The organism is Paenibacillus rigui (assembly GCF_002234615.1).
Lineage (GTDB): Bacteria > Bacillota > Bacilli > Paenibacillales > NBRC-103111 > Paenibacillus_S > Paenibacillus_S rigui.
The window spans coordinates 1-50434 of the sequence record NZ_NMQW01000079.1 but is presented as its reverse complement, the minus strand read 5'-3'; the positions used below and the strand labels follow the sequence as shown (position 1 = coordinate 50434).

The following is a 50434-nucleotide window of genomic DNA, read 5'->3' as shown; positions in this document are numbered from 1 at the left end:
TCATAGGGAGTCCAACCTTCTCTCAGTGTATGGTAGGGGTACTAAACACTTCGAGATTTGGGGAGGTACTCCTTTTTTCATGTCTTAAAAACTCAAGCTGCTCAAGGCATTCAATTTATGAAATTGATTCAATCTTAACAAATAAAAAAGGTGTGCCTACAATAGTAAAACAAGATAAGAGGATGAGGAGGGGGAAAGAAATAAGCCCCACCGCGAGTTGTCTTTTTGTAGTAATGACTCTTGCCTCCCCCGAAGTTAAATTATTGTCCATTCAACCTTATCTGAATACCAACGGCTGTACTATTTTTCTGCCTGATTCACATCAATGACCGTGCCAAATACAAGGCGGGGCATCATTTCCCAAATATGCTTTCGATCCGAATCCAGATCAGTTAAACCTATAATCATCGCAGAGCAAGTTGTTCCCCATTTTTGTTCACGATTGGTTCGATTCCCCTGACATCTCCCATTCTCTCGTTCTAAGGCCGCACCCATTTAGGACCCTGCCAGGTGTGGATGTAATACCACCTTTCCCCATTGGGAGATGTCCATTCCCGCGAAGCAAGGACGGTTTGCGGGCTAAACGTCAGCGTCCGGTCCGTGAAGGAAACGTCGAAATAAGGGAGATCCAGCGCGATGGAGGCAGATGTCAGCTCCAGACTGACTTGATTCGACCTCACACCAAGCTTCTCATCGTTATTCAGATCCCCAGTCAATCGAGAGGCGATAGCCTTCGCAGGATTCACCCACTTGCCGGTACCGTCATGCAAGACGAAATACCAGTCATTTTTTTTACCAAGAGCTTGAAGGGCTTGAGGCGGCTGTACCGAAGCCTCTGCTGAGTAGTAGTAGGCATCCGGTATTTTGTAATACTGAAACGGCACGGGGAGGTCAAGTCGGATATCTGCCTTTTCAACCCCTTCCACCCCGAGTCCATAAGAAGAATTAAGAAAGATCCATCTCAGACCTTGCGGCGTTTCGACCTGATACCAGATGCTCGGTCCGGCCATGCTGTACAAAGCAAACTTCCCGATCGGCTTCAGCACCTGCGGGGCTATTTTCGGTTCATTCTCCAAAGGCTTTTCGAAGGGCAGCAGGTACACGGCACTCTCCTGGGCCACAGGAATCATGCCCTCCATCGGGCTGGCTTTATATTTCTCTGCATAATGATGCGGCAGAATCCATTTCTCTCCTAACCACGAGGTTCGGATCAAAAACCATTTATCGTCCGTCCGGCAAGGTGTATACGGCTCGCATACAGGGATGGAGGCAAGCGCCTGAACCTTTTGCGGCGAGAGGGCATACGGCGATATGTTTTGAGGCGCATCATACAGAAACGTCTGCTCTTCCAGCAGCGTCAAGGTCTCCTCTTTAACGTCCAGACGGCCGTATTTGTAAGAGCCTTCCTTCAGGTTAACCCATGCCGGGCCCAGCCACGTTTGTACCTGTATCTTCACCATGGTCGGGATGCCAAACAATTTGCTGGTCTCGATCGGAGCCAGCTGCACGGTCTGCAATGCGCTTAACCTCCCGACGGCTTCGCCAGGTTGGGTGTCGCTGCTTGCATACAGCGTAAACGAATCAAGCAAGGTGACGTACGGCATGCTGTCCGGGTCCGCAAGCCCGGCCTCCGCATGGGTAGCGGGCGGTCCCGACAGGATAGCCATAGCCGAAGCCAGCAGCAAGGATAACCATTTGTTAAGCTTCATGTGAATTCCTCTCCCTTCTCTCTTGGTTAGACGCCGCTCATGTAAAAAAGTTATCATGTTTTCCACATAACTCCATCTTCCACTGGAAATAATAATATTACATTTCAAAGGGAGCTGTGCTTTATGGGAAACATCATCCTCAATGCAATAATACTGGCTGCTATGGGAACTCTGCTTCTTCGACTGGCCGGGCGCAAATCTCTTGCACAAATGACAACCCCTCAGGTTGCCATACTTTTAACCATCGGTGCTGTGTTGGGTTCCGAAGTAGGTGGCAAAGGACTACTCCCATCTATTATTGCAACAGCCACATTTATTGGTTTTTTAGTTGCAATGGAATGGATTTCATTACGCTGGAACGGTGCTGAAACTGCTGTAAAAGGCAAAGCCATCCTTATTATTTCTGACGGAAACCTGATGATTGATAATCTTAAGAAGCTTCGCATGTCTGTAGATGATCTGGAACAGAGGCTGCGGTTGGCAGGAATCTCACATTTTCAGGATGTGAAGACCGGAACGATTGAGCGTAATGGAGAGTTCGGCTATGAATGGATGCCGGAGGCTAAACCCGTTACTGTTAAGGATTTAGAAAGAATATTAGGGGAAAAGCTGGGAGCCCTAACTAATAAAAACAATATATTTACAGAAATCAAGGGTGATACGCACGAGCAGGCTATTCCCGAAATACTTCAATAACATGCATCAAGTTGAATTCAACGATCCCCTCCTAAGAATGGCCAGAAATTTCTCCTCCAAGCACCCACTTTATTCGAGAAGCAGGCTCTCTAATTTTCATTATACGTACGCAGCGTTTGCTTGCCCTGAAAGTCATAGAAGACAGGCGTCGCCGCTATTAGCTGCCGGATCCCCTGCCGGTAGTAAGGCATGAGCCGATCGGCTTCGTCAAGCCCGACCCACCTGACTTCGGCTATTTCATGCGGTCTTGAAATCAGGATGTTTTCCTGGACAGCTCTGGCCTGGAACGTTACAAAGACGACATGTTCCCCTCTATCTTCAAATAAACATTCATTCACCGCACAAATGCCCGCCAGTTCTACTTCAAGACCGGTTTCTTCTTTGGCTTCTCTTATCGCAGCGGCAGCCCACGACTCTTCCTTCTCTACCGATCCGCCGGGCAGCGACCAGCTCGAGGTATGTATATTTCTTACGACGAGCACTTTATTGTTCTCTTCATTGGTTATCAACGCATAAGCAACATCCACTCGGTACAAAGCGATCACCCTCTCAGCCGTCTCTCCACGAAAGCCTCAACTCTGCACAAACTCCCGGCAGTCTTACAGATTCCTGTGAGACCGCCGGGAGTGATGCGTACTTCGGGCTGCGGCTATTTATTTAGAAGAAAAGGGAAAGCCTTCCCCTTTCAAAAATCCTTCCAACGCGTCCAGCTCGTCCAGCCCTTCCGCTTCCTCCTCTTCCTCGATCCCGAGTACTTCCGCCATCGTAGGCAAAGCAGGGATCGCTCCGCGGCGGGTGGTTGTGATAGCACCGACCTGGTTCGCGAAAGAGAACACTTCCTTGACCGTTGCGTCATCGGACATGGCCGCTTCGATGCTCCCGGCACCGATGCCTCGGTCCGCGAGCTGATACAGCATGGCCCCAACGAAGCTGTCGCCGGCTCCAGTCGTATCGATGGCCTTTACCCGAACGCCGGGTACGAGCGTCATGGCGCTCCGCGTGACGATACAGCAGCCTTCCTCACCGCGGGTGACCACGATGACCTTCGCCCCGAGCTCCAGCAGCTGCTGAACGCCTTCGGCCGGCTCCAGGCCGGTCAGGAAGGCTGCCTCTTCCTCGCTGACCTTCACGATGTCAGCGAGTCCGATATGCGCCAGCACCTCCTGGCGCATGACCTGCTCATCCGACCACAGCGCAGGGCGCAGGTTCGGATCGTACGAGATCAATCCGCCGGCCGCCTTCACCCGGCGGGCTGCTTCCAGCGTTGCCGTACGGCACGGCTCGCTGATCAAGGACACCGAGCCGAAATGGTACACTTCGGCATCGCTCAGCCAAGCGTCGTCCAGCTCCGACGCCTCAAGCAGCATATCCGCGGCGGGGTCGCGGAAGAACAAGAAATCCCGCTCCCCGTCCTCACGGAGCGAGACAAAGGCCAGGCCCGTCTTCGCCGCATCCGTCTCGACGAGTGCTGCCTCTACGCCTGCGGCTTCCAGCGTGCTGCGCAAAAACTTGCCAAACGCGTCGCTTCCGATCTTCCCGATAAACCGGGAGGATCCCCCGAGCTTCGCGACGGCGGCCGCTACATTGGCGGGTGCGCCTCCCGCCGCCTTTTGAAAAGCAGGAACATTCTCAAGCGCCTGCCCATTGCGCTCCGGCACAAAATCAATCAATAATTCCCCCAAGCATACAATCTTCCCTGACATTTAGTTCCCCACGCTCCCTGTTGGATTCAATTGCAGTAGCCCTACGACCCAGCGGCACCAATCCAGATCGGATTCAGCCTGCCCGATAGCCCTTTTTAACAAAATATAACTGCCAAAGCCGGGATGCTCCATACGCCCTGCTTCGACCGCCTGTACCGTTTCGCTCCCCAGATCGTCCAGCATCCGGTGATACTTCTCGATTTTGCATTGATACATCCGCATCCGTTCCTCAAACAGCTGTCTGGCCTGCGCCGGCTCGATGAATCCGATACAGTAGACCTTCAACAGCATTTCATCCCGTTTGACCGGATCTCCTGTCGGCTCAGGAACCCATTCCCGCAAAGCGGCTATTCCTTCGTCGGTCAAAGAGTATACCTTTTTGTCCGGCTTGTCCTTCTGGGCGACAGGCACATATTGAACGAAGCCGCGCTTCTCCATCAAGGCCAGAAGAGGATAGATCTGGCTGTGCTTGGCCTGCCAAATCGGCTGAATGTGCTGCATTAATTCATAGCCCGAACGCGGCCCGCGCGTTAACAAGGCCAGCAAACCGTAGGAAAGAGTATTCATAAAGCCTCCATTGCCATCTTCGCTGGATTATTGACATATGAAATGAACCGTAGTACGATGGTCACGGACAAATATATGTAAATATGTACATATATACACCGCCTTTGGTTTGAAAAGAACCGTTAGGAACATCCTAACTTTATATGCTTATTCCGACTTATTCCCATTCCAGCTAAGGGAGACGAACATGATGCCTTATTTGCGTTTTAAAGGTTTTCCCAGTGCCTTTCTACACTCCATCGCTCCTCAGGTTGTCGATGAATTCGCTGCCATTGTACAAATTGCCAAAGAAAAAGTGAAGATCGAGCTCCTGCACACGGAAGCGATTACCCAAGTGCCTCTCAGTGTCGAAATTCTTATGTTCCCTCGTAAACAAGAGATTCATGATGCCGTAGCGGCGATGCTGCACCGCCTTCTGTCAGAGAGCGATTATCCGAATGTGCATCTTTTCTTTATTATACTGAGTCCTGCGCTCTACTACAAAAATGGTGAGCCCCTAACCCAAGGCCAAGCTTATCCGCCTGAAGACCCAGCCATGCAAGGCATCACCTGAATGTAATTGTATCTCAAAATGAACGCCCCGCCAAATAACAATTTCACAAAAAAACGAAAGGAGAGAACCCTTCCACGGGGCCTCTCCTTCTGTTATGCTGCACTAAAGTTGCTCTTCCCTCTTGGACATCTCCTCCCGCAGCAGCCGAACCTCCCGTTTGATCTCGCTCAGCTCAGCGACCAGCTTGGATGTATTGATCGCATAGCGAATAATAAAGATGATAACAGCTGCCCCGAACACCCAGCTTATCAATAGCATGATGAGATGGATCGGACTTAATGCCCCCATAATCTCTCCTCCTTCCGCCTCGTTGACTAAACCTACTGTTTACAATTAGACGCTGACCGGCATGGGTATGTTCCATTTATTCAATATAAATCGCGGCTTTCCCGCAAAAAAAAGGAGGCCTGGTCTATACGACTTGGCCTTCCTTCATTGAACCCCATGCCGGGTACCGGCAGTCTCTTTGTTTTATCGCTTCTGAAACCAAACGATGACCTTGAATTGATCTCCGTCAATCTCGATCCGAAGCTCGCCGCCCTGCAGCTCTACAATGCTCTTCGCTATCGCCAGCCCCAGTCCGGAGCCCTCGGTATGCCGCGATTGGTCCCCTCTTTTAAACCGCTCGAACAGCTCCTCTACCTCAAAAACGATCTCGTAGGCAGATACATTCTGCATGCGGAGCTCAATCCCGCGTTCCTGCTCTGCGATGGTGATATACACACGGGTGCCTGCCAGCGAATATTTGACTGCGTTGCTGATCAAATTCTCGAACACCCGCCATGTTTTCCTGCCGTCCAGCATTGCAGCCACATGAGGCGCGGAAGCATTGATGCGAAAGGAAAGGGAGGCTGCCTCTATTTTCTCGCTGAACTCCGCCAAAGCCTGGTGCATGAGCGCAACGATATCCACTTTATCATAGTCAAGCTCCACCGCGCCGCTCGCCATCTTGGACGCTTCGAACAAATCGTCGATCAGCACCTTCAGCCTGTCCGTCTTCCGGTCCAAAACCTCAATATATTGAAGCGTCTCCTCTCGGGTGATGCCCTCTCTCTTTAACAAATTAACGTAATTAATAATCGAAGTCAGCGGCGTCTTCAAGTCATGCGATACATTCGTAATCAGCTCGGATTTCATGCGCTCGCTTTTGGTCCGGTCCTCCAGCGCCTGCTGAAATCCGTGCCGCATCCGGTTCAACTGCAGCGCAAGCCGGGACAGCTGGCCGCCTCCTTGCTCCGGTATACTCGCTTCAAAATGACCCGCCGCCAGCTGCTCCGTTCCTTGAAGGATCCGGTTCCATGCGACAACATATTTCAGTATAAACGGAATAACCAGCAGCACGTAGAGAAGGATCGTCAAGATCGTTACAAGCGCGTACTCGTTCGACGGTCCCGAGTCCTCTATCATCATCCCGAGCAGCAAGCCCATCAGGGCGGTAAACAGGAGAAGACATACCAGCTTGAACAGCACGCTTTTGTGAGCCCAGCTTTCCCGGCCCATTCGGGAAAACGTACGGAACAGCCCCCGTTCCCACTCCTTGCGAAGCTCCTCCCGATTGCGCGGATGCAGCAGCCTGATCGCGCCGCCTGCATGAAGCAGAACCAAGCCGAGCCAGAAGGCGGTCAAGGTGAGCTGGATGATCTGGGACCCGGATGGAGGCAAGTAAAATAGCGATTGCGGCTCCACCTGAACAAGCAGGACGACTAGGACCATCAAGCCTGCGGCAGCGCGTAGTTCCAGCGGAAGCGCCCGGCACCACCATGCCCGTACCCCGGGCAGAAGCTGCTCAAGCATGCCTTGTCTGCGCAGGTAGATCCAACCCCCGGCTCCGAGCAGCAGACCGGCAGCCCCGAGCGGCAGCTCCTTGAGCAGCCGTTCCCGGATACTGAGAAAATAGGCATTGTCCGTTTGAAACTTACTCATTCCTTTGGCATCTGAGGGAATCAGCATAACGCCCTCCAGCTGACTATTGGCAAAAGAACGGCTCACCCCTTTCAAGGAAGGGGATACAGGATCAATCGAGGGAAAATCAACCTGCGCGAGCGAAGCCCGGTAGACAGGAGACGCTTGCAGCTCCTGCAGACTGCCCGGAACAGGACTCATATTCGTATAAGTCTCATATGTATTCACATTCCGGAAGTAGTACTTGATGTCATTGCTGCGAATGTCCAGACTATGCTTCAGGCCTGCATATTCCTGATCCTTGTAAGCCACCAGCTTTTGAATGTTCTGATCAAAATCCAGGTCATTCAGCTTGCGCGCCTCTGCGATTTTGCGGTCTCTCTCCTCCGTCCACAATGCGGCCGCATTCGTGTCACCCGAGCGCTGGGCTTGATCGATTTTCACGGCATAGCTCTGCATGAAACTGCTTTGTTTCTCTTTCATTGCCAGCTCTGACTTCGTCTTCAAATCGTTATATCGCTGCAACCCGATTTTCTCCTGTGGAGTTCGCTCCGAATGATGCTTCAGCGTAATATGATAGGATAAGAACAAATTGCTGAACAGCTCGATTTCATCCGCAAACGCATGGCTGCTAAAATAATAATCTTTATCGATATATTTCTTGTGCTGCCAAAGATCGACCACCGCGTATAGCGAAATCGCCCAAAGATACAATATAGCTATGCTGAGCATGGCAGCGGCGGATTTATTTCTCCATTTTGTAGCCAATGCCCCACACCACCTTCAAATATTTCGGTTCCTTCGGGTTGATCTCGATTTTCTCACGGATGCGGCGCACGTGAACCGCAACGGTATTTTCCGGGTGAAAGGCCGGATCTCCCCATACTTTTTCGTAAATTTCGTCGATCGAAAACACCCTGCCTTTGTGCTCCATCAGCAGCTCCAAAATTTTATATTCCGTTGGCGTCACCTTCACCTGCTCACCGTCTACCGTCACTGTCTTCGCTTTCTTGTTCAGCACCAGCCCCCGCACTTGAAGCTCGTCCGTGCTTGCTGCATAAGTACCCAGATTCGTATAGCGCCGCAGCTGCGACTTGACCCGTGCGATCAGCTCCAGCGGATTGAACGGCTTGGTCATGTAATCGTCCGCACCGACATTCAAGCCGACAATTTTGTCGGTGTCCTCCGTTTTGGCTGACAGCATCAGGATAGGAATATTGCTGCTCTCTCGAATTTTGAAGGTCGCCTGAATCCCGTCAAGCTTCGGCATCATGATGTCTAGAATCATCAGATGTACTTCCTTTTCCTCCAGCGTCTTTAAAGCCTCTAAGCCATTTTCCGCCTTCAGCACCGTAATTTCCTCGCTTCTCAAGTAAATTTCGATCGCCTCACGGATATCCGCATCATCGTCTACTACGAGAACATTGTATTTAGACAACCCTTTTACTCCCCTCTAACGGCGGGCACAGCCTCCGGAAGCCATGCCCTTCTCTCTACCCCACATCTTTATTGTACCAGCCCTTTTTTACAAACAGGCATATCAAATCCTTACGAATTTCTTAAGATACGTACGTCGTTGTCGTTATTTTCTTTGCGCGATTCGTATGAGCCAATTGGTCACCCTTTGCGCCGTCAGCTCCTGCTGCTGTTCAGGGCTCAAACTGGCTGGTCTGTCTCCCTTCTGCACCCCATAGCTACCGAATTGGGCATGGTTGCCTCCTTCAAGGACAGCCTGCTCCGATTGGGACGGCAGGTAGGCCTTTCCCTGCTCCAGCTTCACCCTATTCACGATACCGTCCTCCGATCCCGTTATCGTGAGTGCGGCCAGCTTCGTTTGGGTCAAGCTGCCCGCGGCATCCGTATAGGCACCGAGGAAAAAGACCCCCACAAGCCGGTCCGCATGTGCTGCTGCAAACCGTCCCGCTATCGCTCCTCCAAGCGAATGTCCCCCGATCACATAAGATACATCCGGGTGCCCGTTCATGATTTCCTCCGCGCGGTTGATGGAGCTAACAGCCAAATTCAACGGCATTTTTACAATCCAGGTCCGATAACCCTGCTTTGCCAAAAGTAAGGCCAGCGGGGCATAGCTTTCCGGCTCGACCAACCCGCCAGGGTAAAAAATAATTCCCGTCGCCTTCACCCCGGCCGGCTCAAACCGAATCCAGCGGGCATGCTCCGTCACCGTGACGCCGTTTCCGGCCTTCATGGCTTCGATCGCCGCCTGCTGCGGCTTGTATGGCTTCAAGTAGATTGCTGCAGCAACCCCAAAACCTATGAGTGCTGCGAGTAAAATACACCACATCATGCGAGCCCGTGTCCATTTCATGGAATCACGCTCCTTCGATTCGTTATCGTTTTGTTGTCCATTATAGCTCTTTTGCCCAGGGGATAAACGGCTGCTTCGAACTTCATAAGCACGAAAGCCCCCTTCCCTCATAAAGAGAGAAGGAGGCTTAATATCTTGGCACACTGCACGGCTAGGTGATCCCTAACACTTTGTTCACAGATTCAACCACCCGGTCCTTCTGAAACGGCTTGACCACAAAATCTTTAGCCCCCGCCGTAATAGCTTCCAGCACCATCGCCTTTTGTCCCATTGCCGAACACATAATAATTTTAGCGGCCGGATCGTGCTGCTTAATTTCCCTCACCGCGCCTACGCCATCCAGCTCCGGCATCGTAATGTCCATCGTGACCAGATCTGGCTTGCAGGACAGGTACGTTTGCACTGCCTCCAGTCCGTTCGTCGCTTCAGCTACGATCTCATGGCCTTCCTCGGTCAGCATCGATTTCAGCATCATCCGCATGAAAGCCGCGTCATCTACAACCATAATTTTTGCCATCTCATTCTCCCCCATTTTCCCTGTACTGTTCCCATGGTTCATTATCGCAAACCAAAATGAGGAAAATACAAGATAAGAACGAATGCAACATTAGGTTTCCTGACAATTGCTTAACAAGTAAGGCTGAGGTGAGCTCGCACAGTGACAATTTCCTGCGGCTTCGTGGCGGTATAGTAAACAAAAGAAGGATAAATAAGGAAAGGATGGACGAAACTTACGGCTCGTCTCCCACGTCTACAGGAGTAGAACGAATCGACATGGAGGGGTTGTTATTGAAAAAGTTTCTGCTCGGTCTTCTGTGCGGTACCGCTTTAACCACAGCTACCGCCGCCGCTTATAGCTCCGATACGGTTCAAGCTTACTTGTTTCCCGCCAAGTACGTGATAGATGGTCAGCCTCAATCTCTGGATAAGGATTACGCGACGTTGAATTATGAAGGCCACGCCTACGTACCTGCACGATGGGTTGCTGAAAGTCTGGGACGTCTGGTGAAGTACGATCAGGACAGCCGCACCATAGCGATCGATCAGACCAGCTTGAGTAAAAAGCTCGTATTGGACCCCGATTTCTTGTCTTACGCTGCAAAAGGACAAATCAGGGGGATCGAATTCGGCATCGATACTCCCAAAGAAACGGTGCTGAAGCAGTGGGGCGAGCCGCATAAGACAGGCACCTGGCAGGTGCCGTACAGCGCCTGGTTCGACTATTATTACTTCTTCGCCAATCCCGGTGAGCGGGTCAGCGGCATTCGAGTCGGTGGAAATTCCATCCCCTACACGGTCGATGAAGTAAAAAAAGCGTTGGGAAAGCCTCGCAATGAAGGCATTAATGATGTGGAAAACGGCTGGTACTTGTTCTACGAGGCGGGGGCCTACCAAATCTTTTTCAATGCGGACGATGAGCACGGAGCGGTTCGCTCACTCACGTTAAAATCTTCTTGAGCATGTTAACAGGCTGTGCCATAAGTCTAAAAAGCTACTTTCAATTTTGGGAGCGCCCTGACGGGCGTTTTTTGTTTAAATAAATCAACAACTAACATAGCTTTTGTTGGGATTGGTACCCGAAAACCCTACTGTAAATAGTGTTCTATGGAGTTCTTATGAACTCGCTGCAATCTGTAGAAAAGTCGTAAAACTTTGTTCAACCCCTCTTCACACTTGTTGTGAAATTAATCACATATTCATTGGTAAGATATAAGCATATAAAAATATAAAGGGTGAGGTTATGAACCATTTTAGAAAACAGGAAAGCCGGCTTATGTTACTCATGTTCTCTGTCGCTGTTGTCATGCTTCTGTCACTCATTAGAAAGCTGTTTTAATTCCAATACATCGACTACTAACTTCTAAGGAGATAAGTCCATGCCTAATTACGACCCTGTTTATTACAGCCGGATGCTTACCGAGTTAACCCTCGCATTTCATATTATTTTTGCAACTATCGGGGTGGGGGTTCCCGTTATGATTACGTTGGCAGAACTAATTGGAATCAAACGCAACGACCCTTATTACACTTTATTGGCAAGAAGATGGGCAAGAGGTTTTGTTATTACCGTTGCCATTGGTGTCGTCACAGGAACGGCGATTGGTCTTCAGCTTAGCCTTCTGTGGCCCAACTTTATGAAAATTGCAGGCCAGGCTATAGCACTTCCTTTATTTTTAGAGACGTTTGCTTTTTTTATCGAGGCTATTTTTCTAGGAATCTATTTATATACGTGGGAACGGTTTAAGCCGATGATTCATCTCATGCTGCTCATCCCTGTGGTTCTGGGGTCTTCCGCTTCCGCATTGTTCATTACTACTGTGAATGCTTTTATGAATACACCTCAAGGCTTTTCGCTGGAAAACGGCATCATAACCAATGTAAAGCCAATTTTGGCCATTTTCAATCCGGCGATGCCTACAAAGGTGGCCCATGTCCTTTCATCAGCCTATATGACATGTGCTTTTATATTAGCGGCGATAGCGGCATATTCCCTTTTAAAAAATAAGAGTAAGGTAAATGAGCTTTACGCTAAGAAAGCACTGAAATTAACAGTGACTGCAGGTCTTGCATTCGCAATCACGACCGCGGCTATAGGTGATTTATCAGGGAAGTTTCTTGCCCAATATCAACCTGAAAAGCTTGCCGCTGCAGAATGGCATTTTGAAACGAGCTCTAAAGCGCCCTTGGTCCTTGGAGGGATATTAACAGAAAATAACGAGGTTAAATACGCCCTTGAAATCCCTTATGCGTTGAGTATATTAGCCGGAGGACTGCCGGATGCTCAAGTAAAAGGACTAAACGATTTTCCAGAGGAGCTCCGTCCGCCGCTGTATGTCCATTATTTCTTTGATACCATGGTTGCCATCGGTATGTTTGTGATCTTCGTTGCAATGATTTACCTTTGGTATTCTCGAAAGAAAAATATGAAGCCCTATCCGAAATGGCTCCTTAATACAGTTGTGTTCTGCGGCCCCTTGTCCATGCTTGGTATTCAAGCGGGCTGGTTTTACGCAGAGGTGGGCAGGCAGCCTTGGATATTGAGAGGCTATATGAAAGTGGCGGAAGCGGCAACAAGTTCGCAACAGGTGGATACGATGCTGTTATTATTTTGCATATTGTATCTTATCCTTGCTTTAACCGCTGTTAAGGTGCTGACAAGATTATTTAAAAATAACAAGGTGACAGATGAACTCTCTGCACTAGGCATTGTCGGTAAGGGGGAGTTACAGTGACTATGGAATTGCTAGGAGTAACCGTCTTATGGACATTCCTTTACGGATATTTAATTGTGGCATCGATTGATTTCGGTGCAGGCTTCTTTAGTTATTACTCGGCCGTCACAAACAAAAAACACGTCATTCACAAAATTATTGAAAGATATTTATCTCCGGTCTGGGAAGTCACCAATGTATTTTTAATTTTCTTTTATATCGGCATGGTAGGCTTTTTCCCGGAAACGGCTCGTTACTATGGAACAGCATTACTCGTACCCGGCAGTATTGCCATCATCCTGCTAGCCCTAAGGGGATCGTATTATGCCTTCAGCACTTACGGAGCTAAGGATAATAAATGGTACATGCTGCTCTACGGTGGAACCGGCTTACTTATTCCCGCGGCTCTTTCTACCGTTCTGGCGATCTCGGAAGGTGGAATTATTACTGAGAACGGGGAACGAATTGAAGTGGATTGGACTGCATTTTTTGGAAGCCTATATTCTTGGTCCGTTATACTCCTGGCTTTAGTTAGCGTTCTTTATATTTCAGCTATGTTTTTATCCTATTATGCCCATAGAGCGAACGATCAGCCTGCATTTGAAATCGTTCGGCGCTACGCATTATTTTGGAGCGGACCCACGATTCTTTCCAGCTTGTTTGTCTTTTACGCAATCAGCCAACAGAACCCTCAGCATTTTCTGGGTATGCTTGACGTAGGCTGGATGTTTCTCGCTTCATTCCTTTGTTTTGTAATCTCTGTGTACAGTGTGTGGAGGCGCAGAAGACTAGGTTTGTCCTTCTTGTTTGTACTTTTACAGTTTGCATTTGCATTTTTCGGGTATGGCCGAGCCCATTTGCCTTATATCTTATATCCATACATTTCGATACATGAGAATTTCACGAATCAAACCATGGGAACTGCGCTTGTTGTCGCGTTTATTGCCGGGCTGCTAATTTTAGTTCCATCACTCATTTTGTTACTCCGGCTGTTCCTCTTTGATGCGGACTATGTGCAAGGCAAATATGCAAAGAAAGGGTGAAAAAATATGGAACATATGTTAATGCAGTATGGTTCTCCAATGCTGCTTGCAGCATCGCTTATTTTCATATTTGTTTGGGCGTTAAAAACGAAAGGCTTGCCTGAATAAGCTATCATTCAAAAGAGGCGTCCCATAAGTCATTAAAATGACGAATGGGACGCCTCTTTTTCTTGTATCGGGCAAGCAGCCCGCCACTATCGAATCAAATGCAGGCAAAAGTCCAAATCAGCCTGAAGGTGCTCCTTCATCAGCTGTTCAGCGGTATCGCTGTCATGCGCCCGGATCGCTTCGAAGATCCGCTGATGTTCGTCAATGAGGAATGGCCGATGGTAATACACGACGGTATGCCGGAACAAATAAATGACGGACTGCATCCGGTCGAACACATCGATCATGAGCGGGTTGTTGCTGGCATGCATAATAATTTCATGAAATTCCTTGTTCACTTCCATAATCTCGTTCAAGGTACCGGACCGTCCAACCTCGACACAGCGCTCCAGCCGAAGCAGGTCCTTCTCGGACAAATAGATCGCCGCGCTGCGGGCCGCATGGCCTTCCAGCAGTTTACGCAGCTCGAACGTATTGCGCAGGTCCGACTCCGACAGCTTCACGACCCGCTTGTTCACGACAAGCCCTTCCTGCTCCAGCTTGCGGATCGACTCCCGAATGGGGGTACGGCTCAGGTTGAACTCCGCGGCGAGCTTTTCCTCCACCAGCTTGGTTCCCTGGGCAATCGTTCCGTTCAATATCATATCGCGCAGCGCCTCATAGGACTGCTGATGGGCTGTACGCGCTTTATTAGGGCTGCCTTGCATTTCCATTCACCTCTACTTTACTTTAGCGGAAAGTGCGGGTTTAAACAATATTTTATACGATCGATTCCATCTTTGGATTCAAAAATAAAGTTTTTGTGTACAAAATAAAAGTTTTTGTATACAATACAAAATGTGAATTTCATTTGTTACCGCTTGCAGGAATGCAGCGCTATGTAAATATGACTTTTGGGGAGGAACCGTTATGAAGAAGATCGGTTTTATCGGATTAGGTATTATGGGACGGCCTATGTCGTTGAATCTGTTGAAGGCTGGTTATTCGTTAACTGTGTACGACATTAATCAGGAGGCCGTGTCTTCGCTTGCAGCCGCTGGAGCCCGTGCGGCAGCGACGCCGAAGGAAGTCGCCCAGCACAGCGAGCTGATCTTCACCATGCTGCCGAATTCACAGCACGTGAAGAACGTCGTTCTCGGTGACAACGGAGTTGTTCACGGGGCTGCTCCAGGAAGCATCATCATCGATATGAGCTCAATTTCTCCGGTAGTATCCAAGGAGCTGTCAGACAAAGTGGCGGAAGCCGGTCTGCACATGCTGGATGCTCCTGTCAGCGGCGGCGAGCCAAAAGCCATAGACGGAACATTGGCTATTATGGTCGGCGGCAGCGAGGCCGTATTCGAGAGCGTCCTGGATGTACTGAAGGTTCTAGGCCAGGACGTGACCCTCGTCGGGGATAACGGCTGCGGCGCCACAGCCAAGCTTGCGAATCAAATCATGGTCAACCTGAACATCGCCGCTATGTCGGAAGCGCTTGTATTTGCGGCCAAGGCCGGCATCAACATCGAGAAAATGTACAACGCCATTCGCGGCGGACTTGCCGGGAGCGCGGTGCTGGATGCCAAGGTTCCTCTGATCCTGGAGCGCAACTTCGTAGCCGGCGGCCGGATCGACATTAACCTGAAGGACATGACCAACGTCATGGAAACGGCTCACGAGATCGGCGTTCCACTGCCGCTCAGCAGCCAGCTGCTGGAAATTTTCCACGCGTTGAAAATCGACGGCAAAGCCGCGGACGACCACGGCGGAATCGTACAATATTTTGAGAAGCTGGCCGGCGTTCAAGTAAGCAAGTAATTGGAGAGACGGGGTGTAAATCATGACGAGCAATGTACAGCGTATGACCGTCGCGGCTCTGGAACAACAGCTGCCTCCTGCGTGGAGCAGTGAGGGCCTACGGCACCAGGTTAGATTACTTAACGAAGCGCGGAATCGGAAAATCATCGTTCTGGACGATGACCCTACCGGCGTGCAAACGGTACACGATATTGACGTGTTAACTCAATGGGATGAGGAGCTGCTGGCCGAAGCCTTCGATGCACCGGAGCCGCTGTTCTATATTCTCACCAATACACGCGGACTTGATGCTTCGGACGCCGAACGAATCAATCGCGAAATTGCCCGCAATGTTCACAAGGTGGCGACGCTCAAAGGCAAAGCCTTTACGCTTGTCAGCCGGAGCGACTCGATGCTTCGCGGATATTATCCTTTGGAAACCGATGTGCTGTCGGAGGAAATTGCCCGGCTAAGCGGCACGGTATTCGACGGTCATCTTATTGTTCCTGCCTTTTTCGAGGCGGGACGCGTAACGAGCGGCAACATGCATTTTATGGTGGAGGGCTCGGAGCTCGTACCAGTTCATGAGACGGAATTCGCCAAAGATAAAGTGTTCGGCTATCAGAACGGCGACCTGCCTGCCTGGGTCGAGGAGAAGACCGAAGGACGCCGCAAGGCGGAAGATTGCCTTGTCATTTCTGTCGAGCAGCTTCGCCAAGGCCCCGATGCCGTAATGGAAGTGCTGCTGCGTGCGGCCGGCAACGTGCCTGTGATTGTCAATGCCCTCTCCTACAACGATATGGACGTACTTGCTATGGCCCTCCTGAAAGCGGAGGCACAAGGCAAAACCTTCATTTTCCGCACGGCGGCTTCCTTCGTGAAATCGTACGCAGGCATTTCGGATCAAGCCTTGCTGCCGAAGGAGAAGCTGATTGCAGCCGGGCAAGAGCAGCATGGCGGTATTATCGTCGTTGGCTCCTATGTGCAAAAAACGACGCGGCAGCTGGAGCAGCTGCTCACGTATCCCGGTATCGTCGCTCTTGAGATCAACGTCGAGCAAGTACTGCAGCCGACCGGCCGCAAGGAGGAGCTGGATCGCGTGATTGCCGAAGCGAACCGTCAGCTTGCCGCTGGAAACAACGTTGTGGTTTACAGCAGCCGGAAGCTGATCGCCGTAGACAACAAAACGGATAATCTCAAGATCAGTCAGACGGTATCCGAGTCGCTGGTGAAAATTGTGCAGTCACTCGAAGTGACGCCAAAATTCATCATTGCCAAAGGCGGTATCACCTCGAGCGACGTGGCAACCAAAGGATTGGCCATTCGGAAAGCCCGTGTGCTCGGACAGGCTGCAGCCGGTATCCCGGTATGGCTTACGGGGGATGAAGCGAAATTCATCGGCATTCCTTATGTCGTATTCCCGGGTAATGTCGGCGGCGACCGCACCTTGCTCGAAACAGTAGAGAAAATAGAAGGTTAGAACTGCGTGAATTGAACGCCTGAAGGATAGGCAAAAAAGCTTGTTATCCATTGGATACGGAAATGGGAGAAGGCTATTTATGATGGTAAACACGAAAGAAATTCTTGCAGCGGCGCAGCTGGGCGGCTATGCCGTCGCTGCCTTCAATGTGTATAATCAGGAAACGGCGCGGGCCGCGATCCGCGCCGCTGAGAGCGAGCGCCAGCCTGTCATTATCGCGCTCGGGGAACGGTATTTCCCGACGGTCGATGTGGAAGGCTTCGCCGCCATGGTACAGGCTATGGCCGCCAAGGCAGCCATCCAGGTCGCTCTTCATCTGGATCATGCCTATGAGCGGGCATCGATTGAGCGCGCCATTGCCTGCGGATTTTCCTCCGTTATGTTTGACGGCTCCAAGTACGAGCTGGAACAAAATATCCGGCATACGCAAGCTATTGTTGCCCTTGCCCACGAAGCCGGCGTAGCCGTGGAGGCTGAGATCGGATCGATGGCCCGCGGCGCCTTCTCCGATGAGGAGGAAGGCAGCGGCCTGCTGACAAGCCCGGCGGAAGCTGCGACATTCGTTGCGGAGACCGGCGTCGACTTTTTGGCGGCTGCTATCGGAACCGTACACGGGATGTACGAGGGCGAGCCGAACATCGATCTGGGGCTGCTGGAGCAGATCCGGGCGGTGACGCAGGTTCCGCTGGTGCTTCATGGAGGCTCCGGCACACCTGACGCGACCCTGATCGAGACGATCCGGCGCGGCATTTGCAAAATCAACGTAAATACCGAAATATCGTTAGCCGCGACCGGGTTCTTGCAGCACTATGCACCAGCTCATCCGAAGGCGCATCTGTCCGTCGTGATGGCGGAGCTGGAAAATACGTTGACCCCGGTGATGAGCCGTTTTGTTTCCTTATTTGCCAACAGGGCTTGACCCTGTCCCCTTTTTATCCATAGGAAAGCGTTTCCATTATTAGGAGGGTACATCATGAATTCTGTATTAGGACTCAGTCACAATGCCAGTTTGCTGCTGTATGCAGTCATTTCCATCATTGGGCTCATCCTGCTTATTGCAAAGGCAAAAATGAATCCGTTCGTAGCGCTGATTGTCGGCGCTGTATTTATGGGGCTCATTGCGGGCATGCCGTTAGCGGATATTGTGAAAGCGTATCAGGAAGGGGTTGCCAGCGTTCTCGGCTTTATCGCCATCGTCCTCGGTCTCGGCACGATGCTCGGCAAGCTGATGGCGGAATCCGGGGGTGCCGAACGGGTCGCCAAGACGTTAGTACGTGTATTCGGTGAGAAAAATGTGCATTGGGCGATGATGGTCGTCGCGATTATTTGCGGAATTCCCGTGTTCATTCAAGTGGGTATCGTCCTGCTGTTCCCGCTCGTCTTCGTTATTGCCAAGCATACCGGCACCTCTCTCGTTAAAATCGGGATTGCGCTCGTTGCCGGTCTCGCTGTCGTACACAGTCTCATTCCGCCTCACCCTGCGGCCATGCTTGCTGTAGGCATCTTCAATGCGAACATCGGGAAAACGATCTTCCTTGCATTGATTGTATCCGTTCCGGCTGCCGCTCTGGCTGGACCGCTCTACGGAACGTGGATTTCCAAAAGAATTACATCCGAAGCATCCGGTGAGCTGATGGCTCAATTCACCGAAACGAGAGAGCGCGAGCTGCCAGGCTTCGGCATCACCTTGTTTACGATTCTTCTGCCTGTCATCTTGATGCTGATTGCAACGGTAGTAGATCTGGTGCTTCCGGCCACCCACACGGTGCGTCTTGTCATCGACTTTATCGGAAGCCCGATTATTGCTTTGCTGATCGCCCTGCTCTTCTCGCTGTTCTCTTTCGGCTATGCCCGCGGCTTCAGCAGTAAAGAGCTGCTGAAGTTTACGAACGATTGCCTTGGACCGGTCGCTTCGATTATTTTGCTGATCGGTGCAGGCGGCGGCTTTAACAAAATTTTGACAGCCAGCGGTGTCGGTAATGCTATTGCCGCTTTCGCTCAGGAGATTCACCTCTCCCCGCTTATTCTGGCTTTCGCCATCGCGGGACTGATTCGCGCCGCAGTAGGCTCCGCTACCGTTGCGATGACGACCGCTGCGGGTATTGTAGCGCCGATCGCAGCAACGATGCCCGGCGTCAGCCCCGAACTGCTCGTACTGGCTACGGGTGCCGGTTCGATCATCTTGTCCCACGTCAATGACTCCGGCTTCTGGATCGTGAAGGAGTACTTGAATTTATCCGTGCAGGATACGCTCAAAACTTGGACGGTTATGGAAACGATTCTTGGCTTTGCCGCATTTGCCATGGTCATGGTACTGAGCATGTTCGTTTAAGCACTTGCATCGGTAAGCCAAAGACAGGTGAAACTGCTGCGAAGTCTATCTGGTATCATAAAATTTATGGTTGACAAAATTATTAATTTATGCTATAATTGAAATTTTAATAATTTATTATATAATAAGATTCTCCTGGCCAGGGGGAATCTTATTTTTGTTTATACGGGAGGGAACATGGTATGAAACCAAATGAGTCCAGCTTAACTTCCTTAATAACCGCTTTTGGCCGCGCATATCACAGCAAATATGACACACCCAAAATTTTTGATGATTTTATCGCACAAGATCTCATTTCCCATAAAGAGTTTTCAGACATCAGAGAGCATATGATTCAAGGAATCCCGTTTTTCAACAAAGATTTGGCTCGAAAGCTTCAAGACGATCCAGATGAAATTTTAAAATGGATTACACAAGTACTGCTCTCTCCTACGACATTAGCACGCGCCGCATATTGCGAAAACGTATTACTGAATGAAGTTAGGTCAGGCTTGGATCAATATGTCATCCTTGGCGCCGGGTTAGATACCTTTTGCTTCCGACACCCTGAATTGAAAAACAGCCTGGACATATTTGAAATCGATCATCCCGCTACACAGGCATCGAAAAAGAAAAGATTGAGTCATGCGAATCTGCCCATCCCGAGTCATCTTCATTTTGTTTCCATGGACTTTACAAAAGGATTTTCCTACCCCGATTTAATCGAGGAAGGGTTTGATTACAAAAAAACCTTCTTTAGCCTGCTAGGGGTTTCTTATTATTTAACGAAAGAGGAAAATGCAAGCTTGATTGCCCACCTATTCGACAAAGTGCCGTCAGGAAGCTCTATTGTTTTTGATTATGCGGACGAAAGTCTTTTTGAAGAAAAAGGGATGTTTAATCGAGTTGAACATATGGTGAACATGGCCGCGGTCAGTGGAGAACCCATGAAATCGTGCTTCGCCTATCATGAAATTGAACATATTTTGGAACAATCAGGGCTGCTGCTTAATGATCATTTATCACCGGCTGCGATAAATGATCTTTTCTTTAAACATCGGACGGATTATTTGTCCGCATTCGAAACGATTCATTATATCCATGCGGTAAAAAAATAAGGTTTCAGCTCATGACAGACCTGCCTCTTTAACAAAAATAAGCCCCGCATCACTTCCGGCTCATGCACACGCCGGAAGTGATGCGGGGCTTTGTATATTCGAGCCGCCTTTATACGCCGCTCCGTCGCTTCAACCGCCCCACCTGCTCGGTGAAAATTTAATGATTAAAGTTCGTTTGATAAGGCTGCTGCGGCTGGGCTTGTCCGCCCAAGCCTTGGATCATTGTATTCATAGTGTGGTCCGCCAGCTGAGGAGCCTGGTAATAGCCGCGGAAGTTCATATACTGGAACATTTCCCATGCCATCTCCTGGCATATGTTCGCCGAGGTTGCGTGGTACATGCGGAACGGCTGATTGACGCATTCATTGGCCCACAGCATGCTGATCGCGGAGCCGGCCTTGTGCATGTTGAGAGCGATGGTGCTGATCGTCGCATCCGATAGCTGCGTCGCATTCGGATTCGGCGCCTGCATCTGCGGCTGCTGCAAGCCGACCTGTGGCTGCTCATAAGTCCGAAGCTGCGGTGTATGCGGCGGAGTGGCAGTCATTTGGACGCCGTGTCCTTGAAGCAGCTGCACCCCATAGTCGTAGCCTTCAATCATGCGGCGCTGTTGGTTGAACAAAATATCCTTCAAGTGCGGGTCCTGTGCCATTGAGAATAATACCCCATAAAGCTCGATATGGGCAGCCTTCGTAGAAACGGCTTCTTTCGTCTCCAAAAATTCATGTGCTGCTAAACGTTGCTGCGTGTGCATAATTACCTCCCGGTGATCTGTTTGGAATTTGAGTTCAATACTGCCAAAGACATGAACAAAGATAGGATATCCCAAAAGACAATGGATATGTATGAAGCTTCCCAGACACAAATGATAGCGTTTTCCATAAAATCAATATGTATTTGTGACAACTTTTTGAAAATTATTTATGTAAATTTAAGCTTTCTTTAAGTTTATCTCCAGCCGGGAGGCATATAATACATACATACTTCAATAACCAAACTATTGAAAACTAAATTATTAACGTGGAGGGATTTCCTATGGAACATGTAAAATCATTCTTAAAAGGCTTTTTCTACAGCTTTATTGCAATCGCCGCCCTGCCTATTTTGCTCGTACAAAGCTTGATTGATCTATAACATGCACTTCATTTTTTGCCGCCGCCCTTATTCCGTTCTTACCATTGTTCTCATAAAATGAGGCAGCCCACCGGAACCGTTCCGTGTCGAGCTGCCTTTTTTTGTGTCTTTGAATTCCAGAGAGGAATGCGTTTCTTCCTGGTAACGGTTATCCTACCTTCACTGCGGTTCCGCTGACCGCTACCATCAGCATCCCTTCGCGGATTACCTCGTAATCGATGTCGATACCGACGATCGCATTGGCTCCGAGTCTTGCCGCGTGGGACTCCATTTCGTGAAACGCCACATCTCTCGCTTCCTTCAGCTTGCTCTCGTAAGCCCCGGACCGGCCCCCGACTATATCGGTGATGGAGGCGAACAGATCACGTACAATATTGGCCCCCATAATGGCTTCCCCTGTCACGATCGATACATATTCGACGATCTCTTTCCCCTGAATCGTTGGCGTTGTGCTGAGTATCATCTTCACACATCCTCCTCATGATTTTATTTCATTGTGAAAAATCCTTTTTTGGCTTTAGCACGCTTCACACTTGTCAGTCTAGCTTATGGAATGGAGAGTGCTTTCATACTTTACGTCATAATAGCAATCCGGATGCGCTGCTGCAGCCTAAGATGTCGTATGCTTGTCCAGCAGAACAAAACTGCCTCTTGCGCGTATTTACATATATTAGTAAATAAGGGAGGGCTTCAACAAATGAATAAATTCATTCTAGGATTAAGCCTCGGTGTCCTGTTGTCCATTTCGGGTGCTGCCGTGTTTGCTTCCGAAACCGTTCAATCGCTGCTTGTTCCGGTCACCTTCGAGAAGAACGGGAAGCCCGTTGCAACAGATCCGGAGTACGGCGTACTCAATTACAACGGTCACGTTTATGTGCCGGTTCGCTTCGTCGCGCAAGCCTTCGGGGCAGCGATCGGCTACGATGCGGAGCAGCAGAGGGTCATCATGAAGGACAGATTCAGTGATGATCTGGATTTGTTCGACCCGAAATATAGGGGCGTGATGGCCGGAAACCTCATCGTCACCAAGGAAGGTGACCATACGAAGGTAGCGGGGCAGCTGCAAATGACCCAGCCCTCGATTCGAACGAACTCGGTTGAAGGTCGGTTAACCTTTTATGATGAACAAGGCAAGCTTATCGGAGAGGCTGCTTTTCAAGGGGATGCATTCGGCAGCGAGCCTGTTGCTTTTGAAGCTGCAGGGGCAGGACATTTCAACCAATATGCCTCCGTGAAGCTGGACATCCGCAAAGTAAACCTCCGCCCCATTATCGCAGATCCCGATCCGTCCGAGCCGGAGCTTGCGCTGAACCAGATTTTCCAGATCGATTGGAATCAGGTGAATCAAATCGAGATCGTGGAGCCGGGCGGAAAAACCGTTACTATGGAGAGCGGGCATTTGTTTCAAGAGGCAATTCAGCATTTGCAGGCTGTGAATATCCGCAAAAAAGTGGATCCATCCGTGCCTGTGGGATATGCCTATACCATTCATCTGTATGCGGGAGATACCCGGTATACCTATCTGGCTACGGGTCACCTATACAATAATCAGCAAATTAATTACGGTATGTTCTTCCTGAATGATTCCACACGGGCGCTGGACCAATACGTTGAATCAGTCTTGAAGTAAATGATTGACAATAGGCTGAAGTACGAGGTATGATCCTTGTTAAATTACTAGTTATTTTATCGGATTTTAACACTTTATATGAAAAGGGGTCCCTACCTATGAAAGCCAGTCATCGCTTCCACTCACACAGCAAGCTCGCAGCTTCTTTTGCCTTAAGCGGCGCCCTGCTTCTCTCCGCCCTAGCTCCGGCCTCCGCTCATGAGGAAGGTGCCCTTGCTGCAAACCAGCCCTCCAGCTCCGAGTACAAGCAGTATCTTCAAGATAATTATAAGATTGCTTTGCCCTCCTCTTTAAGCAGAGGGGAATTCATCCGGGATGTGGCTCAAGTGCTTCAGCTGCAGCCTGCAGGCACCGACAATAAATTCGATGATCTCCAGCCCGCCGATCCGGTATTTAAGTCTGCATTGGCTCTGTCGGAGAAGGGGATCCTGACCAGCAGCTCCGTTGCAGCGGAAGGGCCGCTCACCGAGGAAGCCGCCGTGTTCATCGCGTTGAAGGCAGCGGAGCTGAAGGAGCTTGCTTATACATACCCTGATGCCAAGATCAGCGCGGCTCTGGCCAAAATTCACGTGAGCTACCCTGAAGGAAATGGCAGCGGGTTAACCCGTCAAGCAGCCCAGGAGCTGGCTGCGGCTGTGGATACAGGACTTCTCCCTTCTGAATGGCACGATACGTTCCAGCTGGGCCAGCCGGCTTCCGATGAGCTGGCTGCAGACCTGCTCGGGGGTGTCCTTTCCTTCAAGGGCGAGTACAAAAACTACCTCGGCACGGTCAACGAGCCCGACATCTATTCCAAGCTGTACAAGGCGTACAAAGCCGAGGATCTGATTCAGGTGAAGGAGCTGCAGTCGATCGTCGACGAAGCGCTGAAGCAAAATCTCGTGACCGGCTACAACCTGAAGGATACGCGCTATAACGCAAACTTTGACACGAAGCTGTCCTTGACCTACGGTCATGACGACATCACCCATGCGGTGCAGCTGATCGGCCTGCTGCGAAGCGAAGGCATCGACGCCAAGGTGCAGCTGGAGCCGAAGACATCCGCCTTCATCTATTTGAAGGAGTGGGGCGAGCCGAAGCAGACGGACAGCTATAAAGTCGTTCAAATCGAGAACGGCAACTATATCGCCTATGCGAAGGAATACGACATCGCGTTCGAATTCGCCACCGCCGAGCAGAAAGCCAAGTTCCAGGACGTCATCTTCCAATACGCCAAAAAGAACAGTGAGAACGCCACCGGCTTGATCGCCAGCTCCTGGTGGCAGCCGCTTTACTACTCGCTGACGGAGATCAAAGACTACAAAGAAATCGCCAATAACAAAATCACGAAGGGGCATTATTACGCCCAATCGTTCTCCCTTACAGACAAGACGGCGGATATCGCCGCAGGCTTCAAGAAGCTAAGTCCCGATACGCAGGTGACATCGTATCATTTCTGGGTGGATGCGCCGTTCTACAATTATTTGCTCGGTGATTATAAATAAGGCCGGGCAAACGGCTACCGGCTAACATAAAAAGAAAACAACAAAGCCCTTTCGTTCCTATCGGGAATCGGAAGGGCTTTGTTGTGTGATCACAGCTTAATTGGTCCGGGTCAGGATCAATTCATCGTGAGCCAGCGTGAAGCTGCCGCTGCTCGGATCCTTGCCGGTAATTTGAAATTTGAAGCTCTTATTGCCCGGGGAGCTGAATGTCACATTGCCCATACCGGCAACGGTGTATCCGGCAATGCTTTGATACTGGTCAACTGGAACCCCCTGTACCGCCCCGTCGATATACAGCTGCGCCGTCCCCCGGCTGGGGTGCTTCTTGATTCTCGCGCTAACCGTATAGGTTCCGGCAGCAGGCACCGCGACGGTGTAATCGATCCAGCCCCCCACCCCATTAAAATTGCTATAGTTCAACGCTCCGCCGCCAGCGGCGGCATCGGAGCCATTGGCCGTTGAATCCCCTGCTGACAGGGTGGAAGGCAGGCTTTCGAATTCATAGACGAGCGGCTGCGGCGTCAGTGAAATATAGTCGGTGGCCAGCGTGTATGCGTTACTGGCGGCATTTTTGCCGGTCACCTGGAACCTGAACGGCTTCACCCCCGCCGAATTGAACGTGACATTCCCCAGATCGACGGTCACATAGCCCTGCGTGCTCTGATACTCATCAATCGGCGAGCCTTGTGCCGCCCCATCGATATACAGCTGCGCCGTCCCCCGGTCCGGATGCTTCTTCACCTGCACCTTCACATTGTACGTTCCGGCTTGTGCATACACGGCATACTGCACCCAGCCTCCGACCACATTCACATTGGCGTAGTTCAAGCCGCCATTGCTGGCCGCCGAGTCGGATGCATTCGCCAAGGTTGCCCCGGAGGATGCCGTTTGGGCCAAGCTCTCGGCTTCATACTTCACCCCTTCAGGCACGGGCGGCGGCAATAGCACATCAGGCGATTGATACGTCAGCCGGATGGCGTCGGTGGCCAGCAAGTAGGTGCTGCTGGCAGCATTTTTGCCGGTGATTTGAAACTTGAAGGCTTTGTTCCCTGATGTGGTGAAGTTGATATTGCCCAAATCGACCTCGACATAGCCCTGCGTGCTCTGGTACTCGTCAATTGGCGAGCCTTGTGCTGCACCGTCGATATACAGCTGGGCGATGCCCCGGTCGGGATGCTTTTTCACCTGTACCTTGACGTTATACGGCCCTGGGCTCGGCACGCCCACCGTATATTCAATCCAATCGCCCACCCCTGCGAAATTCGCATAATTTAATGCTCCACCGCTAGCTGCGGTATCGGCCGCATTGGCTGTGCTTGAGCCTGGGGAGACGGCTGCCGTGAGGCTTTCCGCCTCGAACACGGTGCCGGAGCTGACCGTCACGCTGCCTGTGCCGCCTGAGCCGATCGTTACATCGCGTGTTACCGTTTTGTTGGCGGTCCGGTCAAAAACAACGACCTTGCCGGTTGCATTCGCGGTTCCGTTCACATTTACCGTGAGACTGGAGCCCGCTGCATTTTGCGTATACGAAGTGATTTTCTCATCCGCATACAGCACCTGCATGGAGGCGCCGTTATCCTCCTGAATCCAGAACGCCTTGCCTTTGGAGGTGTTTTCCGCCAGATTGACGGTCAAGCCCGGTGTCTTCAGTTGACTCCCCGTAAACTTCCCTTTATACGTGTAGGTGCTGCTGCCGCTATCGTCCATGGTGATGTCTTCCACGAGATACGTTTTATTATTATCCAGCCAACGCAGATTAAGGGTCACGTCCGAGGCCGCCCCGGTTACTCCCGCTGCCGTCGCAATGACCAGCGCTTTACTCTTGTCATCCGTCGTATACATCCATGCATAAGGACCGGAGGTATCGAAGTTCGGGCCGGCATACAAAGGCCGCGTCGTTTGATCCGTCAGGGCTTTGATTCTCGGATTTTTCCGCCAGTCATTAAATTTCTTCAGCGAATCCATTCCGGTCGTCGTCCAACCGCTTGGGTCGGTGTTAAACTTGATTACCCTGGCAAGCATATACGAATAGTAATCCTCCGTTCTACCTGTAGGCGAACCGCCATAATAAACCGAGTTCATCGGCAAATACCCGAAGCTGTCGAACCCTATTTTCATACTCGTTCCTACACCGCCGTTAGCAGTTATAAACCCGTTGTCGGCTATGTGCAGCAGCCCGTTGTTCCGGTCTCCCTGGGTAGGATAGATGTCCACCTCGCTGGTCAGCTTGCCGATGAAATCCGGATGCCTGGAGACCAGGTCGTTCAGGTAATTGCGGACCAGCACATTTTTGCGGTACACGCTGTCGCTCGGATGCGAGGTCGAGGTTGCCGCCGTATTCGGCCAAAATTCGGTCAAATCGATCATTTGGTGGGAAAGATGATACTGCGGGATCATGATGTCCTCCACCTGGCTTCGTTTGAATTCGATGTTGGCCGAATCGGCCAGGTCCCTGCCCAGATCATGGTTATCCCCTGTCATACTGAACCAAAGACCGAACCGCAGCCCCTGCGCAACAATATAGTCGGTCAATGAAGCCATGTTACTCGTGAAGCTGGTCTTCGCCACTGTCGTGTCCCGCGTCGTATTCCACAAATCGTCTATCATGACCATATCCAGCCCAGCCTGAGCTGCTCTCGGGACCACGGTATTGCGGAAAAAGGCATCCGTTCGTTTGTCGATGTAATCCCAGTCGTTCGTCGTGAAAACGGATGTTACGTCATGATATTTGAACCGTTTGCGGAAGTGCTCCTCCACCGCCATTTTGCCGTCGAGAATATCTCCCTTGAACACCGTCAGATTAACGGAAATGTACTCGAACTCTTCGCCCGGGAACAAGACGAGCTGCAGAGCCTCGCTGTTCGTTGACACTTTAACATTGGAGATGCCGCTCCAGGCATTGATGCTGGCGAAAGGCAGCCGGTTCGGCGCCCCCTCGGTCTTCCAGTTCATCTCGGGCTGCAGGCCCCAGCCATCGCCGGAGCTGTATACCGTAATCGCATTTCTCCCCGTATTGGGGGCCAAAGCGCCGGAAGTACTGTACCAGACCATATTCGGAACGTAATGCAGCGTATGGGAATCGTTAGGCAAATTCAACGCGATGATATCCGATTCCGTGATCGTTTTATCGGAGGAAGCGTTATTCTTGATCGAGTTGCTGTACTTCAACCCCGATTTGCCGTTATACAGCTCGAATTTGAGGCTGATGGTCACATTTTGTGGAGAAGTCCGGGTAACCGGGATCGTCAGCAGCTTGCCCCAGCTCGTACCGAATTTCGTAATATCCGTAATGGTAGCCGTACCTAACGTCCATCCGCCGTCATTGGCATACAGGTCGCTGCCGCCGTAGTTGTAATAGAACAAATATTGGCTGCCGCTGCCGGTCAAATACTCCTTCCCTGCTTCTTTGTTATAAAAGCTCGTCATTTCAATACTTCCCCCAGCAAAAGACACGACGGATTTCATCACGTCATTTTCCAGTGTCCACACATTTCCGCTCCGCGTAATGGTTGAGCTGGCCGCATACGCAGTCTGCGGTTCTCCATGGTTAATAAAAGGAATACCCGTAAAAAACATACTGAAAATCATCAGGAAGCACAAAACCACACGCAGCTTTTTGTTTTGCATTGCTCATCTTCCTTTCCCGATCCTGACATGTTTTTACTTATTTTTTCTGGAGGGCACGCTGCTCCTTGAAGATGTCATAAATATCTTTGGTCAAAATGATTTTATCCCTGTCCTTGGCGTAAAAGCTTTTATACCAATCATCCACCTGCTTCCCGCCGGCTTTCTCCCAGGCAGCGATAGCGTCCTGCTTCGCTTGCTCAGGCGTGTAGTTAGGCGTCAGGATGGACTTCACCCAGATATCGCCTTCACCGACACCGACCTGCTTCGTCGTATTGGTCAGAATGAGCTGCAGCTCCTTCGGTAGCTGCGGCATTTGCTCCGCATGCGTCGGCCCGGCTACCGGCAGATCAAAGTTAATGAATGTCGAGTTCATTTCGAACATTTGCTTCACCTGATTCTGCAGCGGATCCTTGGCATCCAGCTTTTCGGTACCGAAGTAGCATTTGCCTGATAAGGTTGGGGAAGCCAGCATCGCAAAATCCCCGGCACCGAAGTTAAACTCCGTTTTCCATTTATCCAAATCGGTCACGACCGGACATTTGCCCGGCTCGGACTTGCTGTGAACGCCCTCGAAGCCGTAATACATCGTTTTCATAAATTTCTCGGAGGAGGCGAAATCAACATACTTCATCACCGATTCTGGATCCTTCGCTTGTGCGTTGACGACTGCAGTCATTTGGACCGGGTTGACGAAGATCGGATTATATTGACCGACCGGTGTCTTCGGATAAGGAATGACCGTGATTTCCGCGCTCGGCACATTTTTTTTCAAATTCAAATAAAAGTCGTTGTAGAACGTGATCGGAACGTTGAACTGCTCCATGTAGATCCCGATTTTCCCGTTCAGAAAATCCTGCTTTGCCTTGGAACCATTCTTGTCGTTGAGATAGTCCTTATCGACCAGGCCTTCGCTGTACAGCCTCTTCTTGAATTCCGTCACCGCCTTGATGTTATCCCAGCCGTGAACCAGCTCGTTGTTCTGCACGATGAAGCCCGGATACGTGACGCCGAACATTTCGTCCAGTACCGCCCCGGAGTTATACGACATGGCAATCCCATACGTATCCTTCTTCCCGTTGCCGTCCGGATCTTGCTCTGTGAACGCTTTCGCAAGCTGGTACAGCTCGTCCGTCGTTTTGGGGGCTTCCAGGTTCAGCTTCTTCAACCAATCCGTGCGGATGAACAAGCCCCGCTGCGGGATCGTTTCATTAATTCGCCCGAACTGGTACAGCTTGCCGTCGGCTCCGGTTCCCGCTTTTCTCAACGCCGGATACTTCTGCAGCAGCGCCTTATATTCCGTGCTGTACTTCTCAATCATGTCGTCAATCGGACGCAACTGCTTCTGGTCGATGAGCGGATTCTTAATTTGCGGAGCATATTCCAGAATCAAATCCGGCGCACCTCCACCGGCGAACAGCGTGTTCAGCTTTTGCTCCGATTGCGTCCGGGGGACGGGCACGAATTTGACATCCACCGGTCCCGCCTCATTAATCCATTTCGTGATTTTATTATTCTCCACAGTCCCCTCGCTCGAAGGGATATTGCCGCGGTCATAAATAGTCGCTGTGATCTGCCCCCGCTTGGTCGACTTAGCCGGTTCTACCGAGGCCCCCTCTTCCTTCTTCGTTGCCGTGCAGCCTGCCGCCACCGCCATGAGCGCCACCGAGGTGACGACTGGAAGGACCACCCGTTTCATTGTGTTTGTGTTAGACATGCTTCTTTCCCCTTTCCGCTCTGTTTATCCTACCATCTGATTTGGAAGTCCAGTGAATATGCCCGCTCCGCTATTTATTCGCTTAACGTCCACCCGTCAACCTTTAACGGCCCCTAGCATCACTCCTTTAACGAAGAATCGCTGTACGAACGGATAGACTATAAGCATCGGCACCATCATGAGCACAATCGCTGCCGCCTTCACTCCCTCGGCCACCAGCTGAACCGTATCGTCGGGGGAACGCATCTCGTTCAGCAGCTGCTGATTCTGGACCATCTGCTGCACGAGCACCGTCATGTTATATTTGTCCGTCGAGCTGATATACAGCAGGACGCTCATGAAATAATTCCAGTACGACACCCCGTAAAACAACGTTAATGTCGCTAACACCGGCAGCGAAAGCGGAAGCACGATTTGCACCAAGAGCCGCCATTCATTGCACCCGTCGATACGCGCCGCCTCTTCCAGCTCCTCGGGAATGTTCTCGAAATAGGTTCGCATAATGAGCATGTTGTAGGTGCTGATCAGCGCCGGAAGCCACAGCGCACCATACGAATCGATCAGTCCCAGTCCTTTAATGACCAGAAACGTAGGGATGATCCCCCCGTTGAACAGCATCGTAAACACCATAGCCAGTGTAAAAAATCGCCGTGCATAAAAAAAGCGCTTGGACAGCGGATAAGCCGCCAGAATTGTCATCACCATGCTCAGCACGACACCGACTCCGGTGATCGTCGTGCTGTTCCAGAACGACTGAACCATCTTCGTGCCCTTAAAGACCTCACTATACGTATCCCAAGTAAAATCAACCGGCCACAAGCCGATCTCGCCGGAGGCGATAGCCCGGGCCCCGCTTAAGGATAAAGCGAACACATGAATTAACGGCAGCAGACAAGTTAAACCAATAAGGGACAGAACGATATAATTCATGACATAAAAGAGCTTCTCGCCTCTCGTTGACTTCATCCTTCGCTCCCCCTACCACAAGCCTTGTTGAAATTTGCGGGCAATCGCATTCGCCGACAGCACCAAAATAAACGAGACGACCGATTCGAAGAGTCCCATCGCCGACGTTAAGCTGAACTGCCCTTGCTGTACGCCGACCCGGTACACATAAGTACTGATGACCTCGGAAACACTGCTGACCACATTGTTCTGCAGGTTGAATACCGGATCGAACCCGACATCCATCACCTTGCCTATGGCAAGGATAATGAGCAGAACGATCGTTGTCTGAATGCCTGGCAGCGTCACATGCCATATCTGCTTCAGCTTGCCGGCCCCATCGATAGCAGCCGCCTCATAAAGACTCGGGTCGATGGAGCTGAGGGCGGCCAAATATATAATGGCATTGAACCCCATATCCTTCCAGACACCGGAGGCAATGAACACCGCAATCCAGGAATTCGGCTGGTACAAGAACGGGTACGGTTCCCCGAAATGCCGTTCGATCCAGTGATTTATAAAGCTGGATTCCATCGAGAAGAGCGTCAGAACCAAGCCGCCGACGACGACCCACGATAGAAAATGCGGCAGGTAAACTACCGTCTGCACAAACTTTTTGAACCACAGCCTTCGAATCTCATTCAGCGAAATCGCCAGCACAATGGGCACCGGAAATCCGAAGACAAGGCTCAGCAGGCTTAAGACCAGCGTGTTGCGAATAATGTTCAGCGTCTGGGACTGTTGAAACAGCATGTCGAAATTTTTCAAACCTATCCAAGGGCTGTGAAGCACCCCATCCGCAAAGTTATAGTCCTTAAACGCAATGAGCAGACCAAACATCGGAACGTACTTGAAAATAAGAAAGAATAGCACGACGGGAATAAACATCAGCAATAACGGAATATTTTGCCGGAATCTCTTGCTGTTGATAGGAAAAGAACTCATGCTCGACACCATCCTGTAACGTGTTTTGTATCTCCATTGTACAAAGGAGCAGGATGGGCAACATCTACGATTTATGGGGAAAAGGATACAATTTTTAGATTCCCTTCGTGAGCGGGCATAAAAAAGCCCAAGCTGTCTCCATCGACAGCTTGGGACCTTATAAAGGCTGTACCGATCAGCCCTGATACAGCTTGCGGTAATCCTTGGGCGAAAGACCTGTAGCCTGCTTGAACAGCTTCGCAAAATAATTGGGCAGATCGTACCCGATCCTGCCGGATACCTCCGTTATTTTCATATCCGTATTGGCGAGGAGCTGCTTCGCCTTCTCCATTCGCAATTCAATAAGGTAATCGACGAAGCTGCGCCCGGTTTCTTTTTTGAACAGATGACTGAAATAAGCTGCGTTCAAATGCACCTGTGCGGCAACCTGCTGCAAGGAAAGCGATTCTGCATAGTTCTCTTCCATATAGCGCGCTGCTTTGAGGATCGCGCTGCGGCTGTGCTTTTCCTGCCATTCGCCGTAACGGCTCATGAACTGCTCCGTTTCAGCCAGCATCCAGGCGCGGACCGCATCCACGCCCCTGCACTCATGCAGCTTATGGATGCGCCCTGTCAATTCCGCAAGCCTCGGATTCAGCTCGAACTGCTTGCGGGCCGTATCCTGCAGCGCAAAGCCCAAGGACAGCGCCTCGACCTTCCATGCTTCCGTAGGCATGCCGCAGATTTCCCGGATCAGCTGATCCAGATACTGCCGTAATGCGTCCATTTGGCCTGCATGGATAAATGCAGCCACCTGCGCGCTGATGAGCTGCTGCCGCGCCCGGTTGATCGGATAGGCTGCCTCCCCCCTGCGGGCTTCGCCGGCTCGTTCCTCCATCGCCGCTTGTTCCACACTGCTCTCGTACAAGTCAGGCAGTTGGCCCAAGCTTTGAATTAGCCCGGCACATTGCGAGGAGACGGTCAAGCCCAACAGGCGCCAGACCGACTCCCTTACGGCTGCGCAAATCGCCTCCTCCTCCAGCCTGCCATCTGCCAGCAGCGCATACCTTCCAGATTCGATCAGGAGCAGCTTCCCCTCTGCACGGTGAATATCCATCCATTCGTTAATCATATTAAGAACCGCAAACTGCAGCAACGGTACATCGCGTTTCGTATATTGCTTCGAGGTCGGGGAGTAATCCGTAATTTGAAACAAAATGAGCTTGCTGCTCCGCAAGCTTGCTTCGAGTTCCGCTGCCGCTTCCGAACGGTAAGGGAACCTGAGAAATATCGCGCGCAGCGTATTGTCCAGCAGCAGTTGCCGCTCCATCTCTTCTTTCCTAAGCCTGGCTTGCTTCTCCGCCACCAGAGCATCCACTTTATGCAGGGCTTCGAATATATCCTCCTTGCCGCAAGGCTTCACCAGCAAATCGAGTGCGCCGCAGCGCAGCGCCGTCTGGGCATACTGAAAGTCCTGAAAACCCGTAATGACAATAAATTCAATCACAGGGAACCTGGCTTTGGTTCGCTTCAACAGCTCCAGTCCATCCATAATCGGCATTCGAATATCCGTTATGACCAGATCAGGCTGCAGCTCGGCCAGCATCGGCTCGGCTTCGAGACCATTCTCCGCTTCCCCGCAGACGTTCCAGCTCGTGCCGGAACCGGAGAGCATTTTGGCCAGCCCTTTACGGAACAAAGGTTCATCCTCTACCAGAACGATCCGTGTCATCCGTTGTCCCCCCTTCCACAGCCTGAGCTTCTTCATACGGTAAAATGAACTGCATCAAGGTTCCCTGCCGCAAATGCTTGATATGCAGCCGGTACCGCTCCCCGTGCACCAAATAAATACGCCGCATGACATTCCGAATCCCGATACTTTCCCTTTCTCTGTGCTGATCATAGACAGATTGATCGTTCAGGATTGTTCGAATCAGGTCGGGACTCATGCCGCATCCGTTGTCCTCGATTTCCATATGCAGCTCATCCGCCCTGCGGAAAGCCCGCAGGACCAGCCGCTTCTCGCCCGTCATATTACGAAACGCATGAACAAACACATTCTCCACCAGCGGCTGCAGCAGCAGTCTTTGCATCCGGCAGTTCAAGAGCTCCGCATCGACTTCGATGTCGACGTGCAATCCTTCACCGTGCCTCGCTTCCTGAATGGTGATGTAGTTGCGGATTTGGGCCAGCTCATCCCTCAGTGTGCTGGGCGCTGCTACCGAGGCGAGCGAATACCGGAGCAGCTCGGACAAGCTGGTGACCAGAGAAGCGGTTTCCTCGTCCTCGTAGAGGAGCATAATTTTCCAATAAATCGAGTTCAGCGCATTATGCAGGAAATGAGGGTTCAATTGAGCCTGGAGCGCTTTCAGCTCCGCTTCCTTCTCGCTCAATTTGCTTACGTACACTTCCTGAATTAACGCTTGAATGTTCGCTACCATATTATTGAAGCTTTCTGCCAAAAAAGCGAACTCATCACTCGATTTCGTGACAATTTCCACGCGCAAATTCCCTTCCCTTACCCGCTGCATGGCGGTAACCAGCCCATGAAGCGGTCGAAGCAGCCTGCCGCTAATGAAAGAAACGCTCGCCGCCATCAGCAGAACGCTGACGAGCCCGGAAATTAAAGCAACATGGTACACACTGCGCCCTTTGGCTTCGATATCGGCCAGGGAGATCCCGCTGACCAGGCTGAACGACCGGGGCTCGTAACCGCTTTTGACGAACAAATAATCATGCCCGTCATGGCGTTGAATCTTCGTCCCTTCCCACGCATCCAGCTCCGGCACGAACCCGGCTTGCCCATCCGGCTCCCGGCTGTAGAGCAAACGGCTGTACTGGTCATACAAGTAAGCGCCGGTCGTCCGGCCCGCCATCAAAGGCTCCAGCGGCTCGGACAGGAACGATTCGTCAATAATCATGATGATCATACCGTATACCGCCTGCTGCTTGGTCGATTTCAACAGACGCGAAGCGACAAGGTTGCTTTTGCTGCCGGAAGGCTCGGAGGAATCCGGGATGTTCAGCCGTTGCCACACAATTTCGGTCGTCTGCTCCACCATACCGCTCTTGACCTGTTCATAGAACCCTGGAAACTCGATCGGCATGGAAGGGTTCGTATGGCTGAAGTAATTGTTGTTTCCTTGCATGTCCACAATATATAACGCTCTAATTTGGGGCGTCTCATTTTTTAACGGAAGCAGAATTTCGGACAAGTCCCGCTCCAGCATAAACCTCCGGAATTCCTTACTTTCTCCGTTCGCCGGCTCGGCGTGCATCCCCTGAACGATCTGCTCGACAAGCGGGTGAAAAAAAATAAAGTCGGTAATCCGGTACATGTCCTGAATTTTGAACCCAATCTGCTCCATCGTCTGTTCGCTTGTTTTGAGATACTGCTTGCTGATCTCGCTCTGAAACAGGTTCAAGTAAATCCGGTAGGAAACGTAGCCGGTGACGAATGAGCAAACAATGATGATCACGGACAGGATCAAGATAAGCTTGACTTTAAAATGCTGATGAATGTATTGGAGAACATGCCGATGCTTCATATTTATGTCTCCTCCTGACCGTGTCCCCTAACTCCAAATAAAGGTAGAGAAGCGGCCCCTGGGCACAGCTTCCCTACAGTATTGCAAATATGCTTCAGAACCTTGGTAGGTTCATTCGGACCCGGTCTGCTAGCTTACTTCGGCAAGCACAGCCGGAGCAGATCGTCTACTTGGGCGGTGGCGAGGCATTCTACCGTATCGGCCGCACCGTAATATATTTTGACTTCTCCATCGTCCTCCAGGATCATCCCACCGGGAAAAATTACGTCATTACGGAAGCCGCCGTCCGTCTCATAGCTTGCTTCCGGCATCAATAACGGCTCATGGCACATGCCGACGATACGGTACGGGTTGTCCAGATCGAGCAGCATGATCCCTGCCGAATATCTTTTTCTCCAACAAGGCTCCCATCCGTTCTTGCCGCGGGACGCATCGATATCCACCGCATGGAATGTGGTGAGCCAGCCGTGAGGCGTTCGAATCGGAGGGGCCGCAGGTCCAAGCTTGTCATTGGCGAATGGCACGTTCTCGATGCCCAGCAGAAGCTCCGTATTCCCCCAATACTTCAAATCGGGAGAATCGGAAATCCAAATATCGAAGCTATCCCTGCCACCCTTGCCATACACGGGAAAAGGCCGCTCCAACCGGATGTATTTGCCTCCGATCCGTTCGGGGAACAGCACCATGTTGCGGTTATCTGGAGCCGACATGCTCAGCACCTCGAAGCTGACGAAATCGTCCGTTACCGCAACACCGCCGCGTACGCCGTGCTTCGTGTCTACCGCAAAGCACAGATAGCAGCGCCCGTCGATGACCGTTAGCCGCGGATCGTACGTTCTAATAATCTCCTCGTTCTCGATACCGAAGCACGGCTTCTCATGAACATTCCAGTGAATGCCGTCTTGGCTGGTAGCCAGGCCAAGGTTCGTCGTATTGATAGGCAGCAGCGTCTGCTTCCCGGCATCCCCGTAATCGTTGCGGAACATCATCACGTATTGACCTGCGTACTTTGTAACACCGGCATTAAACACAAGCGCCGGCATATAAGGGACGTCATCGGCCGTCAATATCGGGTTGCCGGGATAACGCGTGATCAAGGGACTGGATTTCAGAGAACCGCTAATGGACATCGTTCATTTCCTCCGTAATATACAATAATTTATTCGTTTACGCACGATTTTTCATTCATAAAAAGGTCGGCCTGATCGTCTGCTATGCCAGTGTAATACAGGAGGTGCGGTTCGACATCTATAAATTTTTGATAAACGGATACAATCTTTAGATCGTTCATCCGGACGGGGGATCTCGGCTTTCCCGCTGCGTACAAGGCTATGCCTTCCTTGGCAGATATGATAAATTGGGAGAAGAACCCATCTGGACCCATGAAGGAGGATGCATACGATGAGACCAGCAGGCCATAATCAAAACAATGTCGACCGCTTCTCAGGATACGCAGGGGGGTATGACCAGAACCGGCCTGAAGCGCCGAAGTTCGTCGTGGAGCTGCTAACGCAATATTTGGGGCGAAGGCCTGCACTCGTTGTGGATGTAGGGAGTGGCACCGGCCTGTCCTCTTTTATCTGGAAAGCGGCGGCGGACCGGGTGATCGGCGTGGAGCCCAATGAAGATATGCGGAGTAAGGCCGAGGAAAAAAGGTCCCGGATGGACGGCGCCGGTCACATTTCCTTTGTTCCCGGCTATTCCAACGGGCTCAAGATCGAGTCCGGCGCAGCCGATGTGATTACCTGCTCACAATCATTCCATTGGATGGAGCCGGTCAGCACGTTGAAGGAGGCCTCCCGTGTCCTCCGGGACGGGGGCATCTTCGCCGCCTACGATTGCGACTGGCCGCCGATGGCCGGCTGGGAGGTCGAGGAGGCCTACAACGAGCTGATCCGCCAAGCCGACGACATCATAGCACAGCATGTCGAGCCAGGCGACCGCGCGGTGAAGCGGAACAAAGAAGAGCATCTTCGTACGCTGCAGGAAAGCGGCGTATTCCGATTTACGAAGGAAGCCGTCTTTCACAACAAAGAACGATGTGATGCGGCCAGGTATGTCGGTCTCGCCCTAAGTCAGGGTGGAGTACAAACCGTGCAAAAGCTGGGCTCCACGGCTTTGAAGGAAGCTATCGAACGGCTGAGCAGCCGGGCGGAAGCCTATTTTAACGGTCAGACTCGGGACGTTGTGTTCGGGTACCGGATGCGCTTGGGGTTGAAGTAATTTGAAATTGGAGAATACATGGAAGAAATAGTTGAAATCTTGTCTGCTGTTATTCTTGCGATAGCTGTAATTTATGTTAAATACAAATTCAATAAATTAACGGCAATAATTATTGTGTCCATACTTTTATTAGTGTTTTTAAATTATATCGGATTTAGTGGAAGGGATGTAGTTAAGGCACTTGGAATAATTATTAACTTCATGACGAAATAACCTGCAACCTTAACGAAGTTGCCTTACATATTTAAATATCAGACTCAGGCGCCGAAGGCCAATATAAGAAAACAGCCCGGGACCCGATCGTCCCGGACTGCTTCATTTTCCCCTATCGGCCTACTAAAAGGAAGGCCCACTCCCCTACTTACGAAGCCATTTCCTGCTGCTGCAGAGCAGGCTGAGCTACCTCGGCAGCATACTGCTTGCCTTTGGCTTTATCATACTGCCCTTCCCATTTGGACATTACGACAGCTGCCAGCGAGTTGCCGAGCACGTTGACCACCGTACGGGCCATGTCCAGAAGCCGGTCAATGCCCGCGATGAAGGCGAGGCCTTCAATCGGAATGTTCACCGAGCCGAGTGTCGCCAGCAGAACCACGAAGCTGACGCCCGGTACGCCGGCGATCCCTTTGGAGGACACCATCAGCACCAGCAGCAGTGTGATCTGCGTGCTGATCGGAAGATGAATGCCGTACATTTGCGCAATGAAGATCGCCGCCAGCGCCTGATACAGCGTGGAGCCGTCCAGGTTAAACGAGTACCCCGTCGGAATAACGAACGAAGTAATCGACTTCGGACAGCCGAATTTCTCCATCTTCTCCATAATTTTCGGCAGCACGCTCTCCGAGCTGGCTGTCGAGTACGCGAGCAGCAGCTCGCTTTTTAAAATTTTAATTAACGTGATAATACTTGTTCCGCACATTTTGGCAATAATACCGAAGACGACGAAGATGAAGAACAGCATGGCTCCATACACCGACAGCACCAATTTGCCGAGCGGGATTAAGGACGCCAGACCGAATTTGGACACCGTCACGCCGATCAGAGCAAAGACACCGATAGGAGCGAAGTTCATAATTTTGTTCGTCACCCAGAACATCGCATCCGCTACGCCTTCGAAGAAATGGATGACCGGCTTGCCCTTCTCGCCAATCGCCGCAAGTCCGAGACCAAACATCACAGCAAAGAAAATAATGGCGAGCATGTCCCCCGCGGCCAACGATTGAATAATATTCGTCGGCACAATGTTGACGATGGTATCGATGAAGTTATGCCCCACCTTGTCGCTCGTCTCGACATATTTATGAATATCGGTTTTGGCCAAGTGCGTCATATCGACTCCTGCACCGGGCTTGATCAGGTTCGCCGTCAGCAAGCCGACGATAATAGCGATCGTGGTGACGATTTCAAAATACAAAATCGATTTACCGCCGAGCTTCCCCAGCTTTTTCATATCCCCGACACCCGCAACCCCGACAATCAGAGTCGAAATGACGATGGGAACGACAATCATTTTAATTAACCGGATAAACAAATCACCGGCAGGCTTAAAATACGTCTCAACAGCCGGATTCCCATAAAAAATCGCTCCTATGATAATCCCCAAGGCCAGTCCGATGAAAATTTGCGCTGCTAATCCTATTTTCTTCACTGTCTTTGCCCTCCTCGGTTGGAATTGCTTTCATGACTTAGTTTAAAATGCGCTCTACCAAAACCGACAGAAACCGACGCGTTGAGGTTAAAATATTATTAAGATTCGATAAAAGGGAAAAACTTCGGTACAATAATGTAAATCTTATTCATACGAACCGGGATGTGCTGTCCTTGAAAGAACGATTTGCCGCTTTTCTCCTTATGCTGATCGCTGTGCCTTTGGCGGGAGAAGTGAAGTTTTATCCGTTTCATGACGATTTCCGCATCAGCCTCGGGACACCGGTCTTTTTCTTTTTCCTGCTATGGATACGTCAGGTTGCTCCGGTGCTGTCCGGTCTCGCCGTCGGGGCTTGCGTAGCGTTATTCCGGATAGGCTGGGATACGCTGTTCCATGGCTCGGAGCTGACCTGGGGCAGTCTGTTCCAGCTGCATTACCCGGTTTTCTTTTATTACTTAACGTACGCTTGTTTATTTCAGCTGCTGCGGATGAACCGCGAGCCTTACCGTCCGCTTCGGGTCGGTGCTTTGGACATTGTGATTGAAACGGTGTCCAGCTTCGCCGAGCTATCCGTACGGCACTCGGTGGCGGAGGAATGGTCCCGCATTACGGTATACGGTGAAATTATTCTGATAGCGCTGATCCGGAGCTTTTTCGTGCTCGGCTTTTATAACATTATTCAGCTGCGCCAAGCCGTACTGAACGAGGAACAACAGCGTGCGCAAAATGAGCAGGTGCTTGTCATGATATCCAACCTGTACGAGGAATCGGTCCAGCTGCAAAAAACGCTCGGCGACGCCGAATCGATTACCCGGGACTGCTATGATTTGTATCGAAGTCTTCAAGAGCTCGATCCCGCAGACGCCGCTCAAACCAAAGCCTTGGCGCAAAAAGCGCTGCTCATCTCGGGACAGGTTCATGACATTAAAAAAGACAACCAGCGTATTTATGCCGGCTTGGCCAAGCTGATTAATGAGGAAAGTACGGCAGATTATATGGAGGCGGGCCAGATCGGCGAGCTGATTGTACGGACGAATCGCAAATATGCGGCAGCGCTCGGCAAATCCGTGCAATTCCAGTTACACGTAGAGGCCGTGCTGCCTGCCCTCCAGGTGTTCACTGTCCTCTCGCTTGTCAATAATTTGGCGGCCAATGCGGTCGAAGCGATCAGGCAGGAAGGCATCGTCTGGATCGAAGCCCGCCTGGAGCAAGAGTGGCTGCTGTTCCGGGTAGCGGATAACGGACCGGGCATTGCTGACAAAAGGCGGGAGCGTATTTTTACTCCGGGCTACACCACGAAGTATGATGCGGCAGGCCAACCGTCGACGGGGATGGGACTATTTTATATCCGCCAGGTGGCGGAAGGGCTCGGAGGCCGCATCGTGGTGGAGGAAGAGCTGCGTGAAGGCGAAAGCACGGCGCTGACGATCTGCCTGCCCCTGCATAAACTGACGAAGAAAGGATAACCCTATGCGTTTTTATATTGTGGATGATGATCAGGGCGTCCGCCTGATGCTCTCGGATTTGATCGAGGATGAAGCGCTCGGCGAGGTTGTAGGGGAAGCGGAGGATGGTTCCCTCGTAGACCCGGAGGTGCTCAACCTGAAGAAGGTTGACATCTTGCTGATTGACCTCCTGATGCCCGTTCGAGACGGCATACAGACCGTCCGGGAAATAGCGCCGCACTTCAAAGGGAAAATCATTATGATTTCCCAAATCGAGACAAAGGATATGATCGGGGAGGCCTACTCCCTCGGCATCGAATATTATATCGCCAAGCCGATCAACCGGCTCGAGGTGCTGTCGGTCATCCGGAGGGTCGAGGAGCGCGTCCGGCTGCAAAAGTCCATTCACGCGATTCAACAGACGCTGCAGGTGCTCGATTTCGGCAAGTCGCCGGGGCCGCAGTTGAAGCCCAGCTCGGAGCAAAACATCGTGACCGCCGGCCGCACTTTATTGTCCGAGCTCGGCATGCTGGGAGAAAGCGGGAGCAAGGATCTGCTCAACATGCTGGAGCTGCTGTATCAATACGACATGGAATCCGCGGCTCCGCATTCGTTCCCGGCGCTCAAAGATTTGTTCCGGAGCCTGGCGATCCGCCGCCTCGGTCCCGCCGCAGCGGAAACGGACATCGGCAAGGAAGTGAAGGCTTCCGAGCAGCGGGTCCGCAGAGCTATTTTACAAACACTGAATCATGTGGCCTCGCTGGGACTGACTGACTATTCCAATCCAAAGTTTGAAAACTACGCTTCGCGTTATTTTGATTTCACCGAGGTACGCAAAAAAATGCTCGAGCTGCAAAACGCCGCCGAGCCGTCTCCGCTGCCAACCCGCATCAATACGAAAAAATTCGTGCAGGTGCTCTATTTGGAGGCCAAGCGTTTGATGCATTGAAGCAAAAATACCCCTTTGCCGATATGGAAAAAGGGCTCGACGCTCTCCACGCCGACAGGCAGCATCCCGCAACGAATCTTCGCTGGTCCGCCTGACTGTGTATTTCATTGGCTGTGGATATGTGGATATGTGGAAGGAAAGCAGGTTCTTTCTTATGGTTTGGCCCCTGTTGACTATGTGGATAAGATTGTGGATAACCAGCTTCCTTGTCCACCCCTGCTATTGCTGTTATGCTCTTATTAATACTATTGGGCAAAAGAGGTTCTGCTATGACGGATACATTGATGTTTTGGGGAACAGGCGACTCCATGGGGGTTCCCCGGGTTCACTGCTCCTGCCCCATATGTGAGGAAGCAAGAACGACAGGCCGGAACCGGAGATACCGTTCCTCGGTCAGTCTGCAATCCGCCGCACATGGAGCACTGCTTATCGACTGCGGGCCGGATTGGCGGACGCAGATGGAGCAGTTCGGCCTGAGGGACATGGACCAGGTGCTCATAACCCATGCGCATTTCGACCATATCGCAGGGCTGCCGGAATGGGCGGATGCCTGCCGCTGGCAGGGCAAAAAAGGCCGCGTATTCGCGCCCCTGGAAGTACTCGAGATCATCCGCAGGCAATTCTCGTGGCTGGAGCAGCATCTCGAGCTTCATGATTGCAGCGCCGGGCTCGATTGGGGATCGTGGCGAATTCATCCCTGGAAAGTGTGCCATGGCAAGAACGGCTATGCCTATGCTTACCGTTTCGATCGTACGGAACACACCCCTTACAGCTTTGCGTACTGCTCCGATTCCATTCACCTGCAAGGAGAGGAGCTCCTCCCCTTATACGGGCTGCAGCTGCTCATTCTCGGCACCAACTTTTATAAAGAGGACGCGCCGTTCCATACAAGATCGGTTTATGATATGACGGAGGCACTGCAATTGCTCGAGGAGACGGCTCCTGTCCGGGCCATCTTTACCCATATGTCCCATGGCGTAGACATTCGCTTGGCTGCAGAGCCGGACGGTTATGCGCTGCCGCCCCACGTCCGTCTGGCGGAAACCGGATGGATCGTACCGCTTCATTAATGCAAGTGTACCTTCACTCTACCTTGGCGCCGTAGGAGCGGAGGAAAGCGACGGCTTGTCCCGCATCCATGCGTGCGCCTTTGACATCGAACGATTTGAAATTCACCCCGTCCAGCACAGCCCCTCTAAGATCCGCGCCGAACAGACGAACCCTGCTGAGCTGCGCCCTGCTGAAATCGGCGTCACGAAGATCACATTTTTCCAGATTGCATTCGTACAAATCCGCTTCCACAAAACGAACGCCCCTCATCGACTGCTTGGACAAATTGGCATGACGCAGGCTGGTATAGGACCAGTCCCCTTTTTCAATCGTGACACCGTCCAGAGAGGCTTCCGAGAAGTCGGAGCCGACCATTTTACACTCCTCGAACTTGGATACGAACAGGTTTGCTCCATGGAACCTGCAGTTTGTAAAGGCCGAGCCGGTATGAACCGATCCATTCAGCTGTGCCCCCGAGAAGTCGCATTCTACGAATTGGCAGCCAACGGTCCATACCTCCTCCAGATGCGCCCCGCGAAACCGACAGCGTGTAAAAGTACACTGGCGCAGCTCCCCATCGCGCAAATCCTTATGACTGAAATCCACTTCCGTATATTGTTGTTCGATATAGGAATACATCCGTTCTCCCCCGCTTCTCGTTTCTCCAATCGCGTCATCCCGGTACAGGCCCCATGGCCAGCAGCCTTTGAGCTCTTGCCATCCAGAATCACTCCTTCCCATTATGGGCGCTGCCTAAGCGAAACTGCAAGCTTTCCAATGAATATGGTAAATCCAAGGGCAATCGGGAAAACTAATTAAAATATGGCGGCCGCTGGAGGCAGTCCAAGCAGGCCCTCCGCAAGAATGACTGGCTGCTATTCACCTGCCGAGGAAAAGAATAGACAGAGGCCTCGTTGACAAAAGATGTCATTATGATTTAATATATGAACATATACTCATATATTCATTTTTGAGATTTGGAGGACTTGTATGGAATCTTATAATCTTCCGCAGCAGCCTGACACTGCTGTACGAACGTTGGATGAAGAATCCTTGTTTATGGTTTCCCAGACGTTTAAAGCGTTGTCCGATACGACGCGCATCCGAATTCTATACTTATTATCGCAAAAAGAATGCTCCGTCAACGAAATTGCCGACGAGCTGTCCTTACTGCAATCAACCGTATCGCATCAGCTGCGCTTTCTCAAAAATTTGCGTCTGGTCAAGTTTCGCCGCGCCGGTACGACGCTCTATTATTCGCACGATGATGAGCATGTCATGGATTTGCTCACTCAGGCCATTCATCACGCCAACCATGATTAGCTAGGTTCCTATTCGTTTCACACTGCTGAACCCCCGTCAGCCGCCGCATTCGCGCGACCGTTCAGGGGTGGAAAGAGGAGAGGCTCATGCAAGAATATCGTGTCAAAGGACTCAGCTGCGCCAACTGCACCCGAGAGCTCGAAGAGCAGATTCAAAAGCTTGAGCACGGGGCAAGCGCAACGTTAAGCTATAACAGCGGGAGACTGCGGGTAGACCCGAAGGTACCACTGCCGAGAATACGTGAAATTTTAAAAGGAGACGGGGCTTACCTGGAGGCAGCCCCCGCCAAAATAAGACGAGCGCCCGATGCTGCGCCTTCAAGCGGTATCTCCTTGCCTCATTCGGAGCATGCAGCCGGTTTGGAGCAGACCGCAGTAGACGATGATGCAGGGAATTCCGATGCGTATCAAACAAATGCATTGCATTCGAGTCTGCAGCCTTTCGGAGAAGCGCCTGCCCACGATCACAAGCATACCCAAGGACTCAGCAAGGATCGCACTGGACAAGGGCATGCTGCCCACGAAGGGAGCAGCGCTGCTACAGCCCATGGCGGCCATGGACATGGTCATCCTCAAGGGCACCCTGCTCACGCCGGGAACATCCCTGCTTCTGTTCACGACGGCCATGCTCACGATCATGACCCTGATCCTGCAGCAAGCTTAGGGCATCATCACGACCACGCTGCAGATGACGACCATGACCATGACCATTCGCACGGCAGCACCAGTCAAACGCGCCAGCTTATCATTTCCGCCGTATTGTATGGAGCGGCTTTGTTGATTCAGGATCGCCTGCCTATGCCTGTCAGCATTATCCTCTATCTGGCGGCCATTGTACTTAGCGGCTACGGCACATTCATCAAGGGGCTGAAGCGGCTGCTGCGGCTGCAGTTCAATATGGACACTCTGATGACTGTCGCCCTGATCGGTGCCATCGGCATCGGGGAGTGGAAGGAAGCAACGCTGGTTGCGATTTTGTTCGGGATCAACGAGAAGCTGGAAGGCATGGGCATGGAAAAAGCCCGGCGCAGCATGGAGACACTGCTCCAGGTCGCGCCGAAGCAAGCGATCCTGCTCCACGGCGGTAAAGAAACTATCGTCCCCATCGAATCGCTGAAGGTCGGAGACCGGGTGCTGGTCAGGGCCGGAGAGAAGATTCCTTCCGACGGCCGTGTGGTGGAAGGCACGGCCAGCGTGAACGAAGCGGCGATCACCGGAGAATCGCTGCCGCTTAGTAAAGCTAAGGGCGATTCGGTCTTTGGCGGCAGCATCAACCAGGACGGTTTGCTGCAAATCGAGATCGAGAAAGCCTACGAGGACTCCTCTCTCGCCCGCATTCTTCACCTTGTGCAGGAAGCGCAGGAAACGAAAACACCGACGGAATTATTTATTAACCGGTTCGCCAAATATTACACGCCAGCCATTATGATCATTGCACTTCTGGTCGTTATCATCCCGCCGCTGTTGTTTCAGGGCAGCTGGAAAGAATGGCTGTATCAAGGACTCGCTGTCCTCATCGTCGGCTGTCCTTGCGCCCTGATCCTTGCATCCCCAATCGCGATTGTGGCTGGAATTACCCGCAATGCACGGCACGGGATTCTTATCAAAGGCGGCGTATTTCTTGAACAGCTGGGCCGGATCAACACACTGGCCTTCGACAAAACCGGTACGCTCACACTAGGCGAGCCGCACGTAGAACGGACGGTCATCTTTACCGCGGATAAAGAGCGGTTTTACCGCATCGCCGGCGCCATGGAACAATCGTCGACCCATCCGCTTGCCAAGGCAATCATGAAGGAGCTCGCAAGCAAAAAAATACCGGCTCATGCTGCGGATACCTCTCCGGACATCCAGACCGCTTCGGGCCGCGGCATCGAAGCGGTTATCGAGGGCAAGCGCTACTGGCTGGGCAACGAAGCGCACCTGAGTCACCTTACGCTGCCGGCCTCCGTGCAGCGTGAAGTGGAGCAGCTCAAAGCAGAAGGGCTCACGCTCGTGCTCGTGGCCGATGAAGAAGCCGTACTCGGCATGTTCGGCATCGCCGACGAGATTCGCCCCGAGAGCCGCGAGGTGATCGCGGCGCTGCATGCAGGCGGTGGAATTCGCCGCACGGTCATGCTGACCGGCGACCATCCGCAAACCGCGGCCAAGGTCGCCCATGCCGTAGGCGTAACCGCCTACTATGGGGGCCTGCTCCCGCAGGACAAGGTCGCCCAAATCCGCGGGCTGATGCAGGAAGGCCGCGTCGCCATGGTCGGCGACGGCATCAACGACGCCCCCGCCCTGGCCGCAGCCGAGCTCGGCATCGCGATGGGCAAAGGCACCGATAGCGCCATCGAAACGGCGGACATCGTGCTGATGCAGGACCACCTGGGCAAGCTGCCCGAAGCCATTCGAATCGCCCGCCGGGTGAACCGGACGATTCGTCTGAATCTGGGCATTGCCATGGGCCTGAAGCTGGCTGCGCTGCTCCTCACCATCCCCGGCTGGCTCACATTATGGTTCGCCATTCTGTCCGATATGGGCGCGACAATTCTCATCACCTTGATCAGTCTCACGCTGCTCATCGAACGGGGACCGGAACGGGCAGTCTAAGCAGGGCCAACCGCTTCCCCGTCTTTCAATGAACTGCTGAACTGGATCAGAGTGCTGCCAAAGTCAGTAGAAGTTGATTCGATAAATATACATTGTTACAGCATTCAAAAAAACGAGCCATCCCGCATGATGTCGGGAAGGCTCGTTTTTATTTCACGCAGAGGTCTATTGTCCTCCCCTAAAGCTTTAGTTTGTTCCCTGCGGCTGGTGTGCCGCGCGCTGCTGCTCCATTTGCGCTTTCAGCTCATCCACCGTCACGCCTTTCTCCGCTGCCATTGCTTCCAGCTTCGCTTGGCGCTCCTGCTCCATCTGTGCCTTCAGCTCATCCACGGTGATTCCTTTCTCTGCTGCTAGCTGCTCCAAGTTCGCTCCACCGCGGTTACCGCCGTCCTTGCCCCCACGCTGCTGCTCCATCTGCGCTTTCAGCTCATCTACCGTAATGCCCTTCTCGGCTGCCGTCGCCTCCAACTTTGCTTGGCGCTCCTGCTCCATATGCGCCCTCAGCTCGTCCACGGTGATTCCTTTTTCCGCTGCTAGCTGCTCCAGGTTAAACCCACCGTGGTTACCGCCGTCCTTGCCCCCACGCTCCTGCTCCATCTGCGCCTTCAGCTCGTCCACGGTGATCCCTTTCTCTGCTGCTAGCTGCTCCAGGTTAAACCCACCGTGGTTACCGCCGTCCTTGCCCCCACGCTCCTGCTCCATTTGCGCTTTCAGCTCATCAACGGTGATCCCTTTCTCCGCTGCCGTCGCTTCCAGCTTCGCTTGGCGCTCCTGCTCCATCTGTGCCTTCAGCTCGTCCACGGTGATTCCTTTTTCCGCTGCTAGCTGCTCTAAATTCGCACCGCCACGGCGGTTTCCTTCATTTCCGCGTCCTTGCTTCATCTGAGCCTTCAGCTCATCTACCGTAATGCCTTTATTGGCTGCAAGCTGGTTCAAATCAACATTCACGTTACTTTTATCTGCAAAATATTTAGATTGCGCCTGGTCCCGGTTTTGTACAGGAACCTCAGCGGCAAAAGCGGATCCCATAGCACTGAATACGAATACGGCTCCCAAAGTGGCTGCGACTAATTTTTTATTCATTTTCATAGTTTATTCCTCCGTTTATTTTTATTTGTGGTGTTTCTTGTTTACATCCCCTATAATATAGGCCCAAGCTGAATTGTCCCTGAGCGTCAACTGTAAAGTCTCTTAAAATGACTTTCAGCAAATTTTGGATGCTAAAAGTAATCCCCAAATAAATACCAGACCCATTTTTATGGTAGGATGAAAAAGGGTCCTTATTTTAACCTTAAGGTAAGGAGTGATTGCTATGACTTGGAGTAAAATCGCAATTATCGGCTCCGCCGGTGCCGGCAAATCCACATTTTCGAGACAGCTGGGCAAACATACAGGCTTACCCGTGTACCATCTGGATGCTCTGCATTGGAAGCCTGGTTGGGTGCCTACCCCGAGAGAGGAATGGGATGCGTTTCAACGCCAACTAGTGCAGGGCGGCCAATGGATTATAGACGGAAACTATGCCCGAACATTGGACATCCGGCTGCAGGCGGCGGATACGATCATTTGGCTCGATATGCCCACCTATTTATGTCTATACCGGGCCGTCAAAAGAACTCTTATGTACCGCGGCAAAACAAGGCCTGACTTAACAGCCGGCTGTCCTGAACGGTTTGAACTGCAATTTTTGAAATGGATTTGGAACTTTCGAAAAAAACAACGCCCCGCCCTGCTAAACCGGCTAACCGCATTAAGCGGCCAAAAGACCGTCATTATTCTACGTTCTCCGAAGGAAGCGGAACATTTTCTCAAACAGATCCCCTCCTCCCTAACACAAGCTTAATACTCCTGCATACCGAAACAGCCGTATTTGTGTATAACCATGTACTCGGAAGGACCGATGATGCTGTGGATTGCTCCTGATGCATTTATCCATAAACATTTGTAGATATGTAGATAATCATTAAATCAACTTCGGTTATCCCCATGGGGATAAGTAATGCTTGCTTGTGGGACAATCCCCTGTTGATAACCCATATCCGGCCGCTGAAAAAAAGGCATAAGCAGATGATGATAGCCCTGTCTATGATTACAAAAAAGCAATACGGAGAACTATAAAACATGAATTTGCTCTAAATAGATCATGCCCGGTCGAAACAACACTTGAAACAAAAAGAAAGAGGAATCGCAACGATGCGCAGGAAGTCAATGGCTCGCTTGTCTGCAGCAAGGTGGATCGTTATTTCCTATTTTGCTGCCACTTTGCTGATCACAGTCTTATTGATGCTCCCTATTAGTCACAAGCAGGGAGTTCACTTGTCTTGGATCGATGGATTTTTTACAGCAGTCAGTGCCGTAAGTGTTACGGGATTAACTACCGTAAGCACAGCTGATACATTCAGCCGCTTTGGAGCGGTTATCTTAATGATAGGTTTTCAGCTAGGTGGGCTAGGTATTATGGCCATGGGGAGCTTTTATTGGTTGCTGCTGGGTCAGTCCATCGGCTTATGGCAAAGAAAGCTGTTGATGATCGACCAGAACCGGTACAATCTCTCGGGTATCGTGTACTTGATTCGGCTCATTATCGGCATCACCTTGTTATTGGAAGGAATCAGCGGCATCATTTTTGCTTTCTACTTTTATTACAACGGACAAGCTCAAGGTCTGGGATCCGCCCTCTATTATGGGCTATTTCATTCCGTCTCAGCCTACACGAATGCGGGATTCGATCTGTTCGGCAACTCCATGATCGATTACTCACACCATTATGCCGTACAAACCTTGACCATGCTGCTTATTATTATGGGCGGCATCGGGTTTCCCGTTCTGGTCGAGCTGGTATCGTATCTTACACAAGTAAAGCAACCGAACCGTTTTCGATTCTCCTTGTATACCAAGGTGACCACCTTCACGTTCGGAATTTTACTGGTTGGCGGGGCTTTAGGCATGTGGATTACAGAAGGCTCGCATGCTTTTGCCAATAAAAATGGATCGGAAGTGTTCTTCAACTCGCTCTTCTCTTCCGTTACCGCACGGAGCGCAGGTTTGGCTACCTTTAATTATGCCGAGGTGACAGATGCCAGCAAGCTGCTGCTCTCCTTGCTTATGTTTATCGGCGCCAGTCCTTCCAGTATGGGCGGAGGCGTCCGGACGACTACGATAGCGGTAATTGTCTTGTCGGTCCTTACCTTTGCCCGCGGCCGCACGGAAATCCGGGTATTCAAAAGATCGGTCCGGCAAGAAGATGTGATGAAATGCTATATATTTTGTGCTACGGGTGCTGCACTGGTTTTGTCAGGTATTTTTGCTATCCTGATAGCCGAGGGTCACCGGTTCGATCTCATTTCCGTGCTCTTCGAGGTCAGCTCCGCTTTCGGTACCTGCGGCTTGTCTACAGGCATAACGAGCGAGCTCTCTGCCCCGAGCAAAATCACATTGGTCCTTCTCATGTTTATCGGACGTATTGGCATGATGCTGTTCTTGACCTCCATGATGTCCGGCAGGCCCCAGGCAGACCTCCGTTATCCCGAGGAAAAGCTGATTGTCGGCTAAAAAGCAAAAAGCCACCCCCGGGGGTGGCTTCTAAGGACAACTGGCTTTACCGTCGTTTCCTTACAGACCAACGTTCCAATGCTGACTCCTTAGAAAAAAGAAAAAAGTCTTGAGATATTACTCTCAAGACTCTTTAA

General features: G+C 51.4%; 43 protein-coding genes. 21 read left to right on the top strand and 22 right to left on the bottom strand.

From position 1 onward, the window contains the following. Positions 1-479: 479 nt before the first annotated feature. The gene (locus CF651_RS31525) at positions 480-1709 is read right to left on the bottom strand and encodes a hypothetical protein (RefSeq protein ID WP_094018832.1); all 1230 of its coding nucleotides are present in this window, start codon (positions 1707-1709) and stop codon (positions 480-482) included. A 123-nt stretch (positions 1710-1832) separates the two neighbouring features. On the opposite strand from CF651_RS31525, the gene CF651_RS31520 reads away from it, so the two are divergent. After that, positions 1833-2405, top strand: a complete 573-nt coding sequence (locus tag CF651_RS31520; RefSeq protein WP_094018831.1) for a DUF421 domain-containing protein — start codon at positions 1833-1835, stop codon at positions 2403-2405. 89 nt (positions 2406-2494) lie between these two features. Here the strand turns inward: CF651_RS31520 and CF651_RS31515 are convergent, their stop codons facing one another. From CF651_RS31515 to CF651_RS31505, 3 genes are all read right to left on the bottom strand, one after another. Further along, complete coding sequence (locus tag CF651_RS31515) at positions 2495-2932, bottom strand: NUDIX hydrolase (protein ID WP_245856232.1); 438 nt, start codon at positions 2930-2932, stop codon at positions 2495-2497. A gap of 126 nt (positions 2933-3058) precedes the next feature. Continuing rightward, positions 3059-4108 carry a PfkB family carbohydrate kinase gene (locus tag CF651_RS31510; protein ID WP_094018830.1) on the bottom strand — a complete coding sequence of 350 codons (1050 nt, stop codon included), beginning with the start codon at positions 4106-4108 and terminating at the stop codon, positions 3059-3061. Then, on the bottom strand, positions 4109-4675 hold the full coding sequence (locus CF651_RS31505) for a PadR family transcriptional regulator (RefSeq protein ID WP_094018829.1): 567 nt from the start codon (positions 4673-4675) through the stop codon (positions 4109-4111). A gap of 187 nt (positions 4676-4862) precedes the next feature. Here CF651_RS31505 and CF651_RS31500 point away from each other — a divergent pair, with 187 nt between their 5' ends. Beyond that, positions 4863-5228, top strand: a complete 366-nt coding sequence (locus tag CF651_RS31500) for a DUF1904 family protein (RefSeq protein ID WP_342746638.1) — start codon at positions 4863-4865, stop codon at positions 5226-5228. A gap of 102 nt (positions 5229-5330) precedes the next feature. Here the strand turns inward: CF651_RS31500 and CF651_RS31495 are convergent, their stop codons facing one another. The 5 genes from CF651_RS31495 to CF651_RS31475 form a co-directional block, all read right to left on the bottom strand. Beyond that, entirely contained in the window at positions 5331-5516 is a 186-nt protein-coding gene (locus CF651_RS31495; RefSeq protein WP_094018827.1) for a guided entry of tail-anchored proteins factor 1, read from the bottom strand. Positions 5517-5699: 183 nt separating this feature from the next. Continuing rightward, complete coding sequence (locus tag CF651_RS31490; protein ID WP_094018826.1) at positions 5700-7898, bottom strand: sensor histidine kinase; 2199 nt, start codon at positions 7896-7898, stop codon at positions 5700-5702. Then, on the bottom strand, positions 7876-8568 hold the full coding sequence (locus tag CF651_RS31485) for a response regulator transcription factor (RefSeq protein ID WP_094018825.1): 693 nt from the start codon (positions 8566-8568) through the stop codon (positions 7876-7878). Before CF651_RS31485 ends, CF651_RS31490 begins: the two co-directional genes overlap by 23 nt. A 144-nt stretch (positions 8569-8712) precedes the next feature. After that, positions 8713-9459 carry an alpha/beta hydrolase gene (locus CF651_RS31480; protein ID WP_094018824.1) on the bottom strand — a complete coding sequence of 249 codons (747 nt, stop codon included), beginning with the start codon at positions 9457-9459 and terminating at the stop codon, positions 8713-8715. A 151-nt stretch (positions 9460-9610) separates the two neighbouring features. Beyond that, entirely contained in the window at positions 9611-9976 is a 366-nt protein-coding gene (locus tag CF651_RS31475; protein WP_094018823.1) for a response regulator, read from the bottom strand. 272 nt (positions 9977-10248) lie between these two features. On the opposite strand from CF651_RS31475, the gene CF651_RS31470 reads away from it, so the two are divergent. The 3 genes from CF651_RS31470 to CF651_RS31460 all read left to right on the top strand — a co-directional run bounded on the left by CF651_RS31470 (position 10249) and on the right by CF651_RS31460 (position 13714). Then, complete coding sequence (locus CF651_RS31470; RefSeq protein WP_179233088.1) at positions 10249-10917, top strand: DUF4309 domain-containing protein; 669 nt, start codon at positions 10249-10251, stop codon at positions 10915-10917. A gap of 419 nt (positions 10918-11336) precedes the next feature. Then, positions 11337-12692, top strand: coding sequence for a cytochrome ubiquinol oxidase subunit I (locus CF651_RS31465; protein WP_094018821.1), 1356 nt, complete (start codon positions 11337-11339; stop codon positions 12690-12692). Beyond that, on the top strand, positions 12689-13714 hold the full coding sequence (locus CF651_RS31460) for a cytochrome d ubiquinol oxidase subunit II (RefSeq protein ID WP_094018820.1): 1026 nt from the start codon (positions 12689-12691) through the stop codon (positions 13712-13714). Before CF651_RS31465 ends, CF651_RS31460 begins: the two co-directional genes overlap by 4 nt. Before the next feature lie 194 nt (positions 13715-13908). Here the strand turns inward: CF651_RS31460 and CF651_RS31455 are convergent, their stop codons facing one another. Beyond that, the gene (locus CF651_RS31455) at positions 13909-14529 is read right to left on the bottom strand and encodes a GntR family transcriptional regulator (protein ID WP_094018819.1); all 621 of its coding nucleotides are present in this window, start codon (positions 14527-14529) and stop codon (positions 13909-13911) included. Positions 14530-14731: 202 nt separating this feature from the next. Here CF651_RS31455 and garR point away from each other — a divergent pair, with 202 nt between their 5' ends. The 5 genes from garR to CF651_RS31430 all read left to right on the top strand — a co-directional run bounded on the left by garR (position 14732) and on the right by CF651_RS31430 (position 20507). Further along, complete coding sequence (garR, locus tag CF651_RS31450; RefSeq protein WP_094018818.1) at positions 14732-15619, top strand: 2-hydroxy-3-oxopropionate reductase; 888 nt, start codon at positions 14732-14734, stop codon at positions 15617-15619. Positions 15620-15641: 22 nt separating this feature from the next. Continuing rightward, the gene (locus tag CF651_RS31445) at positions 15642-17078 is read left to right on the top strand and encodes a four-carbon acid sugar kinase family protein (RefSeq protein WP_094018817.1); all 1437 of its coding nucleotides are present in this window, start codon (positions 15642-15644) and stop codon (positions 17076-17078) included. A gap of 79 nt (positions 17079-17157) precedes the next feature. After that, a complete protein-coding gene (locus tag CF651_RS31440) occupies positions 17158-17997 on the top strand; it encodes a class II fructose-bisphosphate aldolase (protein WP_094018816.1) in 840 nt (279 codons plus the stop codon). A gap of 54 nt (positions 17998-18051) precedes the next feature. Next, on the top strand, positions 18052-19410 hold the full coding sequence (locus tag CF651_RS31435) for a GntP family permease (RefSeq protein ID WP_094018815.1): 1359 nt from the start codon (positions 18052-18054) through the stop codon (positions 19408-19410). Between the two features lie 182 nt (positions 19411-19592). Beyond that, positions 19593-20507 carry a class I SAM-dependent methyltransferase gene (locus CF651_RS31430; RefSeq protein WP_094018814.1) on the top strand — a complete coding sequence of 305 codons (915 nt, stop codon included), beginning with the start codon at positions 19593-19595 and terminating at the stop codon, positions 20505-20507. A 157-nt stretch (positions 20508-20664) separates the two neighbouring features. Here the strand turns inward: CF651_RS31430 and CF651_RS31425 are convergent, their stop codons facing one another. Both CF651_RS31425 and CF651_RS31420 read right to left on the bottom strand, forming a co-directional pair. Beyond that, positions 20665-21261 (bottom strand): spore coat protein, encoded by a 597-nt coding sequence (locus CF651_RS31425; protein WP_094018813.1) that lies wholly within the window; start codon positions 21259-21261, stop codon positions 20665-20667. Positions 21262-21789: 528 nt separating this feature from the next. Beyond that, a complete protein-coding gene (locus tag CF651_RS31420) occupies positions 21790-22104 on the bottom strand; it encodes a heavy metal-binding domain-containing protein (RefSeq protein WP_094018812.1) in 315 nt (104 codons plus the stop codon). A 234-nt stretch (positions 22105-22338) separates the two neighbouring features. On the opposite strand from CF651_RS31420, the gene CF651_RS31415 reads away from it, so the two are divergent. Then, complete coding sequence (locus CF651_RS31415; protein WP_179233087.1) at positions 22339-23271, top strand: stalk domain-containing protein; 933 nt, start codon at positions 22339-22341, stop codon at positions 23269-23271. Positions 23272-23369: 98 nt separating this feature from the next. Further along, entirely contained in the window at positions 23370-24755 is a 1386-nt protein-coding gene (locus CF651_RS31410; protein ID WP_094018810.1) for a hypothetical protein, read from the top strand. A 96-nt stretch (positions 24756-24851) separates the two neighbouring features. On the opposite strand, the gene CF651_RS31405 is transcribed toward CF651_RS31410, so the two are convergent. The 7 genes from CF651_RS31405 to CF651_RS31375 form a co-directional block, all read right to left on the bottom strand. After that, entirely contained in the window at positions 24852-28382 is a 3531-nt protein-coding gene (locus tag CF651_RS31405) for a carbohydrate-binding domain-containing protein (protein WP_094018809.1), read from the bottom strand. 37 nt (positions 28383-28419) lie between these two features. Further along, the gene (locus tag CF651_RS31400) at positions 28420-30096 is read right to left on the bottom strand and encodes an extracellular solute-binding protein (protein WP_094018808.1); all 1677 of its coding nucleotides are present in this window, start codon (positions 30094-30096) and stop codon (positions 28420-28422) included. A 96-nt stretch (positions 30097-30192) separates the two neighbouring features. Next, positions 30193-31062, bottom strand: coding sequence for a carbohydrate ABC transporter permease (locus tag CF651_RS31395; protein WP_094018807.1), 870 nt, complete (start codon positions 31060-31062; stop codon positions 30193-30195). 12 nt (positions 31063-31074) lie between these two features. After that, the gene (locus tag CF651_RS31390) at positions 31075-31986 is read right to left on the bottom strand and encodes an ABC transporter permease (RefSeq protein ID WP_245856231.1); all 912 of its coding nucleotides are present in this window, start codon (positions 31984-31986) and stop codon (positions 31075-31077) included. A gap of 175 nt (positions 31987-32161) precedes the next feature. Then, complete coding sequence (locus CF651_RS31385) at positions 32162-33697, bottom strand: response regulator (RefSeq protein ID WP_179233086.1); 1536 nt, start codon at positions 33695-33697, stop codon at positions 32162-32164. Next, complete coding sequence (locus CF651_RS31380) at positions 33669-35513, bottom strand: sensor histidine kinase (RefSeq protein WP_094018804.1); 1845 nt, start codon at positions 35511-35513, stop codon at positions 33669-33671. Before CF651_RS31380 ends, CF651_RS31385 begins: the two co-directional genes overlap by 29 nt. A 134-nt stretch (positions 35514-35647) precedes the next feature. Further along, entirely contained in the window at positions 35648-36643 is a 996-nt protein-coding gene (locus CF651_RS31375) for a glycoside hydrolase family 130 protein (RefSeq protein WP_094018803.1), read from the bottom strand. A 271-nt stretch (positions 36644-36914) separates the two neighbouring features. Here CF651_RS31375 and CF651_RS31370 point away from each other — a divergent pair, with 271 nt between their 5' ends. Together CF651_RS31370 and CF651_RS31365 are read left to right on the top strand one after the other, a co-directional pair. Further along, a complete protein-coding gene (locus tag CF651_RS31370; RefSeq protein ID WP_094018802.1) occupies positions 36915-37736 on the top strand; it encodes a class I SAM-dependent methyltransferase in 822 nt (273 codons plus the stop codon). 18 nt (positions 37737-37754) lie between these two features. Beyond that, positions 37755-37949, top strand: a complete 195-nt coding sequence (locus CF651_RS31365; protein ID WP_094018801.1) for a hypothetical protein — start codon at positions 37755-37757, stop codon at positions 37947-37949. A 148-nt stretch (positions 37950-38097) separates the two neighbouring features. Here the strand turns inward: CF651_RS31365 and CF651_RS31360 are convergent, their stop codons facing one another. Beyond that, positions 38098-39384: a cation:dicarboxylate symporter family transporter gene (locus CF651_RS31360; protein WP_094018800.1), complete on the bottom strand. Its 1287-nt coding sequence runs from the start codon at positions 39382-39384 to the stop codon at positions 38098-38100. 164 nt (positions 39385-39548) lie between these two features. Here CF651_RS31360 and CF651_RS31355 point away from each other — a divergent pair, with 164 nt between their 5' ends. The 3 genes from CF651_RS31355 (at position 39549) to CF651_RS31345 (ending at position 42848) form a co-directional block, all read left to right on the top strand. After that, the gene (locus CF651_RS31355; RefSeq protein ID WP_425436375.1) at positions 39549-40850 is read left to right on the top strand and encodes a sensor histidine kinase; all 1302 of its coding nucleotides are present in this window, start codon (positions 39549-39551) and stop codon (positions 40848-40850) included. A gap of 4 nt (positions 40851-40854) precedes the next feature. Then, positions 40855-41778: a DNA-binding domain-containing protein gene (locus CF651_RS31350; protein WP_094018799.1), complete on the top strand. Its 924-nt coding sequence runs from the start codon at positions 40855-40857 to the stop codon at positions 41776-41778. Between the two features lie 269 nt (positions 41779-42047). Next, a complete protein-coding gene (locus CF651_RS31345; protein WP_094018798.1) occupies positions 42048-42848 on the top strand; it encodes an MBL fold metallo-hydrolase in 801 nt (266 codons plus the stop codon). Between the two features lie 13 nt (positions 42849-42861). Here CF651_RS31345 and CF651_RS31340 read toward each other — a convergent pair whose 3' ends face one another. Next, the gene (locus CF651_RS31340; protein ID WP_094018833.1) at positions 42862-43467 is read right to left on the bottom strand and encodes a pentapeptide repeat-containing protein; all 606 of its coding nucleotides are present in this window, start codon (positions 43465-43467) and stop codon (positions 42862-42864) included. 351 nt (positions 43468-43818) lie between these two features. On the opposite strand from CF651_RS31340, the gene CF651_RS31335 reads away from it, so the two are divergent. Continuing rightward, entirely contained in the window at positions 43819-44151 is a 333-nt protein-coding gene (locus CF651_RS31335; protein WP_094018797.1) for an ArsR/SmtB family transcription factor, read from the top strand. An 86-nt stretch (positions 44152-44237) separates the two neighbouring features. Next, positions 44238-46745 (top strand): cation-translocating P-type ATPase, encoded by a 2508-nt coding sequence (locus tag CF651_RS31330; protein ID WP_094018796.1) that lies wholly within the window; start codon positions 44238-44240, stop codon positions 46743-46745. Between the two features lie 186 nt (positions 46746-46931). Here CF651_RS31330 and CF651_RS31325 read toward each other — a convergent pair whose 3' ends face one another. Next, on the bottom strand, positions 46932-47834 hold the full coding sequence (locus tag CF651_RS31325; RefSeq protein WP_094018795.1) for a hypothetical protein: 903 nt from the start codon (positions 47832-47834) through the stop codon (positions 46932-46934). Between the two features lie 223 nt (positions 47835-48057). Here CF651_RS31325 and CF651_RS31320 point away from each other — a divergent pair, with 223 nt between their 5' ends. Both CF651_RS31320 and CF651_RS31315 read left to right on the top strand, forming a co-directional pair. Next, positions 48058-48588 (top strand): DNA topology modulation protein, encoded by a 531-nt coding sequence (locus CF651_RS31320; protein ID WP_094018794.1) that lies wholly within the window; start codon positions 48058-48060, stop codon positions 48586-48588. Positions 48589-48938: 350 nt separating this feature from the next. After that, positions 48939-50297: a TrkH family potassium uptake protein gene (locus CF651_RS31315; protein WP_094018793.1), complete on the top strand. Its 1359-nt coding sequence runs from the start codon at positions 48939-48941 to the stop codon at positions 50295-50297. Positions 50298-50434 lie beyond the last annotated feature (137 nt).

Excerpts from the sequence above, each read along its gene's own strand:
- CF651_RS31475 (WP_094018823.1), bottom strand. The coding sequence starts at position 9,976 with ATGGCAAAAATTATGGTTGTAGATGACGCGGCTTTCATGCGGATGATG.
- CF651_RS31430 (WP_094018814.1), top strand. The coding sequence starts at position 19,593 with ATGAAACCAAATGAGTCCAGCTTAACTTCCTTAATAACCGCTTTTGGC.
- CF651_RS31405 (WP_094018809.1), bottom strand. The coding sequence starts at position 28,382 with ATGCAAAACAAAAAGCTGCGTGTGGTTTTGTGCTTCCTGATGATTTTC.
- CF651_RS31445 (WP_094018817.1), top strand. The coding sequence starts at position 15,642 with ATGACGAGCAATGTACAGCGTATGACCGTCGCGGCTCTGGAACAACAG.
- CF651_RS31325 (WP_094018795.1), bottom strand. The coding sequence starts at position 47,834 with ATGAAAATGAATAAAAAATTAGTCGCAGCCACTTTGGGAGCCGTATTC.
- CF651_RS31455 (WP_094018819.1), bottom strand. The coding sequence starts at position 14,529 with ATGCAAGGCAGCCCTAATAAAGCGCGTACAGCCCATCAGCAGTCCTAT.
- CF651_RS31380 (WP_094018804.1), bottom strand. The coding sequence starts at position 35,513 with ATGAAGCATCGGCATGTTCTCCAATACATTCATCAGCATTTTAAAGTC.
- CF651_RS31340 (WP_094018833.1), bottom strand. The coding sequence starts at position 43,467 with ATGTATTCCTATATCGAACAACAATATACGGAAGTGGATTTCAGTCAT.
- CF651_RS31315 (WP_094018793.1), top strand. The coding sequence starts at position 48,939 with ATGCGCAGGAAGTCAATGGCTCGCTTGTCTGCAGCAAGGTGGATCGTT.
- CF651_RS31375 (WP_094018803.1), bottom strand. The coding sequence starts at position 36,643 with ATGTCCATTAGCGGTTCTCTGAAATCCAGTCCCTTGATCACGCGTTAT.
- CF651_RS31505 (WP_094018829.1), bottom strand. The coding sequence starts at position 4,675 with ATGAATACTCTTTCCTACGGTTTGCTGGCCTTGTTAACGCGCGGGCCG.
- CF651_RS31335 (WP_094018797.1), top strand. The coding sequence starts at position 43,819 with ATGGAATCTTATAATCTTCCGCAGCAGCCTGACACTGCTGTACGAACG.
- CF651_RS31395 (WP_094018807.1), bottom strand. The coding sequence starts at position 31,062 with ATGAAGTCAACGAGAGGCGAGAAGCTCTTTTATGTCATGAATTATATC.
- CF651_RS31385 (WP_179233086.1), bottom strand. The coding sequence starts at position 33,697 with ATGACACGGATCGTTCTGGTAGAGGATGAACCTTTGTTCCGTAAAGGG.
- CF651_RS31440 (WP_094018816.1), top strand. The coding sequence starts at position 17,158 with ATGATGGTAAACACGAAAGAAATTCTTGCAGCGGCGCAGCTGGGCGGC.
- CF651_RS31500 (WP_342746638.1), top strand. The coding sequence starts at position 4,863 with ATGATGCCTTATTTGCGTTTTAAAGGTTTTCCCAGTGCCTTTCTACAC.
- garR (WP_094018818.1), top strand. The coding sequence starts at position 14,732 with ATGAAGAAGATCGGTTTTATCGGATTAGGTATTATGGGACGGCCTATG.
- CF651_RS31520 (WP_094018831.1), top strand. The coding sequence starts at position 1,833 with ATGGGAAACATCATCCTCAATGCAATAATACTGGCTGCTATGGGAACT.
- CF651_RS31410 (WP_094018810.1), top strand. The coding sequence starts at position 23,370 with ATGAAAGCCAGTCATCGCTTCCACTCACACAGCAAGCTCGCAGCTTCT.
- CF651_RS31425 (WP_094018813.1), bottom strand. The coding sequence starts at position 21,261 with ATGCACACGCAGCAACGTTTAGCAGCACATGAATTTTTGGAGACGAAA.
- CF651_RS31320 (WP_094018794.1), top strand. The coding sequence starts at position 48,058 with ATGACTTGGAGTAAAATCGCAATTATCGGCTCCGCCGGTGCCGGCAAA.
- CF651_RS31510 (WP_094018830.1), bottom strand. The coding sequence starts at position 4,108 with ATGTCAGGGAAGATTGTATGCTTGGGGGAATTATTGATTGATTTTGTG.
- CF651_RS31390 (WP_245856231.1), bottom strand. The coding sequence starts at position 31,986 with ATGAGTTCTTTTCCTATCAACAGCAAGAGATTCCGGCAAAATATTCCG.
- CF651_RS31415 (WP_179233087.1), top strand. The coding sequence starts at position 22,339 with ATGAATAAATTCATTCTAGGATTAAGCCTCGGTGTCCTGTTGTCCATT.
- CF651_RS31420 (WP_094018812.1), bottom strand. The coding sequence starts at position 22,104 with ATGATACTCAGCACAACGCCAACGATTCAGGGGAAAGAGATCGTCGAA.
- CF651_RS31495 (WP_094018827.1), bottom strand. The coding sequence starts at position 5,516 with ATGGGGGCATTAAGTCCGATCCATCTCATCATGCTATTGATAAGCTGG.
- CF651_RS31345 (WP_094018798.1), top strand. The coding sequence starts at position 42,048 with ATGACGGATACATTGATGTTTTGGGGAACAGGCGACTCCATGGGGGTT.
- CF651_RS31480 (WP_094018824.1), bottom strand. The coding sequence starts at position 9,459 with ATGAAATGGACACGGGCTCGCATGATGTGGTGTATTTTACTCGCAGCA.
- CF651_RS31370 (WP_094018802.1), top strand. The coding sequence starts at position 36,915 with ATGAGACCAGCAGGCCATAATCAAAACAATGTCGACCGCTTCTCAGGA.
- CF651_RS31435 (WP_094018815.1), top strand. The coding sequence starts at position 18,052 with ATGAATTCTGTATTAGGACTCAGTCACAATGCCAGTTTGCTGCTGTAT.
- CF651_RS31525 (WP_094018832.1), bottom strand. The coding sequence starts at position 1,709 with ATGAAGCTTAACAAATGGTTATCCTTGCTGCTGGCTTCGGCTATGGCT.
- CF651_RS31465 (WP_094018821.1), top strand. The coding sequence starts at position 11,337 with ATGCCTAATTACGACCCTGTTTATTACAGCCGGATGCTTACCGAGTTA.
- CF651_RS31365 (WP_094018801.1), top strand. The coding sequence starts at position 37,755 with ATGGAAGAAATAGTTGAAATCTTGTCTGCTGTTATTCTTGCGATAGCT.
- CF651_RS31330 (WP_094018796.1), top strand. The coding sequence starts at position 44,238 with ATGCAAGAATATCGTGTCAAAGGACTCAGCTGCGCCAACTGCACCCGA.
- CF651_RS31350 (WP_094018799.1), top strand. The coding sequence starts at position 40,855 with ATGCGTTTTTATATTGTGGATGATGATCAGGGCGTCCGCCTGATGCTC.
- CF651_RS31400 (WP_094018808.1), bottom strand. The coding sequence starts at position 30,096 with ATGTCTAACACAAACACAATGAAACGGGTGGTCCTTCCAGTCGTCACC.